This is a genomic window from Variovorax sp. GW822-FHT04A09 (assembly GCF_058801005.1).
On the sequence record NZ_JBXAMV010000003.1, the window covers coordinates 661,301 to 716,968 of the forward strand.

Below are 55,668 nucleotides of genomic sequence, written 5' to 3' on the forward strand. Positions count from 1 at the left end.
CTTGCGGATGTCGAAGTTGCGCGCCTCGACCTTGCGCTGCGCGCTCTCGATGCTGCGCGTGACGATGCCGGCTTCGATGGCTTCGCCGTCGGGCATCTTCAGGCGGTCCATGATCGCCTTCACGCGGTCGCCCGCGAAGATGCGCATGAGCGGATCGTCCAGGCTCAGGTAGAAGCGCGACGAACCCGGGTCGCCCTGGCGGCCCGAACGGCCGCGCAGCTGGTTGTCGATGCGGCGCGACTCATGGCGTTCGGTGGCGATGATGCGCAGGCCGCCCAGCGACTTCACGAACTCGTGGTCCTTGGTCCACTCGGCGCGCACGTGGGCGATGTCGGCCTGCTTGGTGGCTTCGTCGCGGCCTTCGTCGGCCTCGATCGCCTCGATCATCTTCTCGATGTTGCCGCCCAGCACGATGTCGGTACCGCGGCCGGCCATGTTGGTCGCGATGGTGATCATCTTCGTGCGACCGGCCTGCGCCACGATGTCGGCTTCGCGGGCGTGCTGCTTGGCGTTGAGCACCTGGTGCGGCAGGCCTGCCTTCTCGAGCAGGGCGTCGATGATTTCCGAGTTCTCGATGGACGAAGTGCCCACCAGCACCGGCTGGCCGCGCTCGTAGCACTCGCGGATGTCCTGGATCGCCGCTTCGTACTTCTCGCGCGTGGTCTTGTAGACGCGGTCGAGCTGGTCGTCGCGCTTGCTGATGCGGTTCGGCGGAATGATCGTGGTCTCGAGACCGTAGATTTCCTGGAATTCGTAGGCCTCGGTGTCGGCCGTGCCGGTCATGCCGGCCAGCTTGCCGTACAAGCGGAAGTAGTTCTGGAAGGTGATCGAGGCCAGCGTCTGGTTCTCGGCCTGGATCTCGACGCCTTCCTTGGCTTCCACGGCCTGGTGCAGGCCGTCGCTCCAGCGGCGGCCGCTCATGAGGCGGCCGGTGAATTCGTCGACGATGACCACTTCGCCCTGCTGCACCACATAGTGCTGGTCGCGGTGGTACAGGTGGCGGGCACGCAGCGCGGCATTCAGGTGATGCATCAGCGTGATGTTGGCCGGGTCGTACAGCGACGCGCCTTCGGGAATCAGCTTGAGCTCGCCCAGGATGCGCTCGGCGTTCTCGTGGCCGTCTTCGGTCAGGAACACCTGGTGGGTCTTCTCGTCGACCGTGAAGTCGCCGGGCACCGTGACGCCCTCGCCCGTGCGCGGATCGGCTTCGCCTTCCTGCTTCTTGAGCAGCGGCACCACCCTGTTGATCGCCAGGTACAGGTCGGTGTGGTCTTCGGCCTGGCCGCTGATGATCAGCGGCGTGCGGGCCTCGTCGATCAGGATGGAGTCCACCTCGTCGACGATCGCGTAGTTCAGGCCGCGCTGCACCCGGTCGCCGGGCTCGTAGACCATGTTGTCGCGCAGGTAGTCGAAGCCGTACTCGTTGTTCGTGCCGTACGTGATGTCGCTGCCGTAGGCGGCCTGCTTCTCTTCGCGTGGCATCTGCGGCAGGTTGATGCCGACCGACAGGCCCAGGAAGTTGTACAGGCGGCCCATCCAGGTCGCGTCGCGGTTGGCCAGGTAGTCGTTCACCGTGACCACGTGCACGCCCTTGCCGGACAACGCGTTCAGGTACACGGGCAGCGTGGCGGTCAGCGTCTTGCCTTCGCCGGTGCGCATTTCGGAAATCTTGCCGTTGTGCAGCGCCATGCCGCCGAGCAGCTGGACGTCGAAGTGGCGCATCTTCATGACGCGCTTGGAGCCTTCGCGCACGGTGGCGAAGGCTTCGGGCAACAGGTCGTCGAGCGACTCGCCCTTGGCGATGCGGTCCTTGAATTCCTGCGTCTTGGCGCGCAGCGCGTCGTCGCTGAGCTTTTCGAATTCGGGTTCGAGCGCATTGATGCGCGTCACCGTCTTGCGATACTGCTTGAGGAGCCGGTCGTTGCGACTGCCGAAGATCTGGGTCAGGAAGTTGGTTGCCATGGGCGTGGAGAGGGGCGGGCACCTGACACGACAGGCACTGCGACCGGATTCCCTAAGATATGGTGAAAGCAGTTGGGCGCACCTTCTTCGAATGCAAGCTTCGCAAGTCTCGAAGTCGGATGGCCCCGTTCCGGAACAAACGCCGACGCACGCGTCGGCAAACCGGGCATTTTAGCTGTCTTGTTTCTAACCCCTGGATTACCCATGTATCGCCGACTGCCCCCCGCCATTTCACTGCACGATGCTGCGGCAGGCGCCCCCACCCTGGGGAGCCTGATGGCGCGCGCGCGGGACACGGCCGAGCGACTGAAGGCCATCGAAGGGTTGATTCCGCCGGCCATGCGCGCGGCCATCCAGCCGGGGCCGGCCGAGGGCGACGTGTGGTGCCTGCTGGTCAAGGGCAGCGCCGCGGCCGCCAAGCTGCGACAGCTGTCGCCGATGCTGGTCACGCGGCTGAAGAACCGGGGCTGGGACGTCGCGACGATCCGCATCAAGGTGCACACGGGGCGCTGAGCCCCGGGATTGCACACCGCCTCAGGCGGCCACGGCGCGGTCGGGCCAGCTCGGGTCGCTCGACGCGTCGGAGGTCAGCACCATCACGACATGCGCATCGGCTGCGATGCTCTCGGCCTCGCGCAGTTGCCGCACGGCCCCCAGGCCCGCCGCTGCCGCGAGTTCGGCGCTCACGCCGGCCGCGGTGAGCAGCCGCCGCGCCGCGCGGGCCTCGTCGTCGCCCACCACCACGGCACCGCCGCCGCTGGCCGTGGCGGCTTGCCATTGCAGGTAAGTGACCGTCGCGCCCGCGCTCGACAGCTGCGCCGTGCGACCGGGGTAGCTGCCGTTGAGCGCCCCGCCGCCGAGCACGCGCGACAGCCGCGGGAAGGGCTCGACCAGCCACATCCGCGGCAGGCGCGCGATGCGCCCCGCCGCCAGCAGCTCACGAAAACCGGCGTAGATGCCCCAGGCCATGTCGCCGCGCCCGGTCGGCACCACGACGTGATCGGGCAGGCCGCCGTCCTTCAGGCACTCTTCGGCGATGGCCTTGTAGCCCTCCACGCCCAAGGGTGCGCTGCCCAGCGCGGGCAGGCGGTAGTTGGAGAGCGCGAAATACCCCGGGTACTGCGAGCGCTCGCGCACGAAGCCCCAGCGGCCGGTGTTGTCGGCGAACACATAGCGCCGCGCGCCCAGCGCGTCGAGCTGGCGGGCGTAGGTGGCGGGCATCGCCTCGTACGTGGCCACCTCGCAACCGAGCCCCGCGGCCCAGGCGTAGTGGGCCGCCGACACCGCCGTGTTGCCCGACGAGGCAAGCACCAGCGTGTGGGCGCCGGCGTCCAGCGCCTGCGCCACGCCCATCGCGGTCAGCCGGTCCTTGGGCGAGCCGGTCGGGTTGCGCGACTCGTCCTTGATGCTCAGGCGCGCGATGTCGAACTGCCGCGCGAGCTCCGGCATGTCGTGCAGCGGCGTGTTGCCCTCGCCGAGCGAAAAGCCCTGCACGTACGGCATCGGCACCACGTCCGGGCCGCCGGGTCGGTAGCTGGCGCGCAGCCCGACGTGAAAGCCGGCCTGCCGGCAGGCCGGGCAGCCGTCGTTGGCGAGCGTGACCGGGTACAGCGCGTCGCAGCGCAGGCACTGCAGCCCCTGCAGGCGCGGATTGCGCTGCGGCGTGAACGAGCGGCCGAGCACCCCGGCCGGCCGCCCCGGCAGGAAGGTCTGCGCGGGGCTCTCCGGCGGCGCGGTGAACTTGAAGTCCAGAACGGGCGATGGGGTCACGGATCGTTGACTCGTTAATAAATGTGACCGAATCTTATTCAAAATCAACAAAATCCACGATACGGGAGTTCATCCCATTGCAGCGGATTTCAGTTTTCCTTCACTTATTTCCAGCTGAATTCGTGGTTCAGCCCGATCACCACGCCGCGCACGCCCTGCGGCCCGGTGCGCGAGGTGCTGATGTCGACACTGATCAGCGGCGTCAGGCTGAAACGGCCGCCCACGCGCGAGGTCCACAGGCCTCCGGCCCGGTTGCGCTCGGCGATCAGCGACACAGCGTCGTTCAGCGCCCACTCCACGGCCAGGCCGCCGCGCGGCGTGCGCACGCCGGTGCCCAGCGCCCAGTCGGCGCCCAGGTTGGCGTGAATCTGCAGGCTCCCGGTGGGTCGCCAGGTGAGCGGCACCACCAGCTGGCCGCCCCAGCGACCGCCGCGCCGCAGGTCGGCCACCGCGCCCATCGACACGGCGGCGCTGAAAGGCGCGTCGGCGGCCGCGCCGGCAAAAGTCCACTTGAGCTGCGGGCCGCCCGTGACCGAGTGGACGCCCTGCGCCGAGAGCCGGTCGAAGTTCAGCCCCAGCTCGACCGGCCCGACCCGGCAGGCCGGCCCGACATGGAACCCAGTCGTGACGGGCTCGGCGCCGCTGCGGCCCCACCAGGTTTCGTACTGGCACTGGCCGGGATCGAGCGTGCCGGCGTCGTCGACATCGAAGTGGCCGGCGGCCTGTGCGCCCAGGCCCGGCAACGCCGCGACTGCGGCAACGAGCAGGCGTGCGGTGCGCGTGTTGTTGTTCTTCATTTCGTGCTTCCCTCGGAGAGCCCTGCCTCATTCTAGGAAGCCGGAAAGTCCGCGCCATGACGCGGCAACGCCATCCCCCGCCCTTCAGAGTTCGAACTGCGGCTGCAGCTCGCGGATGCGCTTGATCGCCACGCCGGCCGCTGCCGTGCGCGTCTCCACGCCCAGCTTCACGTACACGCGCTCCAGGTGCTTCTTGGCGGTGGCCGGGCTGCTGCCGAGGATCTCGCCGATGTCCTTGTTGGTCTTGCCCTTGACCACCCAGTACAGCACCTCGGCCTCGCGCGCCGTGAGCTTCAGGCTCAGGCTCATGGCCTCGATCACGGCGGTGTCGGAAACCTCGCGCATCACGATCATCCACTCGTCGCCGGCGTCGTCCTCGCCGGTCTGGCGGTGCAGCCGCAGGCTCAGGCTGCGCGCGCCCTGCGCGATCACCAGCGCGGGCGGCTCGATGCCGCGTGCACGGGCGTCGGGCGCGTGCTGGCGCAGCCAGTCGAGCACGGCCGGCGGCGTCTCGGGCGCCTGCGTTTCGCAGTAGCGCGCCAGCAGCTCGCGCGCCAGCGCCGTCTGCCAGATCAGCCGCCCCTCGGGCAGCCGCACCGTGATGCTCGCGTAGCCGAAGGCGTCGAGCGCGTTGCGCGCCTGCCCGGCCTGATGCGCCTCCTGCCGCGCGCGGCGCGCGCCCTGCAGGTGCACGTTCATGCGCGCCAGCACCTCCTTGGGCTTGATCGGCTTGATGACGTAGTCGACCCCGCCCGCCTCGAGCGCGGCCACGAGGTGCTCGGTTTCGGTGAGGCCCGTCATGAACACGATGGGGATGTGCGCGGTGGCCGCATCGGCCTTGAGCCGGCGCGCCACCTCGAAGCCGTCGATGCCCGGCATCATGGCGTCGAGCAGCACGATGTCGGGGCGTGCCTGCGCGGCGCGCTGCAGCGCCTGCTCGCCGTTCGTGGCGATGAGCACGGTGTAGCCCGATTCGTCGAGCGCGTCGTGCAGCACGGCGAGGTTGTCGGGCACGTCGTCGACGATCAGCACCAGGTCGCCGTGGGCGCCCTGCTGCTCGCGCAGCGTGCGGGCAAGCGGTGAAGCGGGCATGGTGGGTGGAGACAACAAGGTCATGCGGCGCCCTCGGCGGCTTCGGCCAGCGCGCGGCCCATGGCTTCGAACTGGAACTGGCGGGCCAGCGCGCGCTGGGCCTCGGTCCACGCGGCGCACTCGGGCTGCGCGGCGTCGATGTCGTCGAGCTGGTTCATGATGCCCCGGAAGTAGCCCAGGCCCACGGCCTCGTCGAGCGCGCGCAGGCGTGCCAGCGACGGCGGCTGCATCGCGCGCGGCGCGGCCACGGCAGGCGCGGGCCGCGCGACGGTGTCGGTCCACTGCAGGGCCAGCCGACGCTCCAGCCAGTCGAGCAGTTCGGTGTGGCGCACGGGCTTGACGAAGAAGTCTTCGGGCGCAATGCCCACGTCGTTGTCCAGGCCCTTGTCGAAGGCGTTGGCCGAGACGATGGCCACCGACGCGTCCGCCAGCCCCAGCTTGCGCGCGCGGCGGATGGTCTCCCAGCCGTCGATGCCGGGCATCGCGAGGTCGACGAACATGGCGTCGGGCCGGTAGCCGGCGGCGATGAGGTCCAGCGCGTCGTGCCCGCTGGCCGCGCTGCGCAACTCGAAGCCCAGCGGCGCGAGCACATGGCCCAGCAGCTCGCGGTCGGCCTCCTCGTTGTCGACCACCAGCAGGCGCCGGCGCGCGCCCTCGTAGCCGCGCCGCGCGCGCGGCGCCGGTGCAATGCGTGCACCGCCCGCCATCGCCTCGTGCACGCGCGGCAGGAACAGCCGCACGCAGAACAGCGAGCCCTCGCCCGGCGTGCTGCGCACCTTCATCTCGCCGCCCATCAGGTCGGTCAGCATCTTCGCGATGGTCAGGCCCAGGCCCGCGCCCGGCGCCGACGACACCGCCGCGTGGCCGCGTGCAAAGGGCTCGAAGATGCGCTCGATGTCGGCGTCCGTCATGCCCGGCCCGGTGTCCTCGATCTCGATGGCGGCGAACTCGCGCGCGTACGAAATGCGCAAGGTCACCTGCCCCGCCGCCGTGAACTTGATCGCGTTGCCCAGCAGGTTGATGAGGATCTGGCTCACGCGCTTCTCGTCGGCGCGCACCACGTCGGGCAGCGTGCCGGCCGCCTCGAAGCGAAAGCGCAGGCCCTTCTCGGCCGCCTGGAGCTCGAACATGTCGGCCAGCTCGCGCATCGCGTCGGCAAAGCGCATCGGCCGCGCGTCCAGCGTGAGCTTGCCGGCCTCGATGTGGGCAATGGCCAGCGTGCCCTCGATGAGCGACAGCAGGTGCTCGCCGCCGCGCTTGATGACGGCCACCGCCTGCTGGCGGTGCGGCGGCACCGAGTGGTCTTCGCCCATGAGCTGCGCGTAGCCCAGGATGCTGTTGAGCGGCGTGCGCAGCTCGTGGCTGATGGCGCTGATGTAGCGGCTCTTGGCCTGGTTCGCGAGGTCCGCCGCGCGCCGCGCCTGGTCGGCCGCGAGCTTGGCGTGCTCGGCGATCTCGCGGGCTTCTTCGGCGCTCTGCTTGGCGTCCTGCAGTGCGCGGTCGGTCTCGCGGTGCAGGGCAATCTCGCGCACCAGCAGGTGGGTCTGCCGGTTCGATTCTTCCTGCGCCACCTTGCGGCTCTGGTGCGCCAGCACCAGCCACCACGCGACGATGCCCGCGATGACCAGCAGCGCCATGTAGGCCTTGAGAAAGCCCGAACGCAACGACGCCTGCTGCACCGCGACCAGCGCCCCGCCCACGTCGGCCTGCGCCGCCAGCGCGAGCGCGCCTTCGCTCAAGGCCCGCAGCTCCTGCTGGTAGAGCACGCCGAACACCACCGCCAGCAGCGGCACGATGACCAGCATCAGCAGCAGGAAGTGCCCGAGCCCCGTGTCCAGGTAGCGCCAGCTGCGGCGCGGCAACAGCCAGCGCAGCACCGCGGACCACTGCGCCGACAGGCTCGCGTGCGGCTTGCACAGGTCGCCGCAGCGCGCGTCGAGCGTGCAGCACAGCGAGCAGATCGCGCCCTGGTAGGCCGGGCAGTGCGCCATGTCGGGGCCTTCGTATTCGCGCTCGCAGATCACGCAGTGCTGCACCTTCAATCGCTGGTAGCTGCCGCCCTCGTCCGGCGATGGCTCGACCCGCGCCCAGCGCACCTTGCGCCCACCCGCGGCCGGCGCGAACAGCACGGAGCCGCCGGCGTCGGACGTGCGCGCGAGGTAGTACTTGCCGCCCGTGACCCACGCCAGCAGCGGCGACGCGACCAGCGCCGTGCCCAGCGCAATGAGCGCCGAGAAGGCCTGCGCCAGCGGCCCGAACACGCCCAGGTGCGCGGTGATCGACAGCACCGACGCCAGCGCCATCGCGCCCACGCCCACCGGGTTGATGTCCCACAGGTGCGCGCGCTTGAACTCGATGCCCGGTGGCGAGAGCCCCAGCGGCTTGTTGACGACCAGGTCGGCCACCACGGCCATCATCCAGGCGATGGCGATGTTGGCGAACAGGCCCAGCACGTCGCCCAGTGCCTCGAACACGTTCATCTCCATCAGCATGAAGGCGATGAGCGCGTTGAACACCACCCACACCACGCGCCCCGGGTGGCTGTGCGCCACACGCGAGAAGAAGTTGCTCCAGGCCAGCGAGCCCGCGTAGGCGTTCGTCACGTTGATCTTCAGCTGCGAGACCACCACGAACAGCGCCGTCGCCGCCACCGCCCAGCCGTAGTTCGGAAACACGTACTCGTAGGCCGCCAGGTACATCTGGTTCGGGTCGACCGCGCGCTCCACCGGCACCATGTGCGTGATTGCCAGGTAGGCCAGCGCCGCGCCGCCCAGCATCTTGACCACGCCCAGCACTACCCAGCCCGGCCCTCCCGCCAGCACGCCGGCCCACCAGCGGCGCGCCGTGCCCGCGGTGCGCGCGGGCATGAAGCGCAGGTAATCGGCCTGCTCGCCCATCTGCGTGATGAGCGCGATGCCGACCGTCAGCGCGGCACCGAACAGGTGCAGGTTGAATCCCTGCGCGCCCGACTTCGCCCCGCCGTAGTGCGTGATGCCCGCGAACGCACCAGGATCGCGCACGAGCACGAAGACAAAAGGCACCACCAGCATCAGCAGCCACAGCGGCTGCGTCCACAGCTGCAGCCGGCTGATCACCGACACCCCGTGCGTGACCAGCGGAATCACCACCAGCGCGCACACCAGGTAGCCCCACACCGGCGGAATGCCCAGCGCCAGCTCAAGCGCATAGGCCATCACGGCCGCCTCGAGCGCGAAGAAGATGAAGGTGAAGCTCGCGTAGATCAGCGAGGTGAGCGTGGAGCCGATGTAGCCGAAGCCCGCGCCGCGCGTGAGCAAATCCATGTCCAGCCCGTAGCGCGCCGCGTACACGCTGATCGGCAGGCCCGCCAGGAAGATGATGAGCCCCGTGACCAGGATCGCCCAGAAGGCATTGGCGAATCCGTACTGCACCAGCAGCGTGGCGCCGACCGCCTCCAGCACCAGGAACGAGGCCGCCCCGAACGCCGTGTTGGCCACCCGCCATTCGGACCATTTGCGAAAGCGCTGCGGCGTGTAGCGCAGCGCGTAGTCCTCCAGCGTTTCGCTCGCGACCCAGCTGTTGTAGTCGCGCCGCACCTTGACGATGCGCTGGGGAGCGTCGTCGGTCAGGAGAGGTGGGTCGGCGGAATTCACACCGTTTCGGTGCAGCTTCCGTGCCACCGGGTACGGCATTTGGCGAACAGGGCACGACTGTTGCAAAGAGACCGGCTTGCCCATAATCACCGACCGCCACCCGACCCCACCCCCGCCATGGAACTGACCCCGCGCGAAAAAGACAAGCTGCTGATCTTCACGGCGGCGCTGCTGGCCGAGCGCCGCAAGGCGCGCGGGCTCAAGCTCAACTACCCGGAAGCCGTCGCGCTGATCACCGCCGCCGTGATGGAAGGCGCCCGCGACGGCAAGAGCGTCGCCGAGCTGATGAGCGAGGGCCGCAGCGTGCTGACCCGCGCCGACGTGATGGACGGCATCGCCGAAATGATTCCCGACATCCAGGTCGAGGCCAGTTTTCCCGACGGCACCAAGCTCGTGACCGTCCACCAGCCGATCGTCTGAACCTCCGCCACAAGAAGAAAGACCTTTTCATGCGCTTCGCAAAGACTTCCGCCCTGCTCGCGACCCTTCTCCTGCTGCCGCTGTCCGCCAGCGCCCACACCGGCGTCGACGGCGGCGTGCACCACGGTTTCGTCACCGGCTTCATGCACCCACTCACTGGCGCCGACCACCTCGCGGCGATGGTCGCGGTCGGCCTGTGGAGCGCGCTGATCGCGCGCCGTGCCTGGCCCGACCTGCTTTGGGCGCCATTGGCCTTCGCGGGCATGCTGCTCGTGGGTGCACTGGCCGGGCTGGCCGGCGTGCAGCTGCCGGCCGTCGAACCGATGATCGCCGCGTCGCTGCTGGTGCTGGGCCTGCTGGTCGCCACGCGCGTGCACCTGCCGGCCGGCGTCGCCATGGCCGTGGTGGGCCTGTTCGCCGTCTTCCACGGCGTGGCGCACGGCCACGAACTCGCGGGCGAGCACGGCGCGGCCCTCACGCTGGCCGGCATGGTCAGCGCCACGCTGCTGCTGCACGCGGCCGGCATCGCGCTGGGCTGGGCGCTGCGCCATGCCAACGCCTGGCTGCCGCGCGTGGCCGGTGCCGCCGTCGTCGCCCTCGGCGCCACGCTGCTGGTCCAGGCGGTCTGAGGCCGCCATGACGCCCGGCGAACTTCTCACCGACGACGGCGAGCACACGCTCAACCCTGGCCGCCGCGCCCTCACGCTGGTGGTGCGCAACACGGCCGACCGGCCGATCCAGGTCGGCTCGCACTACCACTTCGCCGAGACCAACGGCGCCCTCGATTTCGACCGCGCCGCCGCGCGCGGCATGCGGCTGAACATCGCCTCGGGCGCCGCGGTGCGCTTCGAGCCAGGGCAGCAGCGCACCGTCGAGCTGGTCGACTTCTCGGGCGATCGCATCGTCTACGGCTTTCGCGGCCTGGTTCAAGGAAAGCTCTAAAACATGGCCACCATCGGGCGACGCGCCTACGCAGAAATCTTCGGCCCCACCGTGGGCGACCGGGTTCGTCTTGCGGACACCGACCTGCTGATCGAGGTCGAAGCCGACTACACGCTGCGCGCCGGCGGCTACGGCGAAGAGGTGAAGTTCGGCGGCGGCAAGACGATCCGCGACGGCATGGCGCAGTCGCAGCGCACGCGCGCCCAAGGCGCCGTCGACACGGTGATGACCAACGCCCTCATCCTCGACCACTGGGGCATCGTGAAGGCCGACATCGGCCTGAAGGACGGCCGCATCGCCGCCATCGGCAAGGCCGGCAACCCCGACGTGCAACCGGGCGTGGACATCGTCATCGGCCCGGGCACCGAGATCATCAGCTGCGAAGGCACCATCGTCACCGCAGGCGGCATCGACAGCCACATCCACTTCATCTGCCCGCAGCAGATCGAGGAAGCGCTGGCCTCGGGCGTGACGACCATGCTCGGCGGCGGCACCGGCCCGGCCACCGGCACCTTCGCGACCACCGCCACGCCCGGCCCGTGGCACATCGAACGCATGCTGCAGGCGGCCGATGCGTTCCCGATGAACCTGGGCTTCCTCGGCAAGGGCAACGCGAGCCTGCCCGATGCGCTGCACGAGCAGATCGAGGCCGGCGTCATGGGCCTGAAGCTGCATGAAGACTGGGGCACCACGCCGTCGGCCATCAGCAACTGCCTGGACGTGGCCGACGCCACCGACACGCAGGTGGCGATCCACAGCGACACGTTGAACGAATCGGGCTTCGTCGAGAACACCATCGCCGCCGTGGGCGGGCGCGCCATCTGCGCCTTCCACACCGAGGGCGCGGGCGGCGGCCATGCGCCCGACATCCTGCGCGTGGTGGGCGAGGCGAACTTCCTGCCCTCGTCGACCAACCCGACGATGCCCTACACCGTGAACACGCTCGACGAGCACGTCGACATGCTCATGGTGTGCCACCACCTGGATGCCGGCATTGCCGAAGACCTGGCCTTTGCCGAGTCGCGCATCCGCAAGGAAACCATCGCCGCCGAGGACGTGCTGCACGACCTGGGCGCGATCAGCATGTTCAGCTCCGACAGCCAGGCCATGGGCCGTGTCGGCGAGGTGGTGATCCGCACCTGGCAGACCGCGCACAAGATGAAGCAGCAGCGCGGCACGCTGCCCGAGGACAGCGAGCGCAACGACAACTTCCGCGCGCGGCGCTACGTGGCCAAGTACACGATCAACCCGGCCCTCGCGCACGGCATCGCACATGAGGTGGGCTCCATCGAAATCGGCAAGTGGGCCGACCTCGTGGTCTGGAAGCCGGCCTTCTTCGGCGTGAAGCCCTTCACCATCATCAAGGGCGGCACCATCGCGATGGCCGCGATGGGCGACCCCAGCGCGTCGATTCCCACGCCGCAGCCGGTGCACTTCCGGCCGATGTTCGGCGCCTACGGCGGCTCGCTCGCCAAGAGCTCGCTGACCTTCGTCTCGCAGGCCGGGCTGGCCGCGGGCATCAAGGAGCGCTACGGCCTGAGCAAGCACCTGAGCGCGGTGAAGAACATCCGCAACGTGCGCAAGCAGGACCTGATCCACAACGGCTACACGCCGAAGATGGAGATCGACGCGCAGACCTACGCCGTGCGCGCCGACGGCCAGCTGCTGACCTGCGAGCCGGCCAAGGTGCTGCCGATGGCGCAGCGCTACTTCCTGTTCTGAAGACTCAGACCGCCGGATGCCGGCGGTGCCAGTCGGTCGCCCGCTGGAACGCCCAGCCCGCGCGCACCAGCAGGTCTTCGCCGAAGTGCGGCGCCACGAACTGGAAGGCCACCGGCACGCCCGCCTCGGTGGCGCCGCCCGGCAAGGTGAGCGTGGGGCTGCCCGTGAGGTCGAACGGGCAGGTGTAGCGCAGCATGCCCGCCAGCAGCTCCGGGTCCACGCCGAGCTGGCCGGCGCGCTCAAGCGTCGGCGCCGCGAAGGGAATGGCCGGGATCAGCAGCAGGTCGACCTCTTCGAAGAACGTGCGCACGCGACCCGTGAAATCGGCGCGGCGCAGCAGCAGCTTCTGGTAGTCGGTGGCGCTTTGCGACAGGCCCAGGTCGATCAGCCCCGAGAGGCCCGGGCCGTACTCATCGCGCCGCGCCGGGTATGTGGCCTCGTGCGCCACGGCGGTCTCGACCGCGCACAGTGGCGACCAGTCGAGCACGGCCTGCGCCGTGTCGGGAAACACCACCTCGCGCACCGAGGCGCCCAGCGATTCGACCGTGCGGATCGCAGCCGCCAGCGTGGCGCGCGTGGGTGCGTCCACGCGGTCCAGTGTCCACGCAGGGTCGATGCCCACGCGCAGGCCGGCCAGGCCGCGCGTCATCGTCGCCAGGTAGTCGGGCACCGGCAGCGTGCTGGCCGTGGGGTCGCGCGGGTCAGCGCCCGCGATGGCCGCCAGCATCGCGCCCGCGTCGGCCGCGCTGCGCGTCATCGGGCCGATGTGGTCGAGCGAGGCGGCGAGTTCGAAGGCGCCGTGGCGGCTCACCCGCCCCCACGTGGGCTTCAGGCCCGTGATGCCGTTGGCCGCCGACGGAAAGCGGATCGATCCGCCCGTGTCGGTGCCCAGCGCGCCGAAGCACAGCCCCGCCGCCGTGGCCACGCCCGAGCCGCTGGACGACACGCCGGGCCACAGCGTGGCGTCCCACGGGTTGACCGGCGACGCGATCTGCGGATGGTGGTCGGCAAAGGCGCCTTCGGTCTGCTGCAGCTTGCCCAGGATCACCGCGCCGGCCTCGCGCAGGCGGTGCACCACGGTCGCGTCCTCGGTCGGACGGAACGACTGGTGGATCGTCATGCCGTGCGCGCTCGGCACGCCCTCGGTCCACAGCAGGTCTTTCACGGCCAGCGGCACGCCGTGCAGCGGCCCGCGCGCGCGGCCGGCGGCGATCTCGGTGTCGGCGCGGCGCGCCTCGTCGAGCGCCTGCGCGTCCATGCGCGTCGCGTAGCTGCGCAGCCGGCCGTCGACGGCCTCGATGCGCGCGAGCATGGCGCGCGTGACTTCTTCCGACGAGCGCTCGCGCGACTGGATCTGCCGGCCGACCTCCAGCAGTTCGAGATGATGCAATTCCTTGTCCGCCATGACTGACTCCCGCGTGTGTAGGGTTGAGAAAGAAGGTCCGAATCCAAGTGGCGACACTGCCACCCCGGGCGAACCTTATCGGCGCGCGACGGCCCGCGCTGGTCTCTTCCGGACATGCACTTGTGCTGGGGCGGACACCCCGCATGCGGCGCTCAGCGCGGCTTCAGCAGCGTGTGCGGCGCGCAGCCGTAGGCCTTGCGGAAGACCCGGCTGAAATGCGACAGGTCGGAAAACCCGTGCTGGAACGCGACGTCGGTCACGCTGTGCGCGCGCCCGCCCACCAGCGCCTCGCGGCTGGCCGCCAGGCGCGCCTGCCAGACCGCGCCCATCGCCGTGGCGCCCTGGCGCGCGAACGCACGAGCCACGGTGCGCGCCGAGACGTGGTGCGCCTGCGCCAGCGCCTCGAGCGACAGCGCCGGGTCGTCCAGATGGCGCTCGATGTAGGCCGTCATGCGCGCATGCAGGCCGCGCTCGGCGCCGGCGTCGCCAGCCATGTCCTGCTGCAGTTCGAGCGTCACGGCCAGCAGGTCGATGAGCGCGCCGCCGAAGCGTTCGGCGGCGGCGGAATGCGGCTGCGCAAAGGCCGGGTTCGCCGTCTCCCGCAGCATTGCGTGCAGCGGCGCCGCGCCGGGGCGGTCCGCCGCGATGGTGCGGGCAGTGAACTCTTCGGCCTTCGCGAAGCGCCGCAGCAGCAGCCGGCGCGGCATGCGCGCCAGGTAGACCGAGCGCGCGTCCAGCGTGCATTCGAAGGGCCGGCCGGCGTCGTAGAGCAGCATGTCGCCGCTGCGCAGCCGCCCCTGCCGCCCGCCTTGCACCAAGGTGCCCTCGCCCTCCTGCACGAACGCCAGCCACAGGTCGTCCAGCGGATGCCGGCGCAGGTGGGGCGCGTCGCGCGACCAGTGATGCATCGGCGCCGACATGCGGTTGACGCTGACCGCGCCCACCTCGCGCACGTCGAGCCGCCCTTCGAACGGCTCGGCCGTCATCGCACGGCTGGCCGCGGGAATGCAGTGGCGGCACACGACGTCGTGCCAGTAGTCGAAACGCAGCGGGGTGGCAACGTCGGTCGTCAGGTAGGCCAGGCTGTTCATGACGCGGATGCTGGGGCGGATGGGGCGCGCAGGCAAGCCCCCAGTCCACAAGGCCCGATATTTGCTAACGAAGGAAAGCCCGTTCCCGGCACGTTGGCCTCGCCGACGGGCTTGGGACATCACGCCGAACAGGGGCTGCAAGAGGCGCTACATTCATCGGCCTCATTCGACCCCGCAACCCGCCATGCTCACCGCCAACAAACTCATGCCCCAGGGCCGCGGTCTCGCGCCCGTGCTGCTCAAGCGTGCCGCCACCATCGAACTCGACTGGGACGTGCGCCAGAAAAGCCGTTTCGACGCCACCGACTCGCAGGGCCGGCAGATCGGCATCTTCCTGCCGCGCGGCACCGCGGTGCGTGGCGGCGACGTGCTGGTGGCGGAAGACGGCTCGCTGGTGCGCGTGATCGCGGCGCCGCAGCCGGTGCTGCGCATCACGCACTGCACCGCCCACGGCACGCCCTTCGACCTGACGCGCGCGGCCTACCACCTGGGCAACCGGCATGTGCCGATCGAGCTCAAGCCCGACCACCTGAAGATCGAACCCGACCACGTGCTGGCCGACATGCTGCGTTCGATGCACCTGATCGTCGTCGCCGTCGAAGAAGCCTTCGAGCCCGAAGGCGGTGCGTACGGAGCGCAAGGGCATTCGCATGGCGGCCACAGCCATGATCACGGCCACGACCACGGACATTCCCACGGCAAGAGCGGCCCCAAGCCCCTCGTGCTCGCCCCCGAACTGCTCGACGACGATCACGGCCACGGCCACGGCCACGGCCACGGCCACGGCCACAGCCACTCGCATTGAAATGACCCACCGCTCTTCTCGTGCGCAGGGCACCGGGTGCTTCCCGCAGCGAAATCAAGGAGGAGGCCGCAGGCCGGGGGACATTCGCGGAGGGAAGTACCCGGTGGCCTGCGCACGCGCCCTGAACAGCGGCGCGCGCCCATAGACAAATGCCGACCCCGCACAGCCTCCTCCAACTCATCTGGCTCGCCTCCCCCGCCCTGCCAGTGGGAGGCTTCTCGTATTCCGAAGGCGTCGAGGCCGCAGTCGAATGGGCCGGCATCAACTCCGAAGCCAGCGCCACCGAGTGGCTCTCCGACCAGCTGCACCTGAGCTTCGCACGCGGCGACCTCGCCCTGGCAGCCCAGGCGATCACCGCCTGGCGCGCGAACGACACACAACGCATCCGCACCCTCAACGACTGGGTGCTGCACACCCGCGAATCCGCCGAGTTCTTCCTGCAGACCGAGCAGATGGGCCGCTCCTTCGTCGAGTGGCTCAAGCTGCACCATGCCGACACCGCCGAAGTCTTCGCCGGCCTGCCCGCGACCTACCCCGTGGCCTTCGCGTTCGCGGCCAGCCGCACCGAAGCCACCGTGCAGGACGGCTGCCTGGCCTTCGCCTTCGGCTGGGCCGAGAACATGGTGGCCGCCGCCGTCAAGGCCGTGCCGCTGGGCCAGAGCGCGGGCCAGCGCATCCTGGCGCGGCTCGCGAACGAAATTCCTGCGGCCGTCGAGCGCGCGATGGCCCTGGGCGACGACGAGCGCCAGGCCTTCGCGCCCCTGCTGGCGGTGTTGTCGGCCCGCCATGAAACACAATATTCCCGCCTCTTCCGAAGCTGACCGAACCGGACCTTTTCGCCCATGACCTCCGCCCTGCACCACATCCCGAACCGCACAAAGAAGCTCCCGCCGCTGCGCGTGGGCATCGGCGGCCCCGTCGGCTCGGGCAAGACCACCCTGCTCGAAATGCTCTGCAAGGCGATGCGCGACAAGTACGACCTCGTCGCCATCACCAACGACATCTACACCAAGGAAGACCAGCGCCTGCTCACCGTGGCCGGCGCGCTGCCGGCCGAGCGCATCATGGGCGTGGAAACCGGTGGCTGTCCGCACACCGCGATCCGCGAAGACGCCTCGATCAACCTCGAGGCCATCGACCGCATGCTCGAAGACTTTCCCGACGCCGACATCGTGTTCGTCGAATCGGGCGGCGACAACCTGGCCGCCACCTTCAGCCCCGAGCTGTCGGACCTCACCATCTACGTGATCGATGTGGCCGCCGGCGAAAAGATCCCACGCAAGGGCGGGCCCGGCATCACCAAGAGCGACCTGTTCGTCATCAACAAGACCGACCTCGCGCCCTACGTGGGCGCGAACCTCGACGTGATGGAACAGGACACCCAGCGCATGCGCCGCCAGCGCCCCTACGTGATGACCAACCTCAAGACGCTCACGGGCGTCGCCGAGGTCGTGGCCTTCATCGAGGCCCGGGGCATGCTCACCGCCGCCTGATTCTTCAATCAGAGCGGCGGCGCCCGCTCAGTGCGCCACGGCCTCCGGCATCTGCCCGAACTTCCCGCTGCCGAAGTCCTTCATCGCCTGCACGATCTCGTCGCGCGTGTTCATCACGAACGGGCCGTGGCCGACGATGGGTTCGTCGATCGGCTCGCCGCTGAGCAGCAGCACCACCGCGTCGTTGTTGGCGTCCAGCGTGAGCGCATCGCCCGCGCGGTCGAGCAACACCATCTGCGCGTCGCGCACGACCGTCTCGCCGTTCACCTGCACCGTGCCGCGCAGCACCACCACCGCGGCCGTGTGGCCTTCGGGCACAGGCAGCGTCACCTGCGCGCCCTGGTTCAGGCGCAGGTCCCACACGTCGATGGGCGTGAAGGTGCGGGCCGGCCCCTTGTTACCGAGGTAGTCGCCCGCGATCACGCGCACGCTGCCCGCGCCTTCCGGCAGCGGCACCGACGGGATCTGCGCATCGACGATGGCCTGGTAGCCGGGCGCGGCCATCTTGTCCCGGGCGGGCAGGTTGACCCACAGCTGCACCATCTCGAGCTCGCCGCCGTCGCGCGTGAACGCTTCGGAGTGGAACTCCTCGTGCAGGATGCCCGCACCCGCGGTCATCCATTGCACGTCGCCGGGGCCGATGGTGCCGCCCTGCCCGGTCGAGTCGCGGTGCGACACCTCGCCCTTGTAGACGATGGTCACGGTCTCGAAGCCGCGGTGCGGGTGCTGGCCCACGCCGCGCGGCTGCGCGGTCGGGGTGAACCGAGCCGGACCGGCGTAGTCCAGCAGCAGGAAGGGGCTGGCGTGGCGGCCGAGCGTGTCGTAGCTGAACAGCGAGCGCACGGGAAAACCGTCGCCCACCCAGTGCGGGCGCGGTGCGCTGTAGGTGCCGAGGATCTTCTTCATGGTCTGTGTTCCTTTCCATCTGGCGGCTCGCCCGGAACGGGAAAGCCATGGATCAAGGATGGGGCCGCAACGATGCTTTGAGTAGATGCCAGAATTCGCCCTCATCGTTCCATCTGGCGAACGATCAACGGCACGGAGGGCCCCCCAAAGCCATGCGCGACCTGAACGATCTCTACTACTACGCCCAGGTGGTCGACCACGGCGGCTTTGCGCCGGCCGGCCGGGCGCTCAGCGTGCCCAAGTCGAGCCTGAGCCGGCGCATCGCGCTGCTCGAAGAGCGGCTGGGCGTGCGCCTCATCCAGCGTTCCACGCGCCGCTTCAGCGTCACCGACATCGGCCGCCAGTACTACGAGCACTGCGTGGCCATGCTGGTCGAGGCCGACGCCGCGCAGGAGGCCATCGACCGCCTGCAGGCCCAGCCGCAGGGGCTGGTGCGGCTGTCGTGCCCGCCGGCGCTGGTGTACTACCAGGTGGCCGAGATGCTCGCCCGCTTCATGACCGAGTGCCCGCGCGTGACCGTGCAGCTCGAGAGCACCAACCGCCGCGTCGACGTGATCCGCGAGGGCTTCGACCTCGCGCTGCGCGTGCGCTTTCCGCCGCTCGAGGACACCGACCTGGTGATGAAGGTGCTGGGCCACAGCACGCAGCGGCTGGTGGCCCACCCGCGCCTGCTCGAAGGCCTGACGGCGCCGGCCAGCCCGGCCGACATCGGCCTGCTGCCCAGCCTCGATCTCGGCCCGGCCCAGCCGCACCACACCTGGTCGCTCGAAGGCCCCGACGGCGCGAGCGCCGAGGTGCGCCACCAGCCCCGCCTCGTGACCGACGACATGGCCGCGCTGCGGCATGCCGCCCTGCAGGGCGTGGGCGTGGCCAAGATGCCGACGATGATGGTGCGCGACGACCTGCAGGCCGGCCGCCTTGTCGATGCGCTGCCGCAATGGGCGCCGCGCAGCGGCATCGTGCACGCGGTGTTCCCCTCGCGCCGCGGCCTGCTGCCGTCGGTGCGCAAGCTGGTGGACTTCCTGGCGGTGGAGTACGAGGCGCTCGAAGCCCTTGAACTTTCGGGCGTATCGGCGCCGACGCGCACTTCAGTCGACTGATCCAGCGGTCACTGGCGCGTACAGCGGCAGGCGCAGCGTCAGCCCAAGCACGCCGCCATCGTCCGGCGCGGAATAGATGCGCCCACCGTGGCGCCCCGCGATGCGCTCGCAGATGCGCGCGCTGGCCAGCGAGGCGGCGTCGAGCGCGTCGAAGAAGCGCGCCAGCGGTGGGCGTTCGCTCTCTGCGTCGAGGTCGCGCCAGTGAACGACGGCCTGCGTGCCTTCGATGCGCGCGCGCACCTGCAGCGTCGCCCCCGCCGCCATCACGCGCGCGGCATGCGCGGCCACCTTGGCCAGCAGCTCGCGCAGCTCCGATGGAATTCCGAAGACCGGCACCGCTTCCGCGGGCAGGTCCACATCGAGGTGCAGCGATGTTGCATCGCCAGATTCAGTGCCCAGCAATGGCCGCAGGTCCTGCACGCGGCTGTCCGCCAGTTGCTGGCGCTGCTGCGTGCGGGCCTGCTGCGCGAGGCCGCGGGCGTGCACGGCCGCGCGGGCGTTGGCGACGAACAGCGCGCCCATCAGCGCGAGCACGCCAGCCAGCCCAAGGCCGATGAGCGTGGCAATGACCAGGCCGAGTGAACTGCCGTACACGGTCGACAGTCCTCAGCGCGTTTCAGGAAAGGCCGGCCGCGCGCAGCCGCTCGGGGCCTCGCAGCGTGGCGGGGGCCCTTCGCGAAACCCCGGCGGTGGCCCGGGCGGGAAAAGAGGGGGCGGCAGCACGATGCAGCCCGACAGGCCGAGTGCCGCCAGCACGCCCGCGAGGTGATGAGTTCGGATCATGTGAATCGATGCATGACTGGTTCGACGGCAGGGCCCGTTCGCGCGCGCCGGCAGCACCGACGCACGCGAACGGAAGCCAATCAGAACGCGTGGCGAATGCCGAAGTCGTAGCCCGTCGACGAACGCTGCAGGCCCGTGTAGCCCACGCCGGTGCTGCCGTAGCCCGTGGTGCTGGCGGCCGTGAGGGCGCCCGTGTAGTTCGCGTCGTTGCGGTTGCTCACGCGCGCCACGGTGGCGTACAGCGCGGTGCGCTTGGACAGGTTGTGCACGTAGCCGATCGCGAGCTTGTTCGCACGCGGGTCGTCGCCCGTGACGCCGACCGCGCCTTCGTTGTAGCGCACGGTCGAGTACGACGCGCGGATCAGGCCCGCACCCACCGGCATGCTCGCGCCGATGAGGTAGCCGTTGTAGCTGTCGTGGCTGTTGCCCAGTGCCGCGAGGTCGAACTTGTTCTTCACGTTCGACAGCTCACCGAACAGCTTGACCGGTCCGAAGTCGTACGACGCGCCGAGGTTGATCGTCTGCACCTTGCGCGTGAGCGTGGTGGTGTCGACCGCGACGTTCTGGCCCACCGCCAGCGCGATGTCCAGCGGCCCGTTCGCATAGCCGAAACGCCCGCCCACATAGCGCCCGGCACTGCTGCTGGTAGCGGCCGTGGTGTCGGTCGCGCTGGTCTTCGTGTTCTCGTTCAGGCTGTACTGCAGCTGGCCGTAGAAGCCGCCCAAGTTCGGCGGCAGGAAGTAGCCGACCATGTTGCTGGCGCGCACGTAGTTCGTGTTGCCCAGCGCGGTGCTGCCGCTCACCGTGTTGATCACGCTCGAGCCCGAGCCGTTGGTGCCGAACGGGTCGAACACCGTGTCGTTCCAGAACGTGGCCGTGTAGTCGCGGCCCAGCCGCACTTCGCCGAAGCCGCCCGACAGGCTGACGGTGGAGCGGCGGTTGAAGTTGGCGATGCCGGTGGCGCCGTCGTCGTTGCTGATCGGCGCCTCGAGCCAGAAGCTGGCGGCGAGCCCGCCGCCCAGGTCTTCCGTGCCGCGAAAGCCGATGCGGCTGGAGTTGTAGCCCGAGTTGGCCAGGCTCCATTGGCTCTGCTTGCTGGTGGTGCCGGTGACGGGATTGCGCGACGTGGCGCTCTGGTAGCTCACGCCGGCATCGACGACGCCGAACAGGGTGACCGACGATTGGGCAGAGGCCAGGCCGGTGACGGCCAGCGCGGCGAGTGCCGTGAGGGATTTCTTCATTCAGGTTTCTCCGGGGTTTTCAGCTGCTCTTCATCGAGCCGCTGACCGGATGGTCCTGTTCAAAATTGGAGGAATCTGGTGGACGCCAGCCCTCCCCTCGCGGGTGTTGTTTTGCGTTCACGCGCCGGCCGATGCGTGAACGCCCTGCACCGGGCAGGCTACTCGGCCGTGCGAAGCGCAGGCGCAGGGGCTGCCGCCGCGCGGCGCGCGTAGCGCTGCGCCAGCACGGCGCACACCATCAGCTGCATCTGGTGGAACAGCATCAGTGGCAACACGATCGCACCGACGGCGTGCGAGGCAAACAGCACCTTCGCCATCGGAATCCCGCTCGCCAGGCTCTTCTTCGAGCCGCAGAAGACGATGGTGATCTCGTCTTCGATGTTGAAGCCGAAGCGCCGCGCCATGAACGTCGTGAGACCCAGCGCCAGCGCCAGCAGCACGCCGCACACCAGCAGCAGGCCCAGCAGCGCGCTCACGGGAATCTGCTTCCAGAGCCCTTCGATCACCGCTGCACTGAAGGCCGTGTAGACCACCAGCAGGATCGAGCCCTGGTCCACGAACTTCAGCACCGCGGCGCGCTTCTGGATCCACTTGCCGATCAACGGACGCGACAGGTGGCCGATGACGAACGGCACCAGCAACTGCAGCAGGATGCGCCCGATCGCGTCGAGCGACGACGACGACGCCACCGCGCCGCCTTCAGGCAGCACCACAAGGCTCACCAGCACCGGCGTGATGAACACGCCCAACAGGGTCGAGGCCGAAGCGCTGCAGATGGCGGCCGGCATGTTCCCCCGCGCCATCGCAGTGAAAGCAATCGCCGACTGCACCGTCGCCGGCAGCACGCACAGGAACAGCACGCCCGTGTACAGCTGCGGCGTCACCAGCGGCTCTAGCACAGGCCGCAGCGCGAGCCCCAGCACCGGGAACAGGATGAAGGTGCAGGCGAACACCAGCAGGTGCAGCCGCCAATGCGTGATGCCCGCGAGGATCGCCTCGCGCGACAGCTTGGCGCCGTGCAGGAAGAACAGCAGCCCGATCGCGACCGTGGTCAGGCCCTCGAAGAAATGGGCCACGCGGCCGCTGGCGGGCAGCAGGCTGGCCAGGGTGACGACCGCGACGAGCGTGAGCGTGAAGTTGTCGGGGAGGAAGCGTGAACGTGCCATGCCCTGCATTGGACCTTCCGGCCATTCAAAAGAGAAATGGATTTATCGGATGGATATATGATTTGAGCGCATGAACGTCACGCTGCGCCAACTCCGCGTCTTTCGCTCGGTGGCCGAGGGCCGCAACTTCAGCCGTGCCGGCGACCAGGTGGGCCTGAGCCAGCCGGCGGTGAGCCGGTCGATCTCGGAGCTTGAGGCCCAGCTCGGCCTCAAGCTGCTGGACCGCACCACGCGCGAGGTGGTGCTGACCGAAGCCGGCCACTCGTTCGCGGCCCGGCTCGACCGCGTGCTCGACGAACTCGACCAGACGCTGCAGGACGTGGCCGGCCTGGCCAGCGCGCGCGGCGGCAAGGTGCGCGTGGCCAGCAGCCCCACGCTCTCGGCCAACCTCATGCCCGACTGCATCGCGGCCTGCGCGGTGCAGGCGCCGGGCATCCAGTTCTTGCTGCTCGACCGCATCCAGCAGGACGTGCTGGACAGCGTGCGCAGCGGCGAGGTCGACTTCGGCGTGGTGATCGAGCCTTCCGAGGCCGACGACCTGCACTGCGAGTCGATCCTCAACGACCCCTTCATGGTGGTCACGCTGCCCGGCCACCGGCTGACGGAAAAGAAGGCCTCGGTGAACTGGTCGGCGCTCGACGGCCAGCCGCTGGTGCTGCTCGACCATGCCTCGGGCAGCCGGCGCCTCATCGACCAGGCGCTGGAGCGGCACGGCGCGCGCTGCGACGTGAAGCAGCAGCTGGGCCATGCGACCACCGTGTTCCGCATGGTCGAGGCCGGCATCGGCATCAGCGTGATGCCGGGCCTGTCGCTGCCACCCGAAGGGCTGGCGCGGCTGGTGGTGCGCCCGTTGGTGCCGAACGTGCAGCGCGCGATCATGCTGATCCGGCGCCGCAACCGCGAACTGTCGCCGCTGGCGCAGCGGGTCTGGCGCATGGTGCGCGAGACGGCGGCGCTCAGTGAGGCGCCCGCGGCCCCGCCGACGAAGGCGCGCTGAAGAAGCGCTCCTGCCGCTGGCGCACGCAGAAGTCGATCAGCTCCTCGACCTCCGTGGCCTTGTCGAACACGGCGTCGGCGCCGAGCTGCGCGCACTTGCGGCGCGTCTCGGGCGTGGCGTGGTTGCTGAGCACCACCATCTTCTGTTTCGGGTCGCGGTTGCGGCAGGCCTCGAGCACGCTGAAGCCGGTGCCGTCGCCCAGGAACAGGTCGACGATGGCCAGGTCCCACAGCGCCGGGTTGCGCGTGAGCCAACGCGTGCCCTCGGCCTCCGATTCGGCCTGGCCGACCGGATCGATGCGCGCCATCTCGCGCAGCGTGCCCGCCAGGCTGGCGCGCTGGGCGGGGTTGTCTTCGACGATGAAAGCGCGGACGGTGGTCATGGCGGGCTCTGCAAAGGGACAAGTGCAGGCTACAAATTGCGCCCGCCACAAGTCGAAGGTGTGACACCCCACCGCGCGTAGGACATCACCCGCCGGCCGCAGCCAGCCTCAGAGCGTGAGGATGGTACAGCCCGTGGTCTTGCGCGCCTCGAGGTCGCGGTGCGCCTGCTGCACGTCGGCCAGGGCGTAGCGCTGGTCGATCGGGATCTTCACCGCGCCGCTTTGCACCACGGCGAACAGGTCGTCGGCCATGGCCTGCGTGCGCTCGCGCGTGGCGATGTGCGTGAACAGCGTCGGGCGCGTCACGTAGAGCGAGCCCTTCGAGGCCAGCAGGCCGAGGTTGACCGGCGGCACCGGGCCCGAGCCGTTGCCGAAGATCGCCAGCAGGCCGAAGGGACGCAGGCTGTCGATGGAGCCTTCGAAGGTGTCCTTGCCCACTGAGTCGTACACCACCTTCACGCCCTGGCCGCCGGTGATCTCCTTCACGCGCGCCGCGAAGTTCTCGGTGCTGTAGTTGATGGCGTGCGCCGCGCCGTGCGCCAGCGCGAGCTGGCACTTGGCGTCGCTGCCGGCCGTGCCGATGAGTTGCAGGCCGAGCGCCTTGGCCCACTGGCAGGCGATGAGGCCGACACCGCCGGCCGCCGCATGGAACAGCACGAAGTCGCCGGGCTGCAGGCCTTCGGCGGGCAGCGTCTTCTTCAGCAGGTACTGCGCGGTGAGGCCCTTGAGCATCATGGCCGCGCCGGTCTCGAAGGAGATGTCGTCGGGCAGCTTGCACACGCACTTGGCAGGCATCACGCGCAGCTCGCAATAGGCGCCGGGCGGTTGGCTCGCGTAGGCGGCGCGGTCGCCGGCCTTCAGGTGCGTCACGCCCTCGCCCACCGCCTCGACGATGCCCGAGGCTTCCATGCCCAGCTGCAGCGGCATCTGGAACGGGTACAGGCCCGTGCGCTGGTAGGTGTCGATGAAGTTCAGGCCCACGGCCTTGTGGCGGATGCGGATCTCGCCGGGGCCGGGCTCACCCACCTCGACCTCGACGACCTTCAGTTCCTCGGGACCGCCGTGGCGGTCGATACGGACGGCTTTGCTCAACATCGTTGCTGTCTCCACGCAGGGGAAAAAAGAATGGGACGGGCATCGTGCCACGTTTGACCATTTCTCGACGGGCCACGGACACTGCACGGGCCCGGTAGAGTCGGCGGCCATGTCTTCCGCATCGCACCACCGCCTCACGCCCCTCACCGCCCTGCTCCTCACCGTGCCGCCGCTGCTGTGGGCCGGCAATGCGGTGGTCGGCCGGCTGGTGCGCGCGCTGGTGTCGCCGCTGACGCTGAACTTCGTGCGCTGGGTGATCGCGTTCGTGCTGCTGCTGCCGCTGGCGGCCTGGGTGCTGCGCCGCGACAGCCCGCTGTGGGCGCACTGGCGGCGCTATGCGCTGCTGGGCCTGCTGGGCATCGGCCTGTACAACGCCTTCCAGTACCTGGCGCTGCAGACCTCCACGCCGATCAACGTCACGCTGGTGGGCTCCAGCCTGCCGCTGTGGATGCTGGCCGTGGGCACGCTGTGCTTCGGCGCGCGCGTCAGCCGGCGCGCGCTGGGCGGCGCGCTGCTGTCGGTGCTGGGCGTGTTGCTGGTGCTGAGCCGCGGCGAGTGGCAGCAGCTGCTGGCGCTGCGGCTGGTGCCGGGCGACCTGTACATGATCGCGGGCACCATCGCCTGGGCCTTCTACAGCTGGCTGCTGGCGCGCACGCACGAGCCTGCCAACGTGCGCAGCGACTGGGCCGCCTTCCTCATGGCGCAGCTGGTGTTCGGCGTGGCGTGGTCGGGTGCGCTGGCCGCCGGCGAATGGACGTTGACCGATGCCCACATCGACCTGGGCTGGCCGCTCATTGCGGCGATGCTGTTCATCGGCATCGGCCCGGCCGTGCTGGCCTACCGCTGCTGGGGCACCGGCGTGCAACGCGCGGGCCCGCAGGCGGCGAGCATCTTCATGAACCTCACGCCGCTGTTCGCGGCCGTGCTGTCGGCGGCCTTCCTCGGCGAGGCGCCGTACTGGTACCACGGCGCCGCCTTCGTGCTGATCGTCGGCGGGATCGTGGTGTCGTCGCGGCGCTGAACGCGCGCCGCGGCGTCGGTCAGTAAGTGCCCGGGTAGGCGCCGCCGTCTGCCAGCACGTTCTGCCCGGTCATGTAGCCCGCCTGCATGCTGCACAGGAACGCGCAGATCGCACCGAACTCGGCCGGGTTGCCGAAGCGCTTGGCCGGAATATTCTTCTTGCGCGCTTCCCACACGGTGTCGAAATCCTGGCCCGACTTCTGAGCCGCGCCGGCCATCGTGCCCTTGAGGCGGTCGGTCTCGAAGGAGCCCGGCAGCAGGTTGTTGATGGTCACGCCCTGCGCCGCCACCGACGTGCGCGCCACGCCGGCCACGAAGCCCGTGAGGCCGCTGCGCGCGCCGTTCGACAGCCCCAGGATGTCGATCGGCGACTTCACCGAGCTCGACGTGATGTTGACGATGCGGCCGAAGCCACGTTTCGCCATGCCGTCCACCGTGGCCTTGATGAGCTCGATGGGCGTGAGCATGTTGGCGTCGACCGCCTTGATCCACGCCTCGCGGTCCCAGTTGCGGAAGTCGCCGGGCGGCGGGCCGCCGGCGTTGGTGACGACGATGTCGAAGTCGTGGCCCAGCGCGAACACGGCCGCGCGGCCGGCTTCGGTGGTGATGTCGGCCGCCACGTGCTTGACGAACGGACCCGACGGTCCGGCCGCTGCCACCAGCTGCTTGGCCGCAGCATCGAGCGCCTCGGCACCGCGCGCCACGATCACCACGTTGACGCCCTCGCGCACCAGCGCCTCGGCGCAGCCGTAGCCCAACCCCTTGCTCGCGCCGCATACCAGTGCGGTCCTGCCTGCAATGCCCAGATCCATGTGTTTGCTCCCGTCGATCGTTCGATCGATGCTGCAGGGGCTACCGCCCCTTGCGTGTGAAAACGAAGATGCCCGCGATGACGAGCACCGTGCCGGCCGCGATCCACGCGGTGAACGGCTCACCCAGTATGACCACCCCCATGAGGATGGTCGACAGGGGCCCGATCATGCCGGTTTGTGCCGCAATGGCGGGGCCGATGCGCTCGATGGCCATCATCACCATGAGGACAGGCACCGCCGTGCACAGCGTGGCGTTGAGCACCGACAGCCAGATCACCTCGGGCGCGACCGCCATCGCCGCGCTCATCGGCCGCGTCAGCACGAACTGCAGGATGCACAGCACGCAGGCCACGGTGGTCGCCAGCCCCACGAGCCGCAGCGACCCGAGCCGCTTGACGAACTCGCCGCTGTACACGAGGTAGCCCGCATAGCTCACCGCGCTCAGGAACACGAGGAACGCGCCCCATGCGGCCGCGCCGCCGCCCTTGCCATCGCCGCCGGTCCAGAGTTCGTGGCCGAACACCAGCAGCACGCCGGCATAACTCACGACCATGCCGAAGACCTGCGGGCGCGTCGGGCGGCGCCGGTACAGCAGCCAGCCGAAGAACAGCACCAGCGTGGGGTTGAGGTAAAGAATCAGCCGCTCGAAGCTGGCCGAGATGTAGGCCAGCCCGGCAAAGTCGAGAAAGCTCGCGAGGTAGTAGCCCGAGAAGCCGAGCCCGAGAATGCCGAGCCAGTCGCGCGTCGTGAGCGCGGGCTTGCCGCGCCCGGCCCACCACGCCATCAGCGCGAACAGTGGCAGCGCGAAGAGCATGCGCAGCATGATGAGCGTGATGGCGTCGACGCCGTAGCGGTACGCCAGCTTGACGATGATGGCCTTGCCGCTGAACGCGATGGCGCCCAGCGTGGCCAGGACGAGGCCGGTGGCGTAGCCCTTGCGGGCGGCCTCGTGTCCGTGCGGGGGAATGCCGACCGATGCGGCTGTCTTGTTCATCCCCCGATCATCCCTTGATCCTCAGTAGCCTGCAGCGAGGCCGTCGCGGCGCGGATCGCTCGCGGCCACGTAGCCTTCCACCGAAGGCTCGCCCGCGCGCCAGATGAACTGGCCGGCGCCGAAGTCCTGGTAGGAATCGTTGATCACCTCGAGGTGGTGACCCAGGTCGCGCAGGCCCTGCAACGTGTCGGCATTCATCGCGGCCTCGACGTTGATCTCGAGCCCCGCGTTGAAGCGCCAGCGCGGCGCATCGCAGGCGGCCTGCGGGTTCTGCTTGTAGTCGAGCATGCGCACCAGCGTCTGCATGTGGCCCTGCGGCTGCATGTTGCCGCCCATCACGCCGAAGCTCATCACCGGCTGGCCGTCCTTGGTGAGGAAGGCCGGGATGATGGTGTGGAACGGGCGCTTGCCCGGTGCCACCACGTTCGGGCTCTCGGCCTTGAGGCTGAAGCCGTGGCCGCGGTTCTGCAGGCTGATGCCGAACTCCGGCTCGACGCAGCCCGAGCCGAAGCCCATGTAGTTGCTCTGGATGAAGCTCACCATCATGCCGCTCTCGTCCGCGGCCGTGAGGTAGATGGTGCCGCCCTTGACGGGGTTGCCGGCCTTGAAGTCCTGCGCCTTGTTCACGTCGATGAGTCTCGCACGCGAAGCCAGGTAGGCGTCATCGAGCATTTGCGCGGGGGTCACCGTCATCGACGATGGCTCCGACACGTAGCGGTACACGTCGGCGAAGGCCAGCTTCATGGCTTCGATCTGCAGGTGCTGCGACTGCACCGAGTCGACCGGCAGCGAAGCGATGTCGAACTTCTCGAGGATGCCCAGCGCGATCAGCGCCGCGATGCCCTGGCCGTTCGGCGGGATCTCGTGCAGCGTGTGGCCGCGGTAGTCGCGCGAAATCGGCTTCACCCACTCGGGCTGGTAGGCCGCCATGTCGGCCACGGTGAGCGCACCGCCCTGCTCCTTCGAGAACTTGGCGATGGCTTCGGCGATCTCGCCGTTGTAGTAGGCCTCGCCCTTGGTGCGGGCAATCGCCTTGAGCGCGCGGGCCGCCGCGGTGAAGCGGAACAGCTCGCCGACCTCGGGCGCGCGGCCCCAGGGCAGGAAGGCCTGCGCGAAGCCGGGCTGCGATTGCAGGATCGGCGTGGCCGCCGCCCACTTGCCCTGCACCACCGGCGGCACGAGGTAGCCGCGCTCGGCGATGTCGATGGCCGGCGCCATCAGGTCGGCGAACGGCAGCTTGCCGAAACGCTCGCTCATCGCGACCCAGCCGCGCACCGCGCCCGGCACCGTCACCGAGTCGATGCCGCGCATCGGCGGCGTGGCGGCGTCGGCGCCGTACTTGGCCTTGAAGTACTCGGGCGTCCAGGCCTTCGGCGCGGGGCCCGAGGCGTTCAGGCCGTGCAGTTCCTTGCCGTCCCACAGGATGCAGAAGGCGTCGCTGCCCAGGCCGTTGCTCACGGGCTCGACCAGCGTCATCACGGCGGCCGTGGCAATGGCCGCATCGACCGCGTTGCCGCCCTGCTGAAGAATGCGCAGGCCGGCTTGTGCAGCCAGCGGGTGCGACGTGGCGACCACGTTGCGTGCGAAGACCGGGAGGCGGGTCGAGAGGTAGGGATTGTTGAAGTCGAAGTTCATGTCGGCGTGCTCTCGTTAGTCATTCGTGATCTTGCGATCGACGACGATCTTTTTCCACTTGGCGGCGTCGGTCGCCACCATCTTTGCGAACTGCTCGGGCGTGCCCGCGTTCGCCGGCTCAATGCCCAGGCGCGCGAGCTTGTCCTTCAGCTCCGGATCGGTCAGCGCCTCGTTGGCGGCCTTGTTCACGCGCGCCACGATGTCGGCCGGCAGCCCCTTCGGGCCGTAGAAGCCGAACCAGGTGGTCGACTCGAAGCCGGGCAGCGTGTCGGCGATGGGCGGCAGCTCGGGCGCGAGCGGGCTGCGCTTGAGCGAGGTCACGCCCAGCGCGCGCAGGCGGCCGTCGCGCACGTGCGGCATGCCGGTGGGCAGCGAGTCGAACAGCACGTCGACCTTGCCGCTGATGAGGTCGGGCACCGCCAGCGCCGTGCCGCGGTAGGGAATGTGCGTGACGAACACGCCGGCCTGCGCCTTGAACAGCTCCGCCGTGAGCTGCACGATGGTGCCGTTGCCGCTCGATGCGTAGTTGAGCTTGCCGGGGTTCTTCTTGGCGTTGTCGATCCATTCGCGCACCGTCTTGGCGGGCGTGTTGATCGGCACCAGCATGATGCTCGGCGCGTCGCCCACGTGGGCGATGGGCGTGAAGTCGCGCACCGTGTCGTAGGGCAGCTTGGGCGTGATGGCCGGGCCGATGGCGTGCGTGCTCGTGGTCGCGAGCAGCAGCGTGTAGCCGTCGGGCGGCGCCTTGGCCGCGAGGTCGGAACCGATCGCACCGCCCGCGCCGGGCTTGTTGTCGACCACCAGCGTGGCGCCGAGCTTCTCGCCCATCTTCTGGCCCAGCGTGCGGGCAAAGAGGTCGGTGGCACCGGCCGCCGGGAACGGCACGATCAGGCGGATGGGCCGGTTCGGGTAGTTCTGGGCCAGTGCGGGCACCGCGGCCAGCACCAGCGCAGCCGCGGCAAGCGCGGCGCGGGTGGTTCGTTTCATGGAATTCATTGTGTCCGAGGTGGTGTGTCGGGAGCGCGCCTTGTCCGACGTGGCCGCAGGATTGGACACGCGGGGCATTGAAAAGGGAAATGGATTTATCGGATAGATATATGAATCTGGCGCATCAATGTTGCCACGGCCATCACGCGGCGCGCGGCCTTGCGCCCGACCATCAGAAATAGCGATGGGGTCGCATCAGCAAACGGTATTTCCTCCCGGGCGCCCTGCCGTCCGATAGTCGCGCCAGTCCACTCGACACAGAAGTGGCGCACAGGAGACCTCCCCCTTGAACTTTCCCTCCCTCGAGGGCGCCGATGCCGGCGCCCTCTGCTTCAGTTCGCGCGTTCTTCGCATGAAGCGGCACCCGCTCGGCCTGGCCCTGCTGGCGCTGGCCGGCGCGGCCTCGGCGCAGTCCTCGGTGACGCTGTTCGGCGTCATGGATGCGGGCGTCAGCCATTTCGAAACCGTCAGCGAGTACCGCCCGGCGTTCGATCCGCGGCGCCCTGCCGCCGCCGTGCTCGCCGCGGCCGTGCCGAGGGTGACGCAAAGCCAGACCACGCTGTCGCGCGGTGGCTACCGCGGCAGCAGCCTGGGCTTTCGGGGCACGGAAGACCTGGGCGGCGGCCTGGCGGCGAGCTTCTGGCTGGAGTCGAACATCGCCAACGACGACGGCAAGACGGGCCTGGCCTCGTTCGCCAAGCGTTCGACGCTGAGCCTGTCGGGCGGCTTCGGCGAGCTGCGGCTGGGCCGCGACTACACGCCGATCTTTCGCAACGACTCGCTGGCCGACCCCTTCGCCGTGCAGGGCGCGGGCCTGTCGGTGATCGCGCGCGTCAACAGCGCCTCGTCCACGCTCCTGGGCGGCGCACCGGCCGGCGTGGCGGCCGGCGACAACTACGCGCGCGCCAGCAACAGCATCGGCTACTTCCTGCCGCCGGACCTCGGCGGCTTCCACGGGCAGCTCCAGTACGCCTTGCCCGAGAACACCCGCTACAGCCCGGACGTGACGCCGACGAACGCGCGCGGGCGCTACCTGGGCGGGCGCTTCGGCTACGCCAAGGGACCGCTCAACGTGGCGCTGGCGTTCGGTGAGGACAACAAGGACCGCCTGCCCTCGGGCTCCGCGGCCCGCCCGCCCATTGACGCCGGCGGCGAGGACCGGCTGAAGACCCTCAGCCTGAGCGCCACCTACGACTTCGGCCCCGTCAAGCTGCTGGGCGAACTGTCGCAACTGCGGCACCGGCGCGCGCAGGCACAGCCCTGGATGCAGGATCGCACCGACAAATACAACGGCTACCTGGTGGGCGCCACGGTGCCCGTGGGCCCGGGACTCCTCCGCGCCTCTTTCGGTCGTGTCAGCTACAAGGCCGGCGCCACCGGCCTGCCGGGAGACACCGCACAAGGCGCCAGCGCCAGCCAATGGGCGCTGGGCTACGTGCACCACCTGTCCCGCCGCACGGCGCTGTACGCCACGTTCGCGCGCGTTCGCATCCGGGACGGCCAGAACGACAAGGCGATCGGCGCCGTGACGAGCGCCAGCGACGCGCCCTATCCGGGCTACCTGGCCGCCAGCGGCTGGCGCCCGCGTAGCGCCACGGGCTACGACTTCGGCATCCGCCACATCTTCTGACCATGCGCCCCTGCATTCATTCCATGTTGACCCACACCTCCACCTTTGCGCTTCGTTCCCTGGCCGTGGCCGCCCTCGTCGCCTTCGGCGCGGGCGCGCAGGCCCAGCCCGCCGCATCGCCGCAGGCGTCGGCGATCCCGCCGCTCGTCGATGCGATGTACCCCCGGCTCGACGCTCTCTACAAGGACCTGCACGCCCACCCCGAGCTTGCTTTCAAGGAAACGCGCACCGCCGCCCTGCTCGCCGCCGAGATGCGCGCCATCGGCTTCGAGGTGACCGAGAAGGTCGGCGGCACCGGCGTCGTGGCGCTGTATCGCAACGGCCCCGGGCCGGTCGTGATGGTGCGCACCGACATGGACGGCCTGCCGATGGAAGAGAAGACCGGCCTGCCCTACGCCAGCCAGGCCCGCACCGACTGGGGCGGGCGCGACAGCTTTGTGGCCCACAGCTGCGGCCACGACATCCACATGGCCAGCTGGCTCGGCACCGCGCACACGCTGGTCGCGCTCAAGGACCAGTGGAAAGGCACGTTGATGTTCATCGGCCAGCCCGCCGAAGAAACCGTCTCGGGCGCCAAGGCGATGCTCGCGGACGGCCTGTTCACGCGCTTTCCCAAGCCCGACGCCGCGTTCGCGCTGCACACGGCGCCCACGCCCCACGGCGCCATCGGCTACGGCATCGGCATCAGCAGCTCCAACTCCGACGCGCTGGAAATCGTGTTCAAGGGACGCGGCGGCCACGGCTCGCGGCCGCACACCACCATCGACCCGATCGTGATCGCCGCGCGCTTCGTGACCGACGTGCAGGCCGTGGTGAGCCGCGAGAAAGACCCGGCCGAATTCGGTGTCGTGACGATCGGCGCCATCCAGGGCGGCACCGCCGGCAACATCATTCCCGACACGGTCACGCTGCGCGGCACCATCCGCTCGTACAAGCCGCAGGTGCGCGAGCAGCTGCTGGCCGGCGTGCGCCGCATGGCCATGGCCGCCGCCGCGACGAGCGGCGCGCCCGAACCCGTGGTCAAGCTGGTGCCGGGCGGAGAAGCGCTGGTCAACGACGAAGCGGTCGTGACCCGCGCGGCCGCCGCGCTCAAGCAGGCGCTGGGCGCGGCGCAGGTCGTTCAATCCACAGTGCCCTCGACGGGCAGCGAAGACTTCTCGGCCTTCATCAACGCCGGCGTGCCGTCGATGTACTTCACGATCGGCGTGCTCGATGCGCGGGACATCGCAGCCTCCGCCCAACCCGGCGGCAAGCCGCTGGCCCGCAACCATTCGCCCTTCTTCGCACCGGTGCCCGAGCCGTCGATCAAGACCGGCGTGCACGCGATGACCGTGGCGGTGCTCAGCGCGCTGGGCAGATAGGGACAACGGCATCCCCCAAAGAAAAACGGCGCCCGAGGGCGCCGTTTGTGCGTTCAGAGAAAGCCCGTCGATCAGTCTTCGACGAAGGCCTCTTCGCGCTTCGATTTCACGGCCGGCAGCAGCACGATGATGAGCAGCAGGGCCGCGGCCGCCAGCAGGCTGGCCGAGATCGGACGCGTCACGAACACGCTCCAGTCGCCACGCGACAGCAGCAGCGAACGGCGCAGGTTCTCTTCCATCATCGGGCCCAGGATGAAGCCCAGCAGCAGCGGCGCAGGCTCGCAACCCAGCTTGAAGAAGGTGTAGCCCACCAGACCGAAGATGCCCACCATCCAGATGTCGAAGGTGTTGTTGTTGGTCGAGTACACGCCGATCGCGCAGAACAGCACGATGGCGGGGAACAGGAACTTGTACGGCACCGACAGCAGCTTGATCCACATGCCGATCAGCGGCAGGTTCAGCACGATCAGCATCGCATTGCCCAGCCACATCGAGGCGATCAGGCCCCAGAACAGCTCGGGGTTGCTGGTCATCACCTGCGGGCCGGGCTGGATGTTGTGGATGGTCATCGCACCCACCATCAGCGCCATCACGGCGTTGGGCGGAATGCCCAGCGTCAGCAGCGGAATGAAGGAGGTCTGCGCACCGGCGTTGTTGGCCGACTCGGGAGCCGCCACGCCGCGGATGTTGCCCTTGCCGAAGGGCACTTCGCCCGGCTTCAGCTTGGTCTTCTTCTCGATCGTGTAGGCCGCGAAAGCCGCCAGCAGCGCACCGCCGCCGGGCAGGATGCCCAGGGCCGAACCCAGCGCCGTGCCGCGCAGCACGGCAGGCACCATGCGCTTGAAGTCTTCCTTGGTCGGGAACAGGCCCGAGACCTTGGCGGTGAACACTTCGCGCTCGTCGTCCGGACGCGAGAGGTTGGCAATGATTTCGCCGTAGCCGAACACGCCCATGGCGATGGCCACGAAGCCGATGCCGTCGGTCAGTTCGGGAATGTCGAAGCTGTAGCGTGCGACACCCGAGTTCACGTCGGTACCGACCAGGCCCATCAGCAGGCCCAGCACGATCATCGCGATCGCCTTGAGCAGCGAACCCGACGCCAGCACCACGGCGCCGATCAGGCCCAGGATCATCAGCGAGAAGTATTCGGCCGGGCCGAATTTGAAGGCCAGCTCGGTCAGCGGCGGTGCGAAGGCGGCAAGAATCAGCGTGCCGACGCAACCCGCGAAGAACGAGCCCAGACCGGCCGCAGCGAGCGCCGGACCTGCACGGCCCTTGCGCGCCATCTGGTAGCCGTCGATCACGGTCACCACCGACGACGATTCGCCCGGCAGGTTCACCAGAATCGCGGTGGTCGAGCCACCGTACTGTGCGCCGTAATAAATACCGGCCAGCATGATCAGCGCCGACACAGGCGGCAGCGCATACGTGGCGGGCAGCAGCATCGCAATCGTCGCGACCGGGCCGATGCCCGGGAGCACGCCGATCAGCGTGCCCAGAATGCAGCCGACCAGGCAGTACAGCAGGTTCGTGAAGGTAAAGGCAACGCCAAAACCCATTGAGAGGTGTTCAAACAGTTCCATGTGAGCAGCTTTCTTCTCTCAACCGATGAAGGTCGGCCAGACCTGGATCTGCAGCTTCAGCGCCCAGATGAATGCAACGTAGCTGCCGATGGCCAGAACGGTGGCCAGGATCAGCACGGTGGGCAGCTTGAACTCGTGGCCCGCGAGGCTGGCGATGATCACGAGCGCGTAGATCGCGATGATCATGCCCATGGCCGGCACGCCGATGCTCGGCAGGCCGCCCAGCAGCACGCCGAAGGCGAGGTTGGCGCCCAGGATGAACACCACTTGCTTCCAGGCCCACTTGCCGATTTTTTCGCCATCGGTCGTTTCAACGGTGAGCCCGCTGAACATGATGCCCAGGCCGATCAGCGCCATCAGGATGCCCAGCATGAGCGGGAAGTAACCCGGACCCATGCGGGCGCCGCTGCCCACGCTGTAGGTGGTGGCGCCCCATGCGAACGCCACGCCCACGACGGTGAACATCAGTCCCGAGAAAAAGTCTTTCTGACTTTTGATTTTCACGAACAGTCTCCTCGAACAATTTCGATGCGGGATTGTCGAGTCAGCCTCCGGTCAGGCCGATGTGGATTCCACTAACCGAGGGACTAGGGATAACCCGAAATGACTCATGCCTCGTCAGACATGAGGCCGCTGTTCCTATTCCAGCGGAGGCGTTGCGCTGAGCACTTCCTCGATGGTCGTCACGCCTTCGGCCACGCGCAGCGCACCGGCCAGGCGCAGCGGCCGCATGCCGTCGATCACGGCCTGGCGTCGCAGGCCCGTGAGGTTGGGCTCCTTGGTGACCTGGTCCTTGAACGGCTCGGTCACGCTCAGCAGCTCGTACAGGCCCATGCGGCCCATGTAGCCGGTCATGCGGCAATCGACGCAGCCCACCGGCTTGTAGGCGCGCACGGGGCCGGTGATCTGCCACGGCTTGACGATGGCCTCGAGGCTCTCGCGCGTGACCGCGTCGTCGGGCTGCTTGCAATGCGGGCACAGCGTGCGCACGAGGCGCTGCGCGAGCACGCCCAGCATCACGGCGGTGATCAGGTACGAGGGCACGCCCAGTTCCATCATCCGCGTGATGGCGCTGGGTGCATCGTTGGTGTGCAGCGTGCTGAACACGAGGTGGCCGGTGAGCGCGGCCTGCACCGCCATCTCGGCGGTGGCGAGGTCGCGGATTTCGCCGACCATGATGATGTCCGGGTCCTGCCGCATGAGCGCGCGCAGGCCCTCGGTGAAACCGAAGTCGAGTTGCGGCTGCACCTGGGTCTGGTTGAACGAAGGCTCGATCATTTCGATCGGGTCTTCCACCGTGCTCACGTTGACCTCTTCGGTCGCCACGCGCTTGAGCGTGGAATACAGCGTGGTGGTCTTGCCCGAGCCCGTGGGCCCGGTCACCAGGATGATGCCGTTGGGCCGCGTGACCAGCTGCTCCCAGCGCTGCGCGTCGTGCTGCGCGAAGCCCAGCGCGTCGAGGTCCTTCACCGCGGTGTCGGGGTCGAAGATGCGCATCACCATCTTCTCGCCGAAGGCGGTCGGCAAGGTCGACAGGCGCATCTCGATTTCGTCGCCACGCATGTTGCGGGTCTTGATGCGGCCGTCGAGCGGACGGCGCTTTTCGACCACGTCCATGCGGCCCAGGAGCTTGATGCGCGCGACCATCGCGTTCATCACGCCCATGGGCATCTGGTAGGCGGGGTGCAGGATGCCGTCGATGCGAAAGCGGATCACGCCCTGCTCGCGGCGCGGCTCCAGGTGGATGTCGCTGGCGCGCTGGTCGAAGGCGTACTGCCACAGCCAGTCGACCACCTGCACCACACTCTGGTCATTCGCGTCGAGCTGCTTGGTGCTCTTGCCCAGTTCGACCAGCTGCTCGAAGCTCGCGCCGCCGGTGTTGCCGCCGGCCTTCTGCGCGGCGCGCACCGACTTGGCGAGCGCGAAGAACTCGGCCGTGTAGCGCTGGATGTCCGACGGGTTGGCCACCACGCGGCGCACGGTGCGCTTGGACTGGCGCTCGACCTCGGCGATCCAGTCGGTGAGGAACGGCTCGGCCGTGGCCACCACCACCTCGTTCGGCAGCACCTGCACGGGCAGCACCTTGTGGCGCTCGGCGTAGCCGGCGCTCATGGTGTCGGCCACCTTGCCCACGTCGACCTTGAGCGGATCGATGCGCAGGTAGGCCAGGCCGGCGCGGCCGGCGAGCCACTGCGTGAGCGCCTCGAGGTCGAGCGGCTTGCCGTCGGCCTCGCGCGTCATGGCCACGTTGGCCAGGCGCACCAGCGGCGCCTGCCGGCTCTCGGCCTGGGCGCAGCGTGCGATGGTGCGCTTGGCCTCCATCGGCGAGATCACGCCGTCGGTGGCGAGCCATTCGATCAGGCGACGCAGGTCGAGCGGACCTTCGTGGCGGGCAGCGGAGGCGGAAGCGGCGGCGGGTACAGCGCTCATGAACCGGAGGTCAGGTGATCAGGTGGTGAGGGAAAGCGTCATCGGCTTGAAGACCCGCAGCCATTTCGGCGCGGGCAGGCCCCAGCGAGTCTGGATGGTTTGGGCGCGCTCGGCAAGCACCTCGCGCTTCGGGCGCGACGCCGTGCGCTGGGCCAGCACCACCGTGTTGCCTTCGCGCGTCGGCTTGAAGGCCCAGACGGCATCGGCGCCGAAAGCGGCGGCGATTTTCTCGAGGCTGCGCTCGTAGCTCGACGAGCGGCCGAACAAGTTGACCGTCATGCAGCCGTCTTCGGTGAGCAGCGCGCGGCAGTCGGCATAGAAGTCCTCGCTGTCGAGCACCGGCGCGGCGGCCTCGTGGTCGTACAGGTCGACCTGCAGCGCGTCGACCGTGCCCTGCCATTCGGGCTTGCGGATTTCCTCGGCGGCGTCGGCGATCACCACGCGCAGCTTCAGGTCGTCGGCCGGCAGCTTGAACCAGCCGCGGCAGGCCGACACCACCTGCGGGTTCAGCTCGACCGCGGTGGTGCGCATGCGCAGCGTCTTGCGGCTGAACTTGGTGAGCGTGGCCGCACCCAGGCCCAGCTGCATCGCGTGGCGGTTGCCCACGCCCTTGCTGTCGACGAACAGCAGCCAGGCCATCATGCGCTGCACGTACTCGAGCTCGATCTCGAAGGGCGCGTCGAGCTTCATCGAGCCCTGGACCCATTCGGTGCCCAGGTGCAGGTAGCGGATGTCGCCCCAGTCGGAAAAATTGACTTCGGGCAGGACGGGGGTTTTCTTGGAAGAAGCGGAAGAAGCCATCAGAGAAGGTGGTGGGCAACGAAGACCTCGCGCCAGGCCGCGAGCTTGCGCTCGAAGGACCACGACGCGTTGGCGGGGCTGGTGGAGGGCAGCGAATACACCGGCACCCCGAGGGTGCGCGTGTGGCGTGCGTGCTTGAAGCTCTCGCCGCCGTTGTGGGCGATGGCGGCGAGCTTCGGCAGTTGCAGGCCGGCGATGTCGTTCACGACCGGCGAGCGGATCGCGGTGTCGAGGCTGCCCTCGCGCTCGCAGGCGCCGTACACGTCCCACACGCCGAGGCCGCGATCGAGCAGCCAGTCGCAGCGCGCGCGGTAGCTGTCTGCGCCCGTCGGAAGCAGGGGGTCGGGCCAGAGGGCTTGCAAGATCTTCCAGAACTGATTTTGGGGATGCGCATAGTACTGCTGCCGCTCGAGCGACTTGACGCCCGGGAAGCTGCCGAGGATGAGCACACGTGTGTTCGGCGAGACGATGGGCGCAAGGCCGGTCAGCACCATGCCGGCCGTGGCGGCAACGGTCGGGGACGGGACGGCGGTCGGTTTCATGGGCGGTATCTTGGCATTGCCACGCGGCGTGCCTGAACGCCCATGAAAAAACCCGCCGAAGCGGGTTCTTTCGTCAAGCACGGGCCGAAGCCCGGTGCATGGAAGTTACGGCTTCTTGGCCGCTTCGTTCTCGGCCGTGCCCGGCACCTTCTCGCCGATCGCCTTGCCGGCGCTGCGCATGCCGTCGGCCGTCTTGTGGCCGGCCGTTTCCACGGCGTCGCCGGTCTTCACGGCCGCCTTCTTGGTGGCGGTGGTGGCCTTCTTGGTGGTGTTCTTGGTCGCGTTCCAGGCCTTCTTGGTGCCGCGCTCGGTGGCGTTGGCTGCCTTCTTGGTGCCGCTCTTGGTGGCATCCCAGGCCTTCTCGGCGCCGCTTTCGGTGGCGTTCACGGCCTTCTTGGTCGTGCTCTTGGTGGCGTCCCAGGCCTTTTCGGTGCCGCGTGCGGTCGCATCGACGGCGTCCTTGCCGGCTTCCTTCACCTTCTCGGTGGTCGTGGGCTCGGCCGCGGTGGTCTGCGCGATGGCCGACACACCGATGGAGGCCAGCGCCAGTGCGAGCGCGACGGGCAGGGTACGAACAAAAGATGTGGTCATGAAAGACTCCTTTTTTGAGTGAAGTGCGGAGTGACGACAGTGCCACTGGACAACCAACGCCACTTCGAACTTCAAGGATGACAGCAAAACCGGCCCGATGGCCTGCGCTGGCGCAACTCGGGAACTTGGCCTACGCGGCGGGCGGACGCCCCTCCGACACGTTCAGCAGACTTTGGAGCTTCGGCAGGGCTGCCACCGCATTGCGCGTGGTGTTTTCGGCCAGCGACGCGATGTCGATGCCCCGCAACTGCGCGACCACTTCGGCGATGCGCGGCAGCTCGCCGGGCTCGTTGCGGCCCTGCGCCTGGCCCGCGTCGCGCTGCGCCTGCGTGCGGTACAGCCAGTGCGGCTGGATGTCGGGCGCGTCGGTTTCCATCACCAGCGCGTCCATCGGCAAGGTGGCCGCGAGCCGGCGCAGCTGCAGCGCGCGCTCGAAGGTCACGGCGCCGCCGAAGCCCAGCTTCAGGCCGATCTCGATGCAGGCCTGCGCCTGCTGCTCGCTGCCGTTGAACGCGTGGGCGATGCCGTGCCAGGGCCGCCCGCCCGCGGTCTGGCGCAGGTGCTTGAGCACCTTGTCGACCGAGCGCCGCACATGGATGAGCACGGGCAGCCCGTGCTTGCGCGCCAGTTGCAACTGAGTGTGAAAGAAGCGTTCCTGTCTATCGGCGTCCAGGCCTTCGACGAAGTAGTCGAGCCCGATCTCGCCGACCGCCACCAGGCGCGGATCGTCGCGCCGCGCGTGCAGCTCGTCGTCGAGCGTCTGCAGGTCGGCGTCGCTCGCCTGCCCCGTGCACAGCGGGTGGATGCCCAGCGCGTAGGCGTCGCCCTGCGCGTGGGCCAGCGCGCGCACGGTGGCGAAGTTGAAGGCCGCCACGGCCGGAATGACGCACAGCACCACGCCCTGCGCCGCCGCGCGGGCACGGATGGCGGGCATCTCGGCACCGAATTCGGGCGCATCAAGGTGACAGTGGGTATCGACAAACGCAGCCATCGCGCGATGATGCCCGAAGGGATGCACAGGCGCGGAAAGCGTGCTACTGTGAACTCCTTCTCGCGTCTTATTAGCCGGAGGTTCTCCGATGCGCAGGCCCGCTTTCTACAGCCGCTCGCCCCGCACGCTGCCGCCGGCCGCAGAACCGGCGGCCGGGTCGCCGGCGGATGCCGCGGCTGTGGCCGGGGCCGACGCCGTGCCAGTCCCACCACCACGCGCACGCTGGCAGCCCGGACGCCGCGCCTTCGCACTGCTCACCGTCACCTGCATCGCCATCGCCGCCGGCGGCGCCTTCTGGGCACCGCGCCCGGGTGCCAAGGCGCTCACGCAGAAAGACATCGACGCCGCCGTGCTGCGCACGCTGCAGACCGCCACCCTGCCCTCGCCCGCCGCCAAGGCCGCCGACATCGTGCGGCCCTCGGTGGTGCGCGTGGTCGGCTACGGCCCCGAGAAGGCCACGCCCGAAGCCAAGACCCAGAAGCGCGGCCGCAACATGGCCAAGGGCAAGCCGCCCGAGGCGCCCGCCGACGGCGGCACGCCGGGCGAGGTCGAGCGCGGCGTGGGCACGGGCGTGGTGATCGTCGACAAGGGAGTGATCCTCACCAACCTGCACGTGGTCGCCGGCGCCGAGAAGATCAAGGTCACCTTCGCCGACGGCCTGGAGGCCATCGCCGTCATCACCGGCGTTCAGCCCGAGAACGACCTGGCCGTGCTGCAGGCGCAGAAGATCCCCGACGACCTGATCCCCGCCGTGATGCGCTCCACCGCCGACCTGCGCTCCGGCGACCAGGTGGCGGCCGTAGGCTTTCCGTTCGGCATCGGACCTTCGGTGTCGGCCGGCGTGGTGTCGGGCCTGAAGCGCTCCTTCCGTTCGCCCGAGGGCAAGCAGGAGCTGGGTAACCTGATCCAGTTCGACGCCGCCGCCAACCCCGGCAATTCGGGCGGACCGCTCATCAACATGGACGGCGAGGTGCTGGGCATCGTCACCGCCATCCTCAACCCGACGCAGCAGCGCACCTTCATCGGCATCGGCTTCGCGGTGCCGATCGAGAACGCCGCTTCGGCGGCAGGCTCGCCGCCTTTCTGATTTCTTCGAAAGCCCTTCGCATGAGCACAGAAAACCCGACCTCGTCGACCTTTGCAACCGCCCCCGCCACCGCCGAGCTGATGGAGCAGATCCTCTACGAGGTGAAGCGCGTGGTCGTGGGGCAGGACCGCTTTCTCGAGCGCGTGATGGTCGCGATGCTCGCGGGCGGCCACCTGCTGGTCGAAGGCGTGCCGGGGCTGGCCAAGACGCTCACCATCAAGACGCTGGCCGACACCGTGCGCGGCCAGTTCAAGCGCATCCAGTTCACGCCCGACCTGGTGCCGGCCGATCTCGTGGGCACGCGCATCTACAACCAGAAGACGGGCGAGTTCAGCACCTCGCTGGGCCCGGTGTTCGCCAACCTGCTCTTGGCCGACGAAATCAACCGCGCGCCGGCCAAGGTGCAGAGCGCGCTGCTCGAGGTGATGCAGGAGCGCCAGGTCACCATCGCCGGCGAGACGCACAAGGTGCCGCGCCCCTTTCTCGTGATGGCCACGCAGAACCCCATCGAAACCGAGGGCACCTACCCGCTGCCCGAGGCGCAGGTCGACCGTTTCATGATGAAGGTGATGGTCGACTACCCGAGCGACGAGGAAGAGTTCGTGATCGTGCAGCGCGTGATCGGCCCGGTGGTCTCGGCCACGCCGGTCGCCACCACCGAACAATTGGCCGAGCTGCAGGCCGAGGCGCGGCGCGTGTACGTCGACCCCTCGCTGATCCAGTACGCCGTCAAGCTGGTGTCGGCCACGCGCACGCCCGAGAAGCACGGCCTGAAGGACCTGCGTCGCTTCATCACCTTCGGCGCCAGCCCGCGCGCCAGCATCAGCCTGACCGAAGGCGCGCGCGCCCTGGCGCTGCTGCGCGGTCGCAGCTACGCGCTGCCCGAAGACATGAGCGCGCTGGTGCCCGACGTGCTGCGCCACCGCGTGACGCTGTCCTACGAAGGCCTGTCCGAAGGGCTCACGCCCGACGGGCTGATCGAGAAGATCATGAAGGCCGTCCCCGCTCCTCCCAAGCCCCTCGAACATGAAAAGCTGGTGGCGTAAGGCCCCCGAGGCCGCGAACGACGAACGGCTCGCGATCGAAGCCGGCGGGGCCGAACGCGCGCTGCGCCGGCTCGAATGGACCGTGATCCGCCGCCTCGACGGCCTGCTGCAGGGCGACTACCGCACGCTCATGCGCGGCACCGGCCTGGACTTGGCCGACCTGCGCGAGTACCAGCACCACGACGACGTGCGCCACATCGACTGGAACGTCACTGCGCGGCTGCAGACGCCGCACGTGCGCGTGTTCACCGAAGACCGCGAGATGGCCGCGTGGTTCGTGCTCGACCTGAGCCGCTCGGTCGATTTCGGCTCGGGCCTGAAAGCCAAGCGCGAGATCTCGGCCGGCTTCGTCGGCGTGCTCGCGCGGCTGCTCACGCGGCACGGCAACCGCGTCGGCGCGCTGGTCTACGGCCGCGACCTCGAGGCCGTGATCCCGCCGCGCACCGGCCGCCGCCATGTGCTGCACCTGCTGCACGCGATGGAAAAGCGCGCGAACCAGGCCGAGGCCGCGCCCGCCCAGAAGGGCATGACGCGCCTGGCCGACCTGCTGACCTCCGCCGCCGCGCTCATGCCGCGCCGCTCCACCGTGTTCGTGGTGTCCGACTTTCTCAGCGAGCCCGGCTGGGAGCGCCCGCTGGGCCAGCTGGTGCAGCGGCACGAAGTGATTGCCGTGCGCCTGTTCGATCCGCTCGAGCTCGAGCTGCCCGACCTCGGCCTGGTGCCGCTGCGCGACGCCGAGACCGGCGAGCAGCTGTGGGTCGACACCCATGACGCAGGGTTCCGCAAACGCTTCGCGCGGCTGGCCGCCGAGCGCGAGACCACCCTGCGCGAGTCGCTGGCCCGGGCCGGCGTCGACGCCCTCGAACTCTCGACCAACGACGATCTGGTCGAAGCCATCGTGCGATTCGCGGACCTGCGCAAGCGCCGGGTCCGAGGCGTCGCAGCGGGTGGCGGGAAGGCGGTGGTGGCGGCATGACATTCCTCTGGCCTCAATTCCTCTGGCTGCTGGCGGCCTTGCCGCTGCTGGTGCTCCTGTATGTCTGGCTGATCCGCCGCAAGAAGAAGATGGCGGTGCGCTACGCCAGCCTGTCGATCGTGCGCGAGGCCATGGGCCCGGGCCAGAGCCTGCGGCGCCACATCCCGCCGCTGCTGTTCCTGGTGGCCATCACCGCGATGCTCGTGGCGGCGGCGCGGCCGATGGCGGTGGTGGTGCTGCCGTCGAACCAGCAGACCATCATCCTGGCGATGGACGTGTCGGGCAGCATGCGCGCGGCCGACGTGCAGCCCAACCGGCTGGTGGCGGCGCAGGAGGCGGCCAAGAGCTTCATCAAGGACCTGCCGCGCCACGTGAAGGTGGGCATCGTCGCCTTCGCGGGCAGCGCGCAGGTCGCGCAGCTGCCCACCACCAACCACGACGACCTCGTGACGGCCATCGACAGCTTCCAGTTGCAGCGCGCCACGGCCACGGGCAATGCCATCGTGGTGTCGCTGGCCACGCTGTTCCCCGACGCGGGCATCGACATCTCGCAGTTCAGCGCCCCCAGCCGCCAGCGCGGCATCCCGATCGACCAGAACGAGAAGCAGCTGAAGGAGTTCACGCCCGTGGCGCCCGGCTCGTTCACCTCGGCCGCGATCATCATGCTGACCGACGGCCAGCGCACCACCGGTGTCGACCCGCTGGACGCCGCCAAGGCCGCGGCCGACCGCGGCGTGCGCATCTACACGGTGGGCGTGGGCACGGTCGACGGCGAGACCATCGGCTTCGAAGGCTGGTCGATGCGCGTGCGGCTGGACGAAGAAACGCTCAAGGCCATCGCCAACAAGACCAGCGCCGAGTACTTCTACGCCGGCACGGCGAGCGACCTGAAGAAGGTCTACGAGACGCTGAGTTCCAAGCTCACCGTGGAGAAGAAGGAAACCGAGATCTCGGCGCTGTTCGCGCTGGGCGCCGCGGTGCTCACGCTGCTGTCGGCGGGGCTGTCGCTGCTCTGGTTCAACCGGATTCTTTAGCGCTCGCCGAGGGTGCAGCAGGCGGCATCTTCACCGCCCCCACCCCGCCCAGGAACAGGTCGGCCACGATCGGCGCGATGGCCGCGTGATCGAGCCGGCCACCGGGCTTCATCCAGGTGAACATCCAGTTGATCATGCCGAACAGCAGCATGGTCAGCGGCTTGGCGAGTTCGTCGCTCGGCGCGCCGGGCCTCAGTGCCGACACGGCGCGCGCAAAGCCGGCGACCACCGCGCGCTCCTGGTCGAGCACGCGCTCGCGGTCTTCGTCCTCGAGAAAGCGCACGTCGTCGGTCAGCACGCGGTGCGCGTCCTGCGCGCCGGCGTACTCCTCGACGATGCGGTAGATGAAGCGGCGCAGGCGCTCCTCGTCGGTGGACGGCTGGGCCTCTTCCTCGGCCACCAGCGCCGCCAGCTTCGAGACGTGCGTCTCGGCGATGCTGATGAGCAGGCTGCTCTTGTCCTTGTAGTAGTGGTAGAGCGTGGCCTTCGACAGGTTGCAGGCCTCGGCGACCTGGTTCATCGAGGTCGCGGGGTAGCCGCGGCGGGCGAACAGCTGGGCGGCCTGCGCGAGGATCAGTTCGCGCTGGTCGTCGTAGGTGGCGGATCTTCCACGCGGCATCGGGTCTTCTTCCTGGGTTGTCTGTCGGTTGCTGGCGTGCAGCAGGCTCGATCTTGCATGAAGCCGCAGGGCTATCCGCGGCGGGTGGCGATCAGGGATTTCACGTCGGTGGCGGGCAGGCGCGGCCGGTCTTTTTCCACCTCGGCGAGCGGCGCCACCTCGTGCAGGCTGGCCAGGCTGCGCACCGTCAGCGCCTGGTAGGTCTGCGTGCCTTCGAGCTTCCAGGCGATCTCTTCGTCGCTGAGCTCGCGCCGCACCTTGGCCGGGATGCCCGCCGCGAGCGAGCGCGCGGGCACCTTCATGCCGGCGGGCACGAAGGCGCAGGCCGCGACGATGGCTTTCTCGCCCACCTCGGCCTCGTCCATCACCACCGCGTTCATGCCCACCAGCGCGTCGCGCCGCACGATGCAGCTGTGCAGGATCGCGCCGTGGCCGATGTGGCCGTTGACCTCCACCACCGTGTCGTTGTCGGGAAAGCCGTGGATGCAGCAGTGGTCCTGCACGTTGGAGCCTTCCTGCAAGACGATGCGGCCGAAGTCGCCGCGCAGGCTGGCGCAGGGGCCGACGTAGCAGTGCGGGCCGACGATCACGTCGCCGATCAGCACGGCCGTGGGATGCACGTAGGCGCTCGGGTCGACGACGGGAATCACGCCGTCGATGGAATAGCTGGGCATTCGGTCTCCTTGTTTTTTGCGGGTTGGGGAAGGTGTGAACGAACCCGGCATGCCCGCTCATCCCACCCAGGCGCGCCCCCTCTGCGTTGCAAATGCTCGCCATAGCCCGAGCTATGGCTGCGCTTTGCGCCTTGAGGGGACGTGCCTGGGCGGGCTGCTCGGCCACGCCGGATTCATTCACACCTTCCTAGGGTTTGCCCTGAATGCACCCCGCTTGTGCCGGAATCGAGGTCGATCCTAAAATCAACCGAACGGTCGGTCAATAGTGTTTACACGCCGAGCCGTCCCCACAAAGGATGAAAGAGACACGCATGACTGAGCCTTTGGTACTCATCAGCGACAGCGGCGCCGTCCGTACGCTGAGCCTGAATCGCCCCGCGGCGCTCAACAGCTTCACGACCGGGTTGCACGCCGAGCTGCTGGCCGCGCTGGAAGCCGCGGCCGCCGACAGCAGCGTGCGCTGCGTGGTGCTCACCGGCGCCGGCCGCGCCTTCTGTGCCGGGCAGGACCTGGCCGACCCGTCGGTCGCGCCCGACCCCACGCCGGGCGCCGCGCCCAAGGACCTGGGCCACGTCATCTCTACTTATTACGGCCCGCTGGTCGCGCGCCTGCGCTCGATGCCGGTGCCGGTGGTTGCCGCCGTCAACGGCGTGGCGGCCGGCGCGGGCGCCAACCTCGCGCTGTGCTGCGACCTCGTCGTGGCCGGCCGCTCGGCCGGCTTCATCCAGGCCTTCACCAAGATCGGCCTCGTGCCCGACACCGGCGGCACCTGGCTGCTGCCGCGCCTCGTGGGCCCGGCGCGCGCGCTGGGCATCGCGATGCTGGGCGACAAGCTCCCGGCCGAAGAAGCCGCCCGCATCGGCCTGATCTGGCAGTGCGTGGACGACGCGGCCCTGGCCGACACGGCCGCCGCGCTGGCGGCGCGCCTGGCCGGCATGCCCACGCGCGCACTCGTGGCCACCCGCGAAGCGATGGCTGCCGCGCAAAACCTCGACCTGAGCGCGGCACTTGCCGAAGAAGCGCGCATCCAACGTGAGATGGGCAACGCCGACGACTACCGCGAAGGTGTCGAGGCTTTCCGCGCCAAGCGCGCCCCGGTGTTCAAGGACCGCTGAGATGACCGACGCTTCCCGCACCCCGCAACAGACCGCCGAGTTCGTGCGCGACGGCATGTTCGCGAACGACAACGCCAGCAAGGGCCTGGGCATGCGCATCGTGGAGGTCGGCCCCGGCCAGGCCACGCTCGAGATGCGCGTGCGCCCCGACATGCTCAACGGCCACGCCATCTGCCACGGCGGCTTCATGGCCACGCTGGCCGACTCCACCTTCGCCTTCGCCTGCAACTCGTACAACGAGCTGACCGTGGCCTCGGGCTTCGCCATCGACTTCCTCGCACCGGCGCGCGAGGACGACGTGCTCACCGCGCGCTGCTTCGAAGTCTCCAAGGCCGGACGCACCGGCGTGTACGACACCGAAATCACCAACCAGCGCGGCGAGCGCATCGCGATGTTCCGCGGTCGCTCCTACACCGCCAAGGGCCGGCCGGCCGTCCCGGCCGCTTGAGGAGACACCCCACCATGACCGTGAAACGCCCCGCCCCCGGCGACCTCGACCCGATCGAAACCGCCAGCCGCGACGAGATCGCCGCCCTGCAGCTCACGCGCCTGCGCGCCACGCTGCGCAACGCCTACGACAACGTGCCGCACTACCGCCAGGCCTTCGATGCCAAGGGCGTGCACCCCGACGACCTGAAGTCGCTGGCCGACCTGTCGAAATTCCCGTTCACGGTGAAGACCGACCTGCGCGACAACTACCCCTTCGGCATGTTCGCCGTGCCGCGCACGCAGGTGGCGCGCATCCACGCGTCGTCGGGCACCACCGGCAAGCCGACCGTGGTGGGCTACACCAAGAACGACATCGACACCTGGGCCGACCTGGTCGCGCGCTCGATCCGCGCGGCGGGCGGACGGCCCGGCGACATGATCCACGTCGCCTACGGCTACGGCCTCTTCACGGGCGGCCTGGGCGCGCACTACGGCGCCGAGCGCGCGGGCTGCACCGTCATCCCGATGTCGGGCGGCCAGACCGAGAAGCAGGTGCAGCTCATCCAGGACTTCAAGCCCGACATCATCATGGTCACGCCCAGCTACATGCAGGTGATCATCGAGCAGTTCGAGCGCCAGGGCCTCGATGCCAAAGACAGCTCGCTCAAGGTCGGCATCTTGGGCGCCGAGCCGTGGACCGAAGCCATGCGCCGCGACATCGAGACGCGCGCCGGCATCGACGCCGTCGACATCTACGGCCTCTCCGAAGTGATGGGCCCGGGCGTGGCCAGCGAATGCGTCGAGAGCAAGGACGGCCCGGTGATCTGGGAAGACCACTTCTACCCCGAGATCATCGACCCCGAAACCGGCGAGCTGAAGGCCGACGGCGAAGAAGGCGAACTGGTCTTCACCTCGCTGAGCAAGGAAGCCATGCCCATCGTGCGCTACCGCACGCGCGACCTCACGCGCCTGCTGCCGCCCACCTCGCGCGCGTTCCGCCGCATGGGCAAGATCGTCGGGCGCAGCGACGACATGATGATCATCCGCGGCGTCAACGTCTTCCCCACGCAGGTGGAAGAGATCGTGCTCGCGCACAGCGCCCTCACCGGCCTGTACCAGGTGCGCGTGAGCCGCGAAGGCCTGCTCGACCAGGTCGAGGTGCACTGCGAACTCACGCCGCACGAAGCCGCCGCGGCCGACCGCAACGCCATCTCCGAGTGGGTGCAGCACCGCGTGAAGACGCTCATCGGCATCTCCACCCGCGTGGTCGTGCACGGCCCCGACGAAATGGAACGCACGCAGACCGGCAAGGCCCGGCGCGTCGTCGACACGCGCCCGCGCTGAGCGCCCGCGCCCCCACACACCGCACCGAAAGGACACGCACATGTACACCCAGGCCATGGACACGATGGGCAAGGACGCAGGCGACGGCAAGCAGAAGGCCGTGCGCTCCGCCGACGAGCTGCGTCTCGAGGAACGCTTCGACGCGCGCATCGACGCCGGCGACTTCATCGAGGCGAAAGACTGGATGCCCGAGCACTACCGCAAGACGCTGGTGCGCCAGATCAGCCAGCACGCGCATTCGGAAATCGTCGGCATGCTGCCCGAGGGCAACTGGATCAGCCGCGCGCCCACGCTCAAGCGCAAGGCCATCCTGCTGGCCAAGGTGCAGGACGAAGGCGGCCACGGCCTGTACCTGTACGCCGCCGCCGAAACGCTGGGCACCTCGCGCGACCAGATGTTCGACGCGTTGCACACGGGCAAGGCCAAGTACAGCTCGATCTTCAACTACCCCACGCTCAGCTGGGCCGACATGGGCACCATCGGCTGGCTGGTCGACGGCGCGGCCATCATGAACCAGGTGCCGATCTGCCGCTGCTCGTACGCGCCGTATGCGCGCGCGATGATCCGCATCTGCCGCGAAGAGAGCTTTCACCAGCGCCAGGGCTACGAGTCGCTGCTGACCATGATGACCCACGGCACCGACGCGCAAAAGGCCATGGTGCAGGACGCGGTCAACCGCTGGTGGTGGCCCTCGATCATGATGTTCGGCCCGCCCGACGACCAGTCGCCCAACTCGGCGCAGTCGATGCGCTGGGGCATCAAGCGCTTCAGCAACGACGAGCTGCGCCAGAAGTTCATCGACGCCACCGTCGAACAGGCCGCGATCCTCGGCGTGACCCTGCCCGACCCCGACCTCAAGTGGAACGAGGAACGCCAGGCGCACGACTTCGGCGTCATCGACTGGAGCGAGTTCTGGCGCGTGATCGCCGGCGACGGCCCCTGCAACCGCGAACGTCTGCAGGCCCGCGTGGACGCCTGGGACGACGGCGCCTGGGTGCGCGAAGCCGCGATGGCCCACGCCAACAAACAACCGATGAAGGAAGCAGCATGAGCACCGAAGTGAAGCAAGAGTGGCCCCTGTGGGAAGTGTTCGTGCGCAGCAAGGCCGGCCTGGACCACAAGCACTGCGGCAGCCTGCACGCGGCCGACCCGAAGATGGCGATCCAGATGGCGCGCGACGTCTACACGCGCCGCCAGGAAGGCAGCAGCATCTGGGTGGTGCGCTCCGACCAGATCGTGGCCAGCGACCCGGGCGACAAGGACATGTTCTTCGACCCGGCCGAAGACAAGGTGTACCGCCACCCCACCTTCTACGCGCTGCCCAAGTCCGTGGACCACATGTGAGCGAGCGGCACGCCATGCAAGCCTCGATCGAACTGAACCGCACGCCCGCCGTGCACTACCTGCTGCGCATCGGAGACACCTGCCTGGTGCTCGCGCAGCGCCTGGGCGAATGGTGCGGCCACGCACCGGTGCTCGAAGAAGACATCGCGATGGCCAACATCGCGCTCGACCTGGTCGGCCAGGCCCGCGCGGTGCTCACGCACGCCGGCCAGCTCGAAGGCGCCGGCCGCGCGCACGACGAAGACCAGCTCGCCTACCTGCGCGACGAGCGCGACTACTTCAACCTCACGCTGGTCGAGCTGCCGCGCGGCGACTTCGCCTTTGCCGTGCTGCGCAACACCATGGTCGCGACGCTGCTCAAGCTGCTGTGGCAACGCCTGGCCGCATCGAGCGACGCCGAGGTGGCCGCCATCGCCGGCAAGGCGCTGAAGGAAGCGCGCTACCACCAGCAGCATTCGGCCGACTGGGTCGTGCGCCTGGGCGACGGCACCGACGAATCGCGCCGCCGTACCGAGAAGGCGCTCAAGCAGCTGTGGCTCTACGTGCCCGAGCTGTTCGACAGCGACGACGTCGATGCGCAGGCCAGCGCCAGCGGCCTCGGCCCGGCCTGGAGCGAACTGCGCGAACCGTGGCTGGCCGAGATGCAGCAGGTGCTCGACGCCGCCGGCCTCGCCATGCCGAAGGAAGCCGCGTTCCGCAGCACCGGCAAGCACGGCGTGCACAGCGAGCACATGGGCTACATCCTGGCCGAGATGCAGCACCTGCAGCGCAGCTTCCCCGGAGGCGTGTGGTGATGAACGCCGTGGCGTCGCGCATTGATGCGGCGTGGGCCGTGCTCCATTCGGTGCTCGACCCCGAAGTGCCGGCCGTGTCGGTCTGCGACCTGGGCATCGTGCGCGAGGTGATCGAACACGACGACGGCCTGGAGATCGTGCTCACGCCGACCTACTCCGGCTGCCCCGCGACCGAAGCCATCGAGCACGACGTGCTGGCCGCCATCGAGAACGCAGGCCTGGGCCGCGCGCGCGCCACGTTGCGCCGCGCACCCGCCTGGACCAGCGACTGGATCAGCGACGCAGGCCGCGACAAGCTCAAGGCCTACGGCATCGCGCCGCCCGCGCACCTCACGCCCGAGCAGGCCTCCAACACCGCCGTGCCGATCAGGCTCTTCGGCCGCATGGCCGGCGAGCGCATCGCCTGCCCGCGCTGCGCCAGCGAGCGCACCGAGCGGCTGTCGGCCTTCGGCTCCACGGCGTGCAAGGCCCTGTACCGCTGCATGGCCTGCCGCGAACCTTTCGAACATTTCAAGCCTATCTGAGGCACGCCCACGATGAGCACCCTCTTCCACCCCCTGCGCGTGAAGGCCATCGAGCCCGACACGCACGAGGCCGTCATCGTCTCGTTCGAGGTGCCGCCGGCGCTGCGCGAAGTCTTCGGCTTCACGCAGGGCCAGTACCTCACGCTGCGCCATGACATCGACGGCCAGGACCTGCGCCGTTCCTATTCGATCTGCGCCGGCCTCGACGACGGCGAGCTGCGCGTCGGCGTGCGCAAGGTGCGCGGCGGCGTGTTCTCCAACTGGATCAACGCCCACCTGCAACCCGGCGACAGCCTGCAGGTGATGGCGCCGCAAGGCCGCTTCTTCGTGCCCATCGAGCCCGAGGCCGCGCGCCACCACGTCGGCATCGCCGGCGGCAGCGGCATCACGCCGATCCTGTCGATCATGAAGACCGTGCTGGCGCGCGAGCCCAAGAGCCGCTTCACGCTGATCTACGGCAACCGCCAGCTGCAGTCCACGATGTTCAAGGAAGAGATCGAGGACCTGAAGAACCGCTACATGACGCGCCTCGTGCTGCAGCACGTGTTCTCCGACGAGCACACCGATTCGCCGCTGGGCTTCGGCGTGATGAACCGCGAGAAGATCGGCGAGTTCCTGGCCTCGGTGGTGCCCGCCGCGCAGATCGACCACGTGTACGTGTGCGGCCCGTTCCAGATGAACGACGAGGCCGAGGCCGCGCTGCTCGCCGCGGGCGTGCCCGAGGACCGCATCCACATCGAGCGCTTCGGCGTCGCGCTGCCCTCGGCCAGCCAGGTCGGCGCGGTGGTGCACGAGGCGCAGCCGGGCGACGCCAAGCAGGCGCGCGTGACCATCGTGCGCGACGGCCTGCAGCGCGAGATCACCTACACCGAGGGCCAGCCCAGCATCCTCGATGCGGCGTCGGCGGCCGGGCTCGAGGTGCCGTTCTCGTGCACCTCGGGCGTGTGCGGCACCTGCCGCGCGAAGTGTGTGGACGGGGAAGTCCGCATGGAAAGAAACTTCGCGCTCGACAAGAATGAGGTGGCCGCGGGATTCGTGCTGACCTGCCAGGCCCACCCCCTGACCGAACGCGTCACGCTGTCCTTCGACGAGCGTTGAACGCACGGCTTTTTCCTCGGCCTTTCCCCTTTCAACCCGGAGACAAACCAACCATGAAATTCTTCAAGCCCCTGCTGATCGCCGCCCTGTGCGCCACGGCCCTCTCGGCCTGGGCCGACGTCAACGTCGGCGTGACCATCTCGGCCACCGGGCCGGCGGCGTCGCTCGGCATCCCCGAGAAGAACACCATCGCGCTGATGCCCAAGACGATCGGCGGGCAGAAGATCAACTACATCGTGCTGGACGATGCCTCCGACACCACGGCCGCCGTGAACAACACGCGCAAGCTGATCGCCGAGAACAAGGTCGACGTGATCCTGGGCTCGACCACCACGCCGGCCTCGCTCGCGATGATCGACGTGGCCAGCGAGGCGCAGACGCCGATGATCTCGGTGGCCGCCTCGGCCCGCATCATCGAGCCGATGGACGCCAAGAAGAAGTGGGTCTTCAAGACGCCGCAGAACGACATCATGATGTCGCTGGCCATCGCCGAGCACATGGCCGCCAACGGCGTGAAGACCGTCGGCTTCATCGGTTTCTCCGACGCGTACGGCGAAGGCTGGTCGCAGGAATTCGCCAAAGCCGCCGACCTGAAGAAGATCAAGATCGTGGCCAACGAGCGCTATGCGCGCTCCGACACCTCGGTCACCGGCCAGGCGCTGAAGCTCATGTCGGCCAAGCCCGACGCGGTGCTGGTCGCCGGCTCCGGCACGCCGGCCGCGCTGCCGCAGAAGACGCTCAAGGAGCGCGGCTACACCGGCAAGATGTACCAGACGCACGGCGTGGCCAACGCCGACTTCCTGCGCGTGGGCGGCAAGGACGTGGACGGCACCTTCCTGCCGGCCGGCCCGGTGCTCGTGGCCGACCAGCTGCCCGCCAGCAACCCGGTGAAGAAGTCTGCGCTCGCCTACGTCGCCGCCTATGAAGCCGCCTACGGCAAGGGCACGGTCTCGACCTTCGGCGCGCACGCCTGGGACGCGGGCCTGCTGATGAGCTCGGCCGTGCCGGTCGCGCTGAAGAAGGCCCAGCCGGGCACGCCCGAGTTCCGTGCCGCTCTGCGCGACGCGCTTGAGCAGACCAAGGACGTGTCGGGCGCGCACGGCGTGTTCAACATGACCGCGGCCGACCACCTGGGCCTGGACCAGCGCGCCCGCGTGATGGTCAAGATCGAAAACGGCGCCTGGAAATTCCAGCCCTGAGCCATCCCCCTTCCAGGGGCAACACCTGAGGGCCGGCGAAGCCGGTTCCTCGGTGTTTCTGGAACAGGCCACGCTGGTGTGCGTGGCAACGACCGCAACGACGGTCGCTCTTGATCTGATCTGACGCACGGGCCCCGCCCGAAGGTTTTCATATGGACTTGCAGATTGCCCTGTTGCTGGGGCAGGACGGCATCGTGAACGGCGCGGTCTACGGACTGATGGCGCTCGCGCTGGTGCTGGTGTTTTCGGTCACGCGCGTGATCTTCATTCCGCAGGGCGAGTTCGTCGCCTTCGGCGCGCTCTCGATGGCGGCGCTGCAGGGCGGGCGCACGCCGGCCACGCTGTGGCTGCTGGTGGCGCTGGGCGTCATGGCACTGGCCGTGGAGGTGTGGCGCTGGAAGCGCGGCGCGACCATCGACTGGCGCTCGGCCTTCACCTGGTGCGTGGCCTTCCCGGCGATCGCCGCGGTGCTGGTGCTGGGCCTCAAGCCCACGTCGATGACCATGCAGGCGGTGACCACGCTGGTGCTGATCGCGCCGCTGGGCCCGCTGCTGTACCGCCTGGCCTACCGCCCGCTGGCCGACGCCACGGTGCTGATGCTGCTGATCGTCTCGGTCGCGCTGCACGGCGTGCTGGTCGGCCTGGGCCTGTTCTTCTTCGGTGCCGAAGGCTCGCGCACCACGCCGTTCTCGGACGTGCGCTTCGACATCGGCGGCATCCCCGTGAGCGGCCAGTCGCTCGTGGTGGTGGGCGTCACGCTGCTGCTGGTGATTGCGATGTTCTGGTTCTTCGGCCGCTCCATGGTCGGCAAGGCGCTGCGCGCCACCGCCATCAACCGCGTGGGCGCGCGGCTCTCGGGCATTCCCACCGAGCTGTCGGGCGACCTGAGCTTTGCGCTCGCCGCGCTCATCGGCGCGGTGTCGGGCCTGCTGATCGCACCGATCACCACGGTCTACTACGACACCGGTTTTCTCATCGGCCTGAAGGGCTTCGTGGCCGCCATCGTCGGCGGGCTCGCGAGCTACCCGCTGGCGCTCGCGGGCGCGCTGCTGGTCGGCCTGCTGGAGGCTTTCTCTTCGTTCTGGGCCAGCGCCTACAAGGAAGTGCTGGTGTTCACTTTGATCATTCCGGTGCTGTGGTGGCGTTCGCTGCGCAGCCACCACGTGGAGGACGAGGAATGAGCGCGCCGTCGACTTCATCTTCGCCCGCCACCGCCGCGCACGCGGGCCGTCCGCTGGTCACGCCGCGCACGCTCACGCTGGTGTGCATCGTGGCGCTCGCGCTGGCCTGGGGCTGGCTGCCCGACTTCACGGTCGCGGTGCTCAGCAACATCGGCCTGTATGCGCTGGTGGCCGCCGGACTGGTCATGCTGACCGGCGTGGGCGGCATGACCTCCTTCGGCCAGGCCGCGTTCGTCGGCATGGGCGCCTACGCCACCGCGTGGATCTGCACCTCGCCCACGGCCGCGGGCTGGCTCGGCGGCCTCGCCGGTTCGGCGCTGGTGCCGTGGCTCGGCCTGCTGCTCGGGCTGGTGCTGACCTTCGCGCTGGCCTGGGCGCTCGGCGCGGTCACGCTCAAGCTGTCGGGCCACTACCTGCCGCTGTGCACCATCGCCTGGGGCCTGAGCCTGTACTTCCTGCTCGGCAACATGGAGTTCCTGGGCGGCCAGACCGGCATCACGGGCGTGCCGCCGCTGGTGGTGGCGGGCATCTCGCTGGCCTCGCCGCGCGCGCTCGGCGTGGTGATCTGGGCCGTGCTGCTGCTGGCGCTGTGGGCGCTGCACAACCTGCTCGACTCGCGCGAAGGCCGCGCCATCCGCGCGCTCAAGGGCGGCCGGCTCATGGCCGAATCGATGGGCGTCGATACGGCGCGCCACCGCATCAAGCTGTTCGTGCTGGCCGCGCTGCTGGCGGCCGTGTCGGGCTGGCTCTACGCGCACATGCAGCGCTTCGTGAACCCGACGCCCTTCAACCTGAACATCGGCATCGAGATGCTGTTCATGGCGGTGGTCGGCGGTGCGGGCCACCTGTGGGGCGCGGTGCTCGGCGCCACGCTGATCACGCTGCTGAAAGAGAAACTGCAGGACATCCTGCCCGCGCTGCTGGGCACCAGCGGCAACTTCGAGGTGGTGGTGTTCGGCCTGCTGATGCTGTTCGTGCTGCAGCGCTTTGCCGACGGCCTGTGGCCCACGCTGGCGCGGCTCGTGA

General features: G+C 69.0%; 54 protein-coding genes (2 of these 54 only partly in view). 28 read left to right on the plus strand and 26 right to left on the minus strand.

What is annotated here, in order from left to right:
• Positions 1–1,962: the 5' portion of a preprotein translocase subunit SecA gene (gene secA / locus AC1RLW_RS19630; RefSeq protein WP_493194589.1), read on the minus strand. The gene continues 825 nt to the left of window position 1, outside the view; 1,962 of the gene's 2,787 nt are visible here — the first part of the coding sequence; its start codon is at positions 1,960–1,962; the stop codon falls past the left edge of the window.
• A gap of 204 nt (positions 1,963–2,166) precedes the next feature.
• Between secA and AC1RLW_RS19635 the strand changes: the two genes are divergently transcribed.
• Positions 2,167–2,475, plus strand: a complete 309-nt coding sequence (locus AC1RLW_RS19635; protein ID WP_062474543.1) for a DciA family protein — start codon at positions 2,167–2,169, stop codon at positions 2,473–2,475.
• A 21-nt stretch (positions 2,476–2,496) separates the two neighbouring features.
• Here AC1RLW_RS19635 and AC1RLW_RS19640 read toward each other — a convergent pair whose 3' ends face one another.
• The 4 genes from AC1RLW_RS19640 to AC1RLW_RS19655 form a co-directional block, all read right to left on the minus strand.
• A complete protein-coding gene (locus AC1RLW_RS19640; protein WP_493194591.1) occupies positions 2,497–3,732 on the minus strand; it encodes a pyridoxal-phosphate dependent enzyme in 1,236 nt (411 codons plus the stop codon).
• 104 nt (positions 3,733–3,836) lie between these two features.
• Entirely contained in the window at positions 3,837–4,529 is a 693-nt protein-coding gene (locus AC1RLW_RS19645; protein ID WP_493194593.1) for a PA4824 family protein, read from the minus strand.
• Positions 4,530–4,613: 84 nt separating this feature from the next.
• Complete coding sequence (locus AC1RLW_RS19650) at positions 4,614–5,621, minus strand: response regulator (RefSeq protein ID WP_493194595.1); 1,008 nt, start codon at positions 5,619–5,621, stop codon at positions 4,614–4,616.
• A 20-nt stretch (positions 5,622–5,641) separates the two neighbouring features.
• Positions 5,642–9,292, minus strand: coding sequence for a hybrid sensor histidine kinase/response regulator (locus AC1RLW_RS19655; RefSeq protein ID WP_493194597.1), 3,651 nt, complete (start codon positions 9,290–9,292; stop codon positions 5,642–5,644).
• Positions 9,293–9,370: 78 nt separating this feature from the next.
• On the opposite strand from AC1RLW_RS19655, the gene AC1RLW_RS19660 reads away from it, so the two are divergent.
• The 4 genes from AC1RLW_RS19660 to ureC are packed head-to-tail and all read left to right on the plus strand — an operon-like array spanning position 9,371 to position 12,337.
• Positions 9,371–9,673, plus strand: a complete 303-nt coding sequence (locus tag AC1RLW_RS19660) for an urease subunit gamma (RefSeq protein WP_062474548.1) — start codon at positions 9,371–9,373, stop codon at positions 9,671–9,673.
• A 29-nt stretch (positions 9,674–9,702) separates the two neighbouring features.
• Positions 9,703–10,302 carry a HupE/UreJ family protein gene (locus AC1RLW_RS19665; RefSeq protein ID WP_493194599.1) on the plus strand — a complete coding sequence of 200 codons (600 nt, stop codon included), beginning with the start codon at positions 9,703–9,705 and terminating at the stop codon, positions 10,300–10,302.
• 7 nt (positions 10,303–10,309) lie between these two features.
• Positions 10,310–10,615 carry an urease subunit beta gene (locus AC1RLW_RS19670; RefSeq protein ID WP_070063624.1) on the plus strand — a complete coding sequence of 102 codons (306 nt, stop codon included), beginning with the start codon at positions 10,310–10,312 and terminating at the stop codon, positions 10,613–10,615.
• Positions 10,616–10,618: 3 nt separating this feature from the next.
• Positions 10,619–12,337 (plus strand): urease subunit alpha, encoded by a 1,719-nt coding sequence (ureC, locus tag AC1RLW_RS19675; protein ID WP_493194601.1) that lies wholly within the window; start codon positions 10,619–10,621, stop codon positions 12,335–12,337.
• 4 nt (positions 12,338–12,341) lie between these two features.
• On the opposite strand, the gene AC1RLW_RS19680 is transcribed toward ureC, so the two are convergent.
• Both AC1RLW_RS19680 and AC1RLW_RS19685 read right to left on the minus strand, forming a co-directional pair.
• A complete protein-coding gene (locus AC1RLW_RS19680) occupies positions 12,342–13,742 on the minus strand; it encodes an amidase (protein WP_493194602.1) in 1,401 nt (466 codons plus the stop codon).
• A 152-nt stretch (positions 13,743–13,894) separates the two neighbouring features.
• Positions 13,895–14,833 carry an AraC-like ligand-binding domain-containing protein gene (locus tag AC1RLW_RS19685; protein WP_493194604.1) on the minus strand — a complete coding sequence of 313 codons (939 nt, stop codon included), beginning with the start codon at positions 14,831–14,833 and terminating at the stop codon, positions 13,895–13,897.
• Between the two features lie 184 nt (positions 14,834–15,017).
• Between AC1RLW_RS19685 and ureE the strand changes: the two genes are divergently transcribed.
• The 3 genes from ureE (at position 15,018) to ureG (ending at position 17,131) form a co-directional block, all read left to right on the plus strand.
• The gene (gene ureE / locus AC1RLW_RS19690) at positions 15,018–15,638 is read left to right on the plus strand and encodes an urease accessory protein UreE (protein ID WP_493194606.1); all 621 of its coding nucleotides are present in this window, start codon (positions 15,018–15,020) and stop codon (positions 15,636–15,638) included.
• Positions 15,639–15,787: 149 nt separating this feature from the next.
• Positions 15,788–16,459: an urease accessory protein UreF gene (locus AC1RLW_RS19695; protein ID WP_493194607.1), complete on the plus strand. Its 672-nt coding sequence runs from the start codon at positions 15,788–15,790 to the stop codon at positions 16,457–16,459.
• A 21-nt stretch (positions 16,460–16,480) separates the two neighbouring features.
• Positions 16,481–17,131: an urease accessory protein UreG gene (ureG, locus tag AC1RLW_RS19700; protein WP_369644510.1), complete on the plus strand. Its 651-nt coding sequence runs from the start codon at positions 16,481–16,483 to the stop codon at positions 17,129–17,131.
• A gap of 27 nt (positions 17,132–17,158) precedes the next feature.
• Here the strand turns inward: ureG and AC1RLW_RS19705 are convergent, their stop codons facing one another.
• Positions 17,159–18,037, minus strand: coding sequence for a pirin family protein (locus AC1RLW_RS19705; protein WP_493194609.1), 879 nt, complete (start codon positions 18,035–18,037; stop codon positions 17,159–17,161).
• A gap of 152 nt (positions 18,038–18,189) precedes the next feature.
• Here AC1RLW_RS19705 and AC1RLW_RS19710 point away from each other — a divergent pair, with 152 nt between their 5' ends.
• Positions 18,190–19,137, plus strand: coding sequence for a LysR family transcriptional regulator (locus AC1RLW_RS19710; protein ID WP_493194610.1), 948 nt, complete (start codon positions 18,190–18,192; stop codon positions 19,135–19,137).
• On the opposite strand, the gene AC1RLW_RS19715 is transcribed toward AC1RLW_RS19710, so the two are convergent.
• The 3 genes from AC1RLW_RS19715 to AC1RLW_RS19725 all read right to left on the minus strand — a co-directional run bounded on the left by AC1RLW_RS19715 (position 19,126) and on the right by AC1RLW_RS19725 (position 22,327).
• Complete coding sequence (locus tag AC1RLW_RS19715) at positions 19,126–19,731, minus strand: ATP-binding protein (protein ID WP_493194611.1); 606 nt, start codon at positions 19,729–19,731, stop codon at positions 19,126–19,128. The genes AC1RLW_RS19710 and AC1RLW_RS19715 overlap by 12 nt on opposite strands.
• 269 nt (positions 19,732–20,000) lie before the next feature.
• Positions 20,001–21,161 (minus strand): porin, encoded by a 1,161-nt coding sequence (locus AC1RLW_RS19720; RefSeq protein ID WP_493194612.1) that lies wholly within the window; start codon positions 21,159–21,161, stop codon positions 20,001–20,003.
• 158 nt (positions 21,162–21,319) lie between these two features.
• Positions 21,320–22,327 carry a bile acid:sodium symporter family protein gene (locus AC1RLW_RS19725; RefSeq protein ID WP_493194613.1) on the minus strand — a complete coding sequence of 336 codons (1,008 nt, stop codon included), beginning with the start codon at positions 22,325–22,327 and terminating at the stop codon, positions 21,320–21,322.
• A 70-nt stretch (positions 22,328–22,397) separates the two neighbouring features.
• On the opposite strand from AC1RLW_RS19725, the gene AC1RLW_RS19730 reads away from it, so the two are divergent.
• Complete coding sequence (locus AC1RLW_RS19730) at positions 22,398–23,324, plus strand: LysR family transcriptional regulator (RefSeq protein ID WP_062479435.1); 927 nt, start codon at positions 22,398–22,400, stop codon at positions 23,322–23,324.
• Here AC1RLW_RS19730 and AC1RLW_RS19735 read toward each other — a convergent pair.
• Positions 23,284–23,706: a response regulator gene (locus AC1RLW_RS19735; protein ID WP_062479432.1), complete on the minus strand. Its 423-nt coding sequence runs from the start codon at positions 23,704–23,706 to the stop codon at positions 23,284–23,286. The genes AC1RLW_RS19730 and AC1RLW_RS19735 overlap by 41 nt on opposite strands.
• A gap of 108 nt (positions 23,707–23,814) precedes the next feature.
• Entirely contained in the window at positions 23,815–24,801 is a 987-nt protein-coding gene (locus tag AC1RLW_RS19740; protein ID WP_492741233.1) for a quinone oxidoreductase family protein, read from the minus strand.
• 109 nt (positions 24,802–24,910) lie between these two features.
• Between AC1RLW_RS19740 and AC1RLW_RS19745 the strand changes: the two genes are divergently transcribed.
• Entirely contained in the window at positions 24,911–25,822 is a 912-nt protein-coding gene (locus tag AC1RLW_RS19745; protein ID WP_493194615.1) for a DMT family transporter, read from the plus strand.
• 19 nt (positions 25,823–25,841) lie between these two features.
• Here the strand turns inward: AC1RLW_RS19745 and AC1RLW_RS19750 are convergent, their stop codons facing one another.
• From AC1RLW_RS19750 to AC1RLW_RS19765, 4 genes are read right to left on the minus strand one after another with little or no spacing between them, the layout of a single operon-like run.
• On the minus strand, positions 25,842–26,633 hold the full coding sequence (locus AC1RLW_RS19750) for an SDR family oxidoreductase (protein WP_159274987.1): 792 nt from the start codon (positions 26,631–26,633) through the stop codon (positions 25,842–25,844).
• 40 nt (positions 26,634–26,673) lie between these two features.
• Positions 26,674–27,627: a DMT family transporter gene (locus AC1RLW_RS19755; RefSeq protein WP_070063637.1), complete on the minus strand. Its 954-nt coding sequence runs from the start codon at positions 27,625–27,627 to the stop codon at positions 26,674–26,676.
• Positions 27,628–27,648: 21 nt separating this feature from the next.
• Positions 27,649–29,262: a gamma-glutamyltransferase family protein gene (locus tag AC1RLW_RS19760; RefSeq protein ID WP_493194616.1), complete on the minus strand. Its 1,614-nt coding sequence runs from the start codon at positions 29,260–29,262 to the stop codon at positions 27,649–27,651.
• Positions 29,263–29,277: 15 nt separating this feature from the next.
• Complete coding sequence (locus AC1RLW_RS19765; protein WP_493194617.1) at positions 29,278–30,249, minus strand: tripartite tricarboxylate transporter substrate binding protein; 972 nt, start codon at positions 30,247–30,249, stop codon at positions 29,278–29,280.
• Between the two features lie 352 nt (positions 30,250–30,601).
• Between AC1RLW_RS19765 and AC1RLW_RS19770 the strand changes: the two genes are divergently transcribed.
• Both AC1RLW_RS19770 and AC1RLW_RS19775 read left to right on the plus strand, forming a co-directional pair.
• Complete coding sequence (locus AC1RLW_RS19770; protein ID WP_493194689.1) at positions 30,602–31,879, plus strand: porin; 1,278 nt, start codon at positions 30,602–30,604, stop codon at positions 31,877–31,879.
• Between the two features lie 23 nt (positions 31,880–31,902).
• Entirely contained in the window at positions 31,903–33,240 is a 1,338-nt protein-coding gene (locus AC1RLW_RS19775; protein WP_493194619.1) for an amidohydrolase, read from the plus strand.
• A 71-nt stretch (positions 33,241–33,311) separates the two neighbouring features.
• Here the strand turns inward: AC1RLW_RS19775 and AC1RLW_RS19780 are convergent, their stop codons facing one another.
• From AC1RLW_RS19780 to AC1RLW_RS19810, 7 genes are all read right to left on the minus strand, one after another.
• On the minus strand, positions 33,312–34,823 hold the full coding sequence (locus tag AC1RLW_RS19780) for a tripartite tricarboxylate transporter permease (RefSeq protein WP_062479412.1): 1,512 nt from the start codon (positions 34,821–34,823) through the stop codon (positions 33,312–33,314).
• 18 nt (positions 34,824–34,841) lie between these two features.
• Positions 34,842–35,327 (minus strand): tripartite tricarboxylate transporter TctB family protein, encoded by a 486-nt coding sequence (locus AC1RLW_RS19785; RefSeq protein ID WP_062479410.1) that lies wholly within the window; start codon positions 35,325–35,327, stop codon positions 34,842–34,844.
• A gap of 135 nt (positions 35,328–35,462) precedes the next feature.
• Positions 35,463–37,253: a type IV pilus assembly ATPase TfpB gene (gene tfpB, locus AC1RLW_RS19790; RefSeq protein ID WP_493194621.1), complete on the minus strand. Its 1,791-nt coding sequence runs from the start codon at positions 37,251–37,253 to the stop codon at positions 35,463–35,465.
• 18 nt (positions 37,254–37,271) lie between these two features.
• Entirely contained in the window at positions 37,272–38,054 is a 783-nt protein-coding gene (locus AC1RLW_RS19795) for a class I SAM-dependent methyltransferase (protein ID WP_493194622.1), read from the minus strand.
• Positions 38,054–38,596, minus strand: a complete 543-nt coding sequence (locus tag AC1RLW_RS19800) for a DNA-deoxyinosine glycosylase (RefSeq protein ID WP_307584156.1) — start codon at positions 38,594–38,596, stop codon at positions 38,054–38,056. Before AC1RLW_RS19800 ends, AC1RLW_RS19795 begins: the two co-directional genes overlap by 1 nt.
• Before the next feature lie 105 nt (positions 38,597–38,701).
• A complete protein-coding gene (locus AC1RLW_RS19805; RefSeq protein ID WP_062479399.1) occupies positions 38,702–39,187 on the minus strand; it encodes a hypothetical protein in 486 nt (161 codons plus the stop codon).
• Between the two features lie 130 nt (positions 39,188–39,317).
• Positions 39,318–40,178, minus strand: coding sequence for a TatD family hydrolase (locus tag AC1RLW_RS19810; RefSeq protein ID WP_493194624.1), 861 nt, complete (start codon positions 40,176–40,178; stop codon positions 39,318–39,320).
• Between the two features lie 88 nt (positions 40,179–40,266).
• Here AC1RLW_RS19810 and AC1RLW_RS19815 point away from each other — a divergent pair, with 88 nt between their 5' ends.
• The 4 genes from AC1RLW_RS19815 to AC1RLW_RS19830 are packed head-to-tail and all read left to right on the plus strand — an operon-like array spanning position 40,267 to position 44,321.
• On the plus strand, positions 40,267–41,265 hold the full coding sequence (locus AC1RLW_RS19815) for a S1C family serine protease (protein WP_493194625.1): 999 nt from the start codon (positions 40,267–40,269) through the stop codon (positions 41,263–41,265).
• A gap of 20 nt (positions 41,266–41,285) precedes the next feature.
• Positions 41,286–42,311 carry an AAA family ATPase gene (locus AC1RLW_RS19820; protein WP_062478613.1) on the plus strand — a complete coding sequence of 342 codons (1,026 nt, stop codon included), beginning with the start codon at positions 41,286–41,288 and terminating at the stop codon, positions 42,309–42,311.
• Positions 42,292–43,287 carry a DUF58 domain-containing protein gene (locus AC1RLW_RS19825; RefSeq protein WP_159274999.1) on the plus strand — a complete coding sequence of 332 codons (996 nt, stop codon included), beginning with the start codon at positions 42,292–42,294 and terminating at the stop codon, positions 43,285–43,287. The genes AC1RLW_RS19820 and AC1RLW_RS19825 overlap by 20 nt, the downstream gene beginning before the upstream one ends.
• Positions 43,284–44,321, plus strand: a complete 1,038-nt coding sequence (locus AC1RLW_RS19830; protein WP_062478619.1) for a VWA domain-containing protein — start codon at positions 43,284–43,286, stop codon at positions 44,319–44,321. The genes AC1RLW_RS19825 and AC1RLW_RS19830 overlap by 4 nt, the downstream gene beginning before the upstream one ends.
• Here AC1RLW_RS19830 and AC1RLW_RS19835 read toward each other — a convergent pair.
• A complete protein-coding gene (locus AC1RLW_RS19835; RefSeq protein ID WP_492741241.1) occupies positions 44,305–44,940 on the minus strand; it encodes a TetR/AcrR family transcriptional regulator in 636 nt (211 codons plus the stop codon). The two genes, AC1RLW_RS19830 and AC1RLW_RS19835, sit on opposite strands and share 17 nt — an antisense overlap.
• 71 nt (positions 44,941–45,011) lie before the next feature.
• Positions 45,012–45,614: a phenylacetic acid degradation protein PaaY gene (locus tag AC1RLW_RS19840; protein WP_159278218.1), complete on the minus strand. Its 603-nt coding sequence runs from the start codon at positions 45,612–45,614 to the stop codon at positions 45,012–45,014.
• Positions 45,615–45,925: 311 nt separating this feature from the next.
• Between AC1RLW_RS19840 and AC1RLW_RS19845 the strand changes: the two genes are divergently transcribed.
• The 11 genes from AC1RLW_RS19845 to AC1RLW_RS19895 form a co-directional block, all read left to right on the plus strand.
• Positions 45,926–46,729, plus strand: coding sequence for an enoyl-CoA hydratase-related protein (locus AC1RLW_RS19845; protein WP_493194627.1), 804 nt, complete (start codon positions 45,926–45,928; stop codon positions 46,727–46,729).
• Position 46,730: 1 nt separating this feature from the next.
• Positions 46,731–47,177 (plus strand): hydroxyphenylacetyl-CoA thioesterase PaaI, encoded by a 447-nt coding sequence (paaI, locus tag AC1RLW_RS19850; RefSeq protein ID WP_492685731.1) that lies wholly within the window; start codon positions 46,731–46,733, stop codon positions 47,175–47,177.
• 14 nt (positions 47,178–47,191) lie between these two features.
• Positions 47,192–48,502, plus strand: coding sequence for a phenylacetate--CoA ligase PaaK (gene paaK / locus AC1RLW_RS19855; RefSeq protein WP_493194629.1), 1,311 nt, complete (start codon positions 47,192–47,194; stop codon positions 48,500–48,502).
• A gap of 40 nt (positions 48,503–48,542) precedes the next feature.
• Positions 48,543–49,553 (plus strand): 1,2-phenylacetyl-CoA epoxidase subunit PaaA, encoded by a 1,011-nt coding sequence (paaA, locus tag AC1RLW_RS19860; protein WP_369631630.1) that lies wholly within the window; start codon positions 48,543–48,545, stop codon positions 49,551–49,553.
• Complete coding sequence (gene paaB, locus AC1RLW_RS19865) at positions 49,550–49,846, plus strand: 1,2-phenylacetyl-CoA epoxidase subunit PaaB (protein WP_062478634.1); 297 nt, start codon at positions 49,550–49,552, stop codon at positions 49,844–49,846. Before paaA ends, paaB begins: the two co-directional genes overlap by 4 nt.
• Positions 49,847–49,860: 14 nt before the next feature.
• Positions 49,861–50,640, plus strand: a complete 780-nt coding sequence (gene paaC, locus AC1RLW_RS19870) for a 1,2-phenylacetyl-CoA epoxidase subunit PaaC (protein WP_095949436.1) — start codon at positions 49,861–49,863, stop codon at positions 50,638–50,640.
• A complete protein-coding gene (paaD, locus tag AC1RLW_RS19875) occupies positions 50,640–51,164 on the plus strand; it encodes a 1,2-phenylacetyl-CoA epoxidase subunit PaaD (protein WP_493194630.1) in 525 nt (174 codons plus the stop codon). Before paaC ends, paaD begins: the two co-directional genes overlap by 1 nt.
• Positions 51,165–51,176: 12 nt before the next feature.
• Positions 51,177–52,262 (plus strand): 1,2-phenylacetyl-CoA epoxidase subunit PaaE, encoded by a 1,086-nt coding sequence (paaE, locus tag AC1RLW_RS19880; RefSeq protein WP_062478643.1) that lies wholly within the window; start codon positions 51,177–51,179, stop codon positions 52,260–52,262.
• A gap of 53 nt (positions 52,263–52,315) precedes the next feature.
• Positions 52,316–53,461, plus strand: a complete 1,146-nt coding sequence (locus AC1RLW_RS19885; protein WP_070063655.1) for an ABC transporter substrate-binding protein — start codon at positions 52,316–52,318, stop codon at positions 53,459–53,461.
• Positions 53,462–53,613: 152 nt separating this feature from the next.
• The gene (locus AC1RLW_RS19890) at positions 53,614–54,642 is read left to right on the plus strand and encodes a branched-chain amino acid ABC transporter permease (RefSeq protein WP_062478648.1); all 1,029 of its coding nucleotides are present in this window, start codon (positions 53,614–53,616) and stop codon (positions 54,640–54,642) included.
• Positions 54,639–55,668 carry the 5' portion of a branched-chain amino acid ABC transporter ATP-binding protein/permease gene (locus AC1RLW_RS19895; RefSeq protein WP_493194632.1) on the plus strand. The gene runs 872 nt beyond the window's last position, so only the first 1,030 of its 1,902 coding nucleotides appear in the window; its start codon is at positions 54,639–54,641; the stop codon falls past the right edge of the window. Before AC1RLW_RS19890 ends, AC1RLW_RS19895 begins: the two co-directional genes overlap by 4 nt.

Coding starts and splice junctions, on each gene's coding strand:
- AC1RLW_RS19845 (WP_493194627.1), top strand. CDS start 45,926: ATGACTGAGCCTTTGGTACTCATCAGCGACAGCGGCGCCGTCCGTACG.
- AC1RLW_RS19720 (WP_493194612.1), bottom strand. CDS start 21,161: ATGAAGAAATCCCTCACGGCACTCGCCGCGCTGGCCGTCACCGGCCTG.
- AC1RLW_RS19645 (WP_493194593.1), bottom strand. CDS start 4,529: ATGAAGAACAACAACACGCGCACCGCACGCCTGCTCGTTGCCGCAGTC.
- AC1RLW_RS19635 (WP_062474543.1), top strand. CDS start 2,167: ATGTATCGCCGACTGCCCCCCGCCATTTCACTGCACGATGCTGCGGCA.
- AC1RLW_RS19740 (WP_492741233.1), bottom strand. CDS start 24,801: ATGTTGAGCAAAGCCGTCCGTATCGACCGCCACGGCGGTCCCGAGGAA.
- AC1RLW_RS19815 (WP_493194625.1), top strand. CDS start 40,267: ATGCGCAGGCCCGCTTTCTACAGCCGCTCGCCCCGCACGCTGCCGCCG.
- AC1RLW_RS19805 (WP_062479399.1), bottom strand. CDS start 39,187: ATGACCACATCTTTTGTTCGTACCCTGCCCGTCGCGCTCGCACTGGCG.
- AC1RLW_RS19665 (WP_493194599.1), top strand. CDS start 9,703: ATGCGCTTCGCAAAGACTTCCGCCCTGCTCGCGACCCTTCTCCTGCTG.
- paaI (WP_492685731.1), top strand. CDS start 46,731: ATGACCGACGCTTCCCGCACCCCGCAACAGACCGCCGAGTTCGTGCGC.
- paaC (WP_095949436.1), top strand. CDS start 49,861: ATGCAAGCCTCGATCGAACTGAACCGCACGCCCGCCGTGCACTACCTG.
- AC1RLW_RS19735 (WP_062479432.1), bottom strand. CDS start 23,706: ATGACCACCGTCCGCGCTTTCATCGTCGAAGACAACCCCGCCCAGCGC.
- AC1RLW_RS19710 (WP_493194610.1), top strand. CDS start 18,190: ATGCGCGACCTGAACGATCTCTACTACTACGCCCAGGTGGTCGACCAC.
- AC1RLW_RS19840 (WP_159278218.1), bottom strand. CDS start 45,614: ATGCCCAGCTATTCCATCGACGGCGTGATTCCCGTCGTCGACCCGAGC.
- AC1RLW_RS19750 (WP_159274987.1), bottom strand. CDS start 26,633: ATGGATCTGGGCATTGCAGGCAGGACCGCACTGGTATGCGGCGCGAGC.
- AC1RLW_RS19775 (WP_493194619.1), top strand. CDS start 31,903: ATGTTGACCCACACCTCCACCTTTGCGCTTCGTTCCCTGGCCGTGGCC.
- ureG (WP_369644510.1), top strand. CDS start 16,481: ATGACCTCCGCCCTGCACCACATCCCGAACCGCACAAAGAAGCTCCCG.
- AC1RLW_RS19670 (WP_070063624.1), top strand. CDS start 10,310: ATGACGCCCGGCGAACTTCTCACCGACGACGGCGAGCACACGCTCAAC.
- AC1RLW_RS19655 (WP_493194597.1), bottom strand. CDS start 9,292: ATGCCGTACCCGGTGGCACGGAAGCTGCACCGAAACGGTGTGAATTCC.
- AC1RLW_RS19885 (WP_070063655.1), top strand. CDS start 52,316: ATGAAATTCTTCAAGCCCCTGCTGATCGCCGCCCTGTGCGCCACGGCC.
- paaE (WP_062478643.1), top strand. CDS start 51,177: ATGAGCACCCTCTTCCACCCCCTGCGCGTGAAGGCCATCGAGCCCGAC.
- AC1RLW_RS19725 (WP_493194613.1), bottom strand. CDS start 22,327: ATGGCACGTTCACGCTTCCTCCCCGACAACTTCACGCTCACGCTCGTC.
- AC1RLW_RS19770 (WP_493194689.1), top strand. CDS start 30,602: ATGAAGCGGCACCCGCTCGGCCTGGCCCTGCTGGCGCTGGCCGGCGCG.
- paaA (WP_369631630.1), top strand. CDS start 48,543: ATGTACACCCAGGCCATGGACACGATGGGCAAGGACGCAGGCGACGGC.
- AC1RLW_RS19780 (WP_062479412.1), bottom strand. CDS start 34,823: ATGGAACTGTTTGAACACCTCTCAATGGGTTTTGGCGTTGCCTTTACC.
- AC1RLW_RS19825 (WP_159274999.1), top strand. CDS start 42,292: ATGAAAAGCTGGTGGCGTAAGGCCCCCGAGGCCGCGAACGACGAACGG.
- AC1RLW_RS19680 (WP_493194602.1), bottom strand. CDS start 13,742: ATGGCGGACAAGGAATTGCATCATCTCGAACTGCTGGAGGTCGGCCGG.
- AC1RLW_RS19760 (WP_493194616.1), bottom strand. CDS start 29,262: ATGAACTTCGACTTCAACAATCCCTACCTCTCGACCCGCCTCCCGGTC.
- AC1RLW_RS19890 (WP_062478648.1), top strand. CDS start 53,614: ATGGACTTGCAGATTGCCCTGTTGCTGGGGCAGGACGGCATCGTGAAC.
- AC1RLW_RS19705 (WP_493194609.1), bottom strand. CDS start 18,037: ATGAAGAAGATCCTCGGCACCTACAGCGCACCGCGCCCGCACTGGGTG.
- AC1RLW_RS19830 (WP_062478619.1), top strand. CDS start 43,284: ATGACATTCCTCTGGCCTCAATTCCTCTGGCTGCTGGCGGCCTTGCCG.
- ureE (WP_493194606.1), top strand. CDS start 15,018: ATGCTCACCGCCAACAAACTCATGCCCCAGGGCCGCGGTCTCGCGCCC.
- ureC (WP_493194601.1), top strand. CDS start 10,619: ATGGCCACCATCGGGCGACGCGCCTACGCAGAAATCTTCGGCCCCACC.
- paaK (WP_493194629.1), top strand. CDS start 47,192: ATGACCGTGAAACGCCCCGCCCCCGGCGACCTCGACCCGATCGAAACC.
- AC1RLW_RS19745 (WP_493194615.1), top strand. CDS start 24,911: ATGTCTTCCGCATCGCACCACCGCCTCACGCCCCTCACCGCCCTGCTC.
- AC1RLW_RS19755 (WP_070063637.1), bottom strand. CDS start 27,627: ATGAACAAGACAGCCGCATCGGTCGGCATTCCCCCGCACGGACACGAG.
- paaB (WP_062478634.1), top strand. CDS start 49,550: ATGAGCACCGAAGTGAAGCAAGAGTGGCCCCTGTGGGAAGTGTTCGTG.
- AC1RLW_RS19810 (WP_493194624.1), bottom strand. CDS start 40,178: ATGGCTGCGTTTGTCGATACCCACTGTCACCTTGATGCGCCCGAATTC.
- tfpB (WP_493194621.1), bottom strand. CDS start 37,253: ATGAGCGCTGTACCCGCCGCCGCTTCCGCCTCCGCTGCCCGCCACGAA.
- AC1RLW_RS19730 (WP_062479435.1), top strand. CDS start 22,398: ATGAACGTCACGCTGCGCCAACTCCGCGTCTTTCGCTCGGTGGCCGAG.
- AC1RLW_RS19835 (WP_492741241.1), bottom strand. CDS start 44,940: ATGCCGCGTGGAAGATCCGCCACCTACGACGACCAGCGCGAACTGATC.
- AC1RLW_RS19685 (WP_493194604.1), bottom strand. CDS start 14,833: ATGAACAGCCTGGCCTACCTGACGACCGACGTTGCCACCCCGCTGCGT.
- paaD (WP_493194630.1), top strand. CDS start 50,640: ATGAACGCCGTGGCGTCGCGCATTGATGCGGCGTGGGCCGTGCTCCAT.
- AC1RLW_RS19795 (WP_493194622.1), bottom strand. CDS start 38,054: ATGGCTTCTTCCGCTTCTTCCAAGAAAACCCCCGTCCTGCCCGAAGTC.
- AC1RLW_RS19765 (WP_493194617.1), bottom strand. CDS start 30,249: ATGAAACGAACCACCCGCGCCGCGCTTGCCGCGGCTGCGCTGGTGCTG.
- AC1RLW_RS19800 (WP_307584156.1), bottom strand. CDS start 38,596: ATGAAACCGACCGCCGTCCCGTCCCCGACCGTTGCCGCCACGGCCGGC.
- AC1RLW_RS19650 (WP_493194595.1), bottom strand. CDS start 5,621: ATGCCCGCTTCACCGCTTGCCCGCACGCTGCGCGAGCAGCAGGGCGCC.
- AC1RLW_RS19695 (WP_493194607.1), top strand. CDS start 15,788: ATGCCGACCCCGCACAGCCTCCTCCAACTCATCTGGCTCGCCTCCCCC.
- AC1RLW_RS19820 (WP_062478613.1), top strand. CDS start 41,286: ATGAGCACAGAAAACCCGACCTCGTCGACCTTTGCAACCGCCCCCGCC.
- AC1RLW_RS19660 (WP_062474548.1), top strand. CDS start 9,371: ATGGAACTGACCCCGCGCGAAAAAGACAAGCTGCTGATCTTCACGGCG.